The following is a 57671-nucleotide window of genomic DNA, read 5'->3' on the forward strand; positions in this document are numbered from 1 at the left end:
AGATATCCTGTTCCACTTGTTGGAATAGTAATTTCTGTTGAAGTGGAAGTTCCAGTATTGTCAGTTTTCCATGTTGTAATAAATTCATTTTGCGCAAATACAAAAGATATTGAAAATGTAACGAGTAATGTAAATAATAGTTTTTTCATTATGCTTAAGTTTAATTTGAGTACATTTTTGATTATTCAACTTTATTTTAAAACCCATTAATAACATTGATAAAAAAATATTTGATTCAAAAGTATTTCTACTTTCCCTTAGTTGTATAATTTATAGTGTGACAAAATCTTTACACAAGGCTAAAAACCTATAAATAAGGGGTTAAAATTATTTATTACTACCGTTATATGCAGCTTCAACCATTTTTAACCTATTATTATTTGTAGTAATAAATTTTATAGTTTAGCTGAACCATCGCCTTTTTATTTTAAGCATTATTCTATGTAATTTGTTCTTGCAGCTCAACTCAAAAAGATAGAATTATTGTGACTAATAATGATTGTTTTTGAATTTGATAAAAGAGACCTAAAGATCATTCAAAAATAACCCATCCTCCAATTAGAATTTTGTGAGGAACTTGTACATCCTTTTAATAGAAAGAAGTAAAATATCTATTCTATATTAAAAATCACAAACAAAGAAATTTTAGTGTTAATTGGACAGATGAACAGTTGATTATCAATAATAGAAAAGGGTACCCCCTTTTAAAGTTTATTTACCTTCCTTTTAAAAGTGTATTTGTCAGTATTAACTACGACAATGTATTCACCTTTTGAACCAGGCAATTCAATGTAATCAAAACCAATTTGACACGAATGATTCTGCTTATCAATCATAAGCTCACCAAGCAGATTATAAATTCTAATGCGCCTAATATTATCACTATTTTTTAATTTGATTTTTAATGCCCCATAAGAAGGGTTAGGGTAAATTTCTAAATTATTGTCAGTTATTTCTTCCATACTAATAGTAAACTATCCTAAATAAAAAGAGTTAATAATTTATTCATTATGTTAAAATATAATACAAGTTTTCTATAGGAAAAAGTATCGACTACTCAATATTCTACTTCAATCTTTAACTCTAAATTAAAAATGAGGAAACTAAACGAACATAAAATATAGATTCATGACAATCTTAATTTTAGTAATATTTACAGAACTAATTAATATTTTAAGTTATTGCTCAACCGATATCATTTTATGAATATCATCTTTTATAACCCCAATAAGTGTAGGCATAATTGTTTTTGGAAGCGTAATTACATCATATAACTCATTTATCATACCATCAATATGTAAATACTCTTCATATTGATTTGTTTTGATATTAAAAATTTCTAACCCACATGTAGGTTTTAGATTATTAGCTTTTATGTTATTTTCTAACTCAATATCTTTAAAAGATCTTTTTTCTCTATTTTTAGACATACCAACAACAGCATAATCACCTATAAAGTGAAGTCCTCTTAGGAATCCTGGAAAAAATGCAACTTTAACAAACTTTTTCTTTTCTTTATTAATAAAACCTAAATAACCTGTTCCAGCTTCTAACAACCACACCTGTCCATTATGAACTCTTGGTGAATGAGGAAGAGATAAACCTGAACAAATAACTTCGTTTGTTCGAACATCCATAACAATTCCACCATTATTTCTATGTTCTCGCCAACCATCTTTTTCATTAGAGGGACCAACCATTGTTATATACGCTGCTTCTCCATTTTCCTCAGCCAACCCATTTAAATGACATCTATCTTCAGGGACAATTTCACTAATAAATGGAGGCTTCCATATCACTTTAAAACTATGGGTATCACTCACAGTTGCTAAACAATTAAACTGCGTATTTACAAAAATTGGACGGTCTTCAGCATCTACAATAATATCATGTGTATCAATATTACCTGTTGTATAACTTAATTGGGGAATATAGAGTTTATCAATTCCTTTAAATTTTTGGTTTGGTAATAATGTATTCTCGAACCTCCAAATTTGAAAAATTGAACTCAACCACAACGTGTTATTTTTTAATGCCATACCCATGCATCTTACAAAAGTTCGCTCAGAAACATTCAGGCTTTTGTCTGCTTTCAACCCAAGTAAAAATATTTTACCGATTTCGTATGTAGTAAATCCGAGGCTACATTCGTTTTTGAATAGCCAATTTTCAAAGCCATCAGATTTCTTAAATTCATATCCATTATTACTCATAGTTTTTGCAGATTTAATTTACAATAATTCTAAAAGTTGCTTCTTCTGAAACAATCAAATATATACCAATTGGTAAAGAATTAATAGTTTTTGTTGATTTATATGATGTTATCAATTTTCCTTTTGTATCATATACTTCTATGTTGTTAAGTGTAAAACTAAAGTTTATGCTCCAAACTGCATCAGTGCTTTTATATATTTCACCTGGTTCAGTGCACAATACATAATATTTGTGTCACTTTTACAAGCTGTTATACATCTTACATGGGTTAATTGATCCATTATACTGTCATCCCAATCATGATTTACAAGTGGTCCTATAGGTTCCCCCAACAGTTTTGCGATTGAACAGTATTTCTAGCGCTATTAAAAATTAGCGCTAGAAATAACATGATCAAATATGAGCTTTTTTTAAGTTTAACATTAGCTCACAATTATTTTGATTGTTTGTAATTCTGAAATTAAAAAGTACATTCCTTTAACTAAACCATCTATCTGATCGGTTTCATCATAAGATTTTATTAGTTGACCAGTTGCTGAAAAAACCTTAACATTTTTAACCTTCTGATTCAAATAAATTACATCCCCACTATTTGATGGATTAGGAAATAAAGTAAGTGTGCTGTTCAAACTGTTTTCATAAACCCCTGTAGGACAATCTAATGCCAAGGTTATTGAATCGTTTAAAATTACACAAGATCCCGAAGGGTGAATTCCTTCAAAATATAGTGTTACTGCACCATTATTAACATCATCCAATGATGGATTATAAGAAGTTACAGCCACAGAATCATTACTAAATGTTCCTGTACCAGAACTACTCCATGCTAATTGAGTTACATTACCTTCAACTTGACCATTTAACTGTACTGGGTTGCTGTCGCAAAAAGTAGTGTCTACTCCTGCATATAAAGAGTTAGTAGCAGTATCTTTTTCACTATTTAATATATAAGAAGTACCTGCATAAGTCATAAGTTGATCGCTGTATCCATCATAATTATAATCTCCAACAATATCTGTTACGAAATATTTATTCCCTGGCAACACAATTCCACCATGTGCTTGAACTAAATCATTAATATCAATTGAATCCAACATTTGCTCGCAATTGCCATAAACTACTTGCGAAACATTTTCACGAGAAACAGAAGTAACCAAAGTAAGTTGAAGATCTGTTGTTGTAAAAAATACATCGTCTAATCCATCTCCATTTAAATCACCAGCAGCGCCAATATCGGTATGACTATTCTGGAATATAATTTCATTTCCATAATTACCAACTATTTCATAATCATATATAACAGCATTAAAACTAGAATTACCATATACTGTAAAAACTGTAGATATTGTGTCAGCATCATTGGTATGACTATCAGAATTGTCTGAAAACATTATATCATCATAACCATCTCCATTCACATCACCTGGCACACTAACATCCCAGCCGAAGACCCCCCCAGTTAGCCCACCTTGAGGAACAGTTTCTTCAATTTTAAATCCATCTGTACCGTTTAACATATTATCCCAATCAATTTGATTATTTACAAAACCTGTTGGACTTCCATACATTACTTGAATTTTATTGTAAGTTTGATCTGCAACTACAAGATCAGAAATGCCATCACCATTAATATCTCCAGAAGCAAAATCTGTTCCCCACTTATATCCGTTACTGTTACCGGTAGTATGATTGAGTATTAACCCATCGTTCAAGGTCATATTATCCAGATTCACGATTGAATCAAATCCATTATTGCTGCCAAATAGAACAAATGATGGATGTTGAACATAGTATTCTCTATAATAATCAAATACGGCTACATCATTAATCCCATCACCGTTAAAATCATCTAACGCTACGAAATCATCTGCAAATTGATACGATGATGGTGCTATCATATGAAATCCATCTGCTGAGTCTAGTGCTGCAGTATAGATGGTATCATTAGCAAGTTGATCTGTTCCAAATATAACAAATGCGTCACTGGTACTGACAGTAATTCTTTGTTTACGACCTATTATATCATCCTTACCATCATTATTAATATCAGTAAAAACACAATCATATGCTTTATCTATAAAAAACCCATTTGTTCCATCTATATCAGCTTGATTTGTTGTAGTTAAACCATTTTGATCACCAAAGACAACATAAGCTCTTCCATTTACATCATTACTTTTCTTTTTTTCTCCAAAAAATATGTCTGTATAACCGTCTCCATTAAAATCTAAAGACCTTGGCTTTAGTAAATCTGGTCCATTGAATTCCGTTACTCTTGGAGAAGGAATATTAACCTGAATAGTATCTTGTGCGCTAACAGGATTTGCTAACCAGGCTGTTAATACCACTGTAGAGATGTTTACTGCATAGCTTTTTTTAAATTTTAAAATTCTTTTCTTTAAAATTTCTATTTTTCTAAGGTCTCGTAGATATTTAGTTTTAGATTGTTGAAGTGATAATCTAGTTTTTAGTCTTGTATACTTTCTCAAAATCTTTAGCCATTGAACCTTTAACTCTATTTTTTTCATAATACTTTAAGTTTTAATTTAATACTTCTATTTAGTAACTGTATTTAAACATTAGCTCAAAAATGTTTGATTCAAAAGTATCATACACTCCCTCCATGTTCTATTTTTATGATGTGACAAAATCTTTACAGAAACAATATTCAATTGATAATCAGCTATTTAAAATGTAATATTATATTACACTCTTTAATTTTAATTAATTCCCATATTGAATTTCAATTATTTAATTATCCAGCTTGAAATAGCTAAAAGCAAAATTGATGAAAGAATAATATAGAAAACTAAACCAATATTAAATTGTGATCTGTTAAGGTTTATGCTAACAATACCTATTGATATTATTAATAAAACAAATAGACAAATAATCGATATAAATGTATAAACAGATAGGAATACATTTAAGTTTAACATTAACTCACAATTATTTTGATAGTTTGTGAATTTACAACAACAACATAGATTCCTTTTGCCAAACCTTCTATTTTATTGGTTTCATTATAAGATTTAATCAATTGACCAGTTGCTGAATATACTCTTACATTACTTACGGTTTGATTTAAATAAATTACATCTCCACTATTTGATGGGTTCGGAAATATACTAAGTATATTGTTTGAATCATCTTCATTTATCCCTGTAAAACAATCAAAGTTCAAGGTTATTGAATCATTGAAACTTATACATGTTCCAGACGGATGAACTCCTTCAAAATACAGTGTTACTGATCCATTATTAATGTCATCAGTTGAGGGGTTATAAGAAGTTACAGCCACTGAATCATTACTAAATGTTCCTGAACCTGAACTCATCCAACTTAATTCATTTACGTTCCCAACAATTTGCCCATTTAATTGTGCTATATCGCCAACACAAACAGACGTATCAGCACCAGCAGAAATTGAGTACGTTGCTTCATCACTATGCAATATATATGATTTTCCAGAATAAGTAGTAAGTAGATCATTGTGTCCATCATAATTATAATCTCCAACAATATCTGTTATAATGTATTTATTCCCCGGCAACACAATTCCACCATGTTCTTGAACTAGGTAATTTACATCAATTAAACCCATAATTTGCTGACAATTGCCATAAACTACTGTTGACATATTACTTCTAGAAACATAAGGAACTGTCGGAAATCCTAAACTTTTTAATGTAAATATAACATCGTCTAATCCGTCTCCATTTAAATCGCCAGCTGCGCCAATATTGGTGTGACTATTTTTAAAAATAATTTCATTTCCATAATTACCTGCTATGTCATTATCATATATAACAGCATTAAAACTAGAATTACCATATACTGTATAAACTGTAGATATTGTGTCAGCATCAAGGGTCCAACTATCAGAATTGCCTGAAAATATTAAATCATCATAACCATCTCCATTCACATCTCCTGGCACACAAACCTCTTGGGCGAATAAGCCAGTTAGCCCACCTTGATTAATAGTTTCTTCAATTCTAAATCCATCAGTACCGTTGAACATATTATCCCAATCAATTTGATTATTTGTAAAACCTGTTGGACTTCCATACATTACTTCAATTTTATTGTAAGGTTCATTTGCAACTACAATATCAGAACTGCCGTCACCATTAATATCTCCAGAAGCAAAACTTGTCCCCCAATAAGTTCCTTGACCTGAGGTAGGATTTAGTATCAACCCATCGTTCACTGTCATATTATCCAAATTCACGATTGAATCAAATCCATTATTGCTGCCAAATAGAACAAATGAAGTATGTTGAACATAGTATTGTCTGTGATAATCAAATACAGCTACATCATTAATCCCATCACCGTTAAAATCATCTAATGCTAAGAAATCATTTGCAAAACCATATGACGAAGGAGCAATCATATGAAATCCATCTGCTGAGTCTAGTGTTGCAGTATAGATAGTATCATTAGCAAGTTGATTTTTTCCAAATATTACAAATGCGTCACTGTTACCGACAGTAATTCTGTTTTTACGACCTATTATATCATCTTTACCATCATTATTAATATCAGCAAAAACACAATCATATGCTTTATCTATAACAAACCCATTTGTCCCATCTATATCGGCTTGATTTGTTGTAGTTAAACCATTTTGATCACCAAAAACAACATAACCTCTAGCGTTATTCCCTGTAGAGCTACCAAAAAATATGTCTGTATAACCGTCTCCATTAAAATCTAAAGATCTTGGATGTCGGAAATCTGGACCACTGAATTCCGTTACTCTTGGAGACGGAACATTAACCTGAATAGTATCTTGTGCGCTAACAGGATTTGCTAACCAAGCAGTTAATACCACTGTAGAGATGTTTACTGCATAGCTTTTTTTAAATTTTAAAATTCTTTTCTTTAAAATTTCTATTTTTCTAAGGTCTCGTAGATATTTAGTTTTAGATTGTTGAAGTGATAATCTAGTTTTTAGTCTTGCATACTTTCTCAAGATCTTTAGCCATTGAACCTTTAACTCTATTTTTTTCATAATACTTTAGTTTTAATTTAATGCTTCTATTTAGTAACTGTATTTATAACATTAGCTCAACAATGTTTGATTCAAAAGTATCATACACTCCCCCCATGTTCTATTTTCATGATGTGACAAAATCTTTACAGAAACAATATTCAATTGATAATCAGCTATTTAAGATGTAACATTATGTTACACTCTTTAATTTTAATTAATTCCCATATTGAATTTCAATTATTTAATTATCCAGCTTGAAATAATTAAAAGCAAAATTGATAAAAGAATAATATAGAAAACCAAACCAAGATTATACTCAGATCTATAAAGGGTGATACCTATTATGCCTACTGTCTGAATTAATAAAAAAAATAAGCAAATTATTGATATATAAGGATAAGTATCGAGGTATAATGGAAGCACAGCAAAAACACTGCTAATTATCTCAATAACACCTATTAGTTCAGTAAAATTTGACTTAATATTACTAACCCATAACCCAAAAAAGATTTCAAGCTTGTGCTTTGGATATATTAGTTTTAGTAATCCAACAACAAAATATGCCAACAACATTATTAGGTTTATACTTTCCATCAATTATTTTCAATTGACTCAAAAGTAAAATTAGGGGGCGGGTACTCCTAAAAATTAATGTTACAAAATATTAGCAGTACTTAAATCTGCTTCAAATAAGTTACTAAATCATCATCTTGATTAAGATTAATTTTTTTTCTAATTCTTGATTTAGCAACATTTATAGTATTAATAGAAGTATTTCTGATGTTTGCTAACTCTTTAGTTGATAAATTAAGAGTCAGTAATGAGCATATTTCTAGTTCGGTTTTTGATAATTTTGGATGAGCAACTAATAAACGATTATTAAATTCAGAACCAATTTTATCATTATCATTTAACAACAATCTTTTTTGATCTTCACCGAGTTCAGTTTTTAATTCAGTAATTACAAAAGAAAGCTCTTTATTGTTTTCACTTCTTCTTTTTACCTCTAATAACTGTTCTATTAATTTTTTTCTAAATGAAATTAACACTCTTGCTTGATTATTTAAGTTTTCAATATCTCTTATTTTATTTAATAATTCAAGCTCATGCTTTTCTTTTTCTAATTTAACAGCTTTATTATTAGCTTGAATAATAAGCTCTTTTTGTTGTTTTATTGTTTTATATCTTTTTATAAGGATAAGAATAAAAATAAAAGATAATACTAAAGTTATAGCAATAAAAAATGAAATTCTATTTTGGAATATTTTTTCTTTAATAAGGAGCTTTTTTTCAGCTTTAAATTTTTCCTCTCGAATAATTTTTTCTTTTTCATATTCATATTTTGCTTTCTCATTTATTGATTTTCTCAATACATCCTGGTTTATAACACTATCTTTCATTATCATATGAGTCTGGTATAGCTCTAATCCCTTCTTATAGTTCTTTAAAGCTTGATATACTTTTGACAGTGTAAGAGAAGAATAAGCAATTTGCCTTGGGTAAGACAGCTCTTTTGCAATCTCATAACTCTTTTCAGCATATATTTTAGCATCTTGATAATTACCTTTCAAAATTTGAATTTGTGCAAGATTATTTAAATGAGCTGCGTTAGAATTTTTGTATAGAGAATTTTTAGTAATATCATAAGCCATGCTTATGTACTTAAATGCACTATCCAATTCCATCCTATTTTTATGAATTATACCAATATCATTTAAACTAACCCCCATATATTCATCATCATTAATTGATTTTGCTATTTTATAACTTTGTTTATGAAAAAATAAACTAGAATCTATTTCCCCGAGGGCAAAATAAACTTGAGCAATATTGTTCAAAGAATTAGCAATACCTGAAGAGTCTTTAATGTTGCTTCTATTTTTTAAACTTTTGTAATGAAATTCTAAAGAACTATCATACTCTCCTAATGTTTTATAAATAGTCGCAATATTATTCTGTGTAACAGCAACTCCCTGTAAATCATTAATCTCTTCATAAATCGATAGTGCTTCAAAATAGTTTTCTAATGCATAGGATAAATTCCCTTTTTGTTCCATTAACCATGCCCCCCATAGGTGGCTTTCAGCTTTCCAATATTTATGAGTTGATTTATTTACAATTTCTTGTGCAATCTTCCAATAATAGACTGAAGAATCTAATTGATGCAAATGATGATATTCGACTAATTCAAATATTTTTTTTAGCCGTAAGGTATCAACGACCGTTGAATCATGAATAAAAGAATTTAACTGTTTAGGCTGTGAAAAACATATACCTGAAAAAGTTAGCAAGAGATATATTAGAATTACAAAATTCTTCATAAAAGCAAAAATATCATTTATAAATCAAAGTCCGAATTAAATAATCCAGTTAGAAAGTAAGTTAACAATCTATTAGTTCTTCAGGGATTATTTTTTGCATTACGTTTCTTTTTTGTTGTAGTATATTCATTTACTTTAATTCTATTTTCACCCCAATCACACAAACATCATCCAGCTGCTCAAGATCGCCCATCCAGTTTTCAAATGCTTCATTAATAATTTCGTGTTGTTTATTCATAGACTCTTGCTGTATGCTTAACAATAGCTTCTTGAAGTTGGCAGGTTTAAACTTCTTTCCTTTTTCTCCTCCAAACTGGTCCTGAAAACCATCCGTAAAAATGTAAATGGAATCCCCTTGTTCCAACGTAAACTCATGTGTGGTATATGGCATTGGATTATCAACTTTACCAATGGCCTGTTTGTTGGGTTTTGTTTCTAGCAGTTCCTCATTGCGAATGATCCATATCGGGTTATTGGCTCCTGCCCATTGCAACTTGTTTCCATGCAATGCACATAAAGAAATATCCATTCCATCTTTTACATCTTCTTCACTTTTTTCAAATTCCTGAATTACGATTTCCCTTGTCTTATTTAGAATTTCTCCAGGGTCTGTTAGTCCGTTCTCTCTTACGGAACGATTGAGTCCATTATTACACACAACACTTACCATGGCGCCTGGTACACCATGGCCAGTGCAATCTGCCGCTGCGAATAACACCCTTCCTTCAGAAGGTTCCATCCAATAGAAATCCCCAGCCACAATGTCTTTGGGCTTGTAGAGAATGAAGGATTGATCTAAATATTGCTTAACTAGTTTTGTTGGAGGTAAAATTGCTGATTGGATACGCTTAGCGTAGTTAATAGAGTCTAGAATTTCGGTGTTCTTTTTTTCCAGTTCACCGTATGCTTTATCCACGTATGCTTTTTGTCTTTCAACTTCTTCCTTTTGCTCCCTAATTTCATAGGTAGCGTTATCCACTTCTATTTCCAGTTCTTTTTGGCGTTTTTTGAGTTTATCTGTGCGCCACCGTACAAAAACAAAAACTAACAACAATGCTCCCAGAGCATACATTGTAAGGGCCCACGAGGCGTACCACCAAGGCGGATGAATGGTAAAAGTATATTCAAACGGCTCACTCCACTCACCGCTTTCTCCAATAGCAAGTACTTTAAACGAATAAGTACCATATGGGAGGTTTCGGTAATCTGCTTTGGCTTCAAGGCTGGGTTGGCTCCAGGTGGTGTTGAGCCCTTCCATTATAAAGCTGTATTGTATTTTATGTGATGCGCTCCAATCTATGGCTGCAAAATGAAAGGTAAGGTGGTTTTTATCATAAGGCAACTCTAAATTCAATGGGTAATTTTCAAAACGCTGTACACCATTAAACACTATTTCATTGCCCAGACTATCTGTTATATTTCTATAGTCTATGAATTGCTCATTAATATCAATTTGCCTTAAATAAACCGCTGGCGGTTTTGTTGATGAACCAAATTTATTTAAATCCAGCATGGTTAGGCTTTTACCACTGCCCCACCATATACGGTTTTTACTGTCTAAACAAACACTGTTGGCAAAAAAATCCATGCCTTTTAAACCGTCATTTTTTTTAAATAAATTTAGGGTATAGCTAACTTTTTTTGTCTTAGAAACAGCGCTAATAACATAAATAAAGTTTGTAAGGCCACTTTCTGTACTCATCCATATATGACCGCTTTTATCTTCCAGTATTGACAAAACACTATTGTTGGATAAGCCTTCTTTTTCTGTAAAATGCGTAAAGGTTTTCCCATTGTACATGCTCGCACCTCCGCCAGAAGTGCCGAACCAAAGGTTTCCGCTTTTATCTTCCAGTATTGACAAAACACTATTGTTGGATAAACCTTCTTTTTCTGTAAAATGCGTAAAGGTTTTTCCATTGTACATGCTCGCACCTCCGCCATAAGTGCCGAACCAAAGGTTTCCGCTTTTATCTTCCACTATAGACAAAACACTATTGTTGGATAAGCCTTCTTTTTCTGTAAAATGCGTAAAGGTTTTCCCATTATACATACTCACACCTCCGCCATAAGTGCCGAACCAAAGGTTTCCGCTTTTATCTTCCAGTATTGAAAAGACGGTATTGTTGGATAAACCTTCTTTTTCTGTAAAATGCGTAAAGGTTTTCCCATTGTACATGCTCACACCTCCGCCAGAAGTGCCGAACCAAAGGTTTCCGCTTTTATCTTCCAGTATTGACAAAACACTATTGTTGGATAAGCCTTCTTTTTCTGTAAAATGCGTAAAGGTTTCTCCATTGTACATGCTCACACCTCCGCCAGAAGTGCCGAACCAAAGGTTTCCGCTTTTATCTTCCACTATTGACAAAACACTATTATTGGATAAGCCTTCTTTTTCTGTAAAATGCGTAAAGGTTTTCCCATTGTAAATGCTCACACCTCCGCCAGAAGTTCCGAGCCAAAGGTTTCCGCTTTTATCTTCCACTATTGATAAAACACTATTGTTGGATAAGCCTTCTTTTTCTGTAAAATGCGTAAAGGTTTCTCCATTGTACATGCTCACACCTCCGCCAGAAGTGCCGAACCAAAGCTTTCCGCTTTTATCTTCCACTATTGATAAAACACTATTGTTGGATAAACCTTCTTTTTCTGTAAAATGCGTAAAGGTTTCTCCATTGTACATGCTCACACCTCCACCATCAGTTCCGAACCAAAGGTTTCCGCTTTTATCTTCCACTATTGATAAAACACTATTGTTGGATAAGCCTTCTTTTTCTGTAAAATGCGTAAAGGTTTTCCCATTGTACATGCTCACACCTCCACCATCAGTTCCGAACCAAAAGTTTCCGCTTTTATCTTCCACTATTGATAAAACACTATTGTTGGATAAGCCTTCTTTTTCTGTAAAATGCGTAAAGGTTTTCCCATTGTACATGCTCACACCTCCACCATCAGTTCCGAACCAAAGCTTTCCGCTTTTATCTTCCACTATTGATAAAACACTATTGTTAGATAAGCCTTCTTTTTCTGTAAAATGCGTAAAGGTTTTCCCATTGTACATGCTCACACCTCCGCCATAAGTGCCGAACCAAAGGTTTCCGCTTTTATCTTCCACTATTGACAAAACACTATTGTTGGATAAGCCTTCTTTTTCTGTAAAATGCGTAAAGGTTTTCCCATTATACATGCTTACACCTCCACCATAAGTGCCGAACCAGAGGTTTCCTCTTTTATCTTCCAGTATTGACTTGACATAGGAAGAAGCCATTCCCTGGTCCACGTCTAAGTACTGCATGTTGTTAATGGCATCGTCTTTAAAGCGTGGGGGTAAGGCAGCTGTGGGTTGGGCTTGAGTGGTTTTTATTTTTTTTGCATTGGAAGGGATTGTCACCCCCGTTTTTATAGTGTCGCCTAATGAGTTTATAAGGTGGTGTAGGGTATCTTTTTGTGCAATTTCATCTAAAAGAATAGTGGTTAATGAGTTGTGGTTTACGGGGATGACGGTTAGGTTAGTTGGTACTTTATATACGTTATCGTAGGCGTTGTAGATGCTATCCGGTGGGTTAGCCGGCACATTGATTGGCATGGAAACACTGTCTGGATGAATAACTTTTCCGGTTACCGGAATAGGGATTCCAGAAATTAGGGAGTCTCCGCTTTCCAGAATAATGGGTTGAATGCTGTTGCCTGTTAATGCGTTTAGAGTATAGCCATTGTAAGGGTTTGCCTCATTTTTTTGTGGCAGCGGTAACAGTGGCACCGGTTTTTCGTCTACTGTTTTCTTACTGGTACATGCTGCCAGAAATAGAAGTACTAAAAGATATATTAGTTTTGTTTTCAATTTGTTATGTTCAAAGTGATACAACGACAACATTATGTTTTCGTTTTGTTGAAACCAAAGATAGAATAATCAGCCAACATAATGGATTCTGTCGCATCTAAGATAGCAAAAAAGAAAGGTTCTGTCGCATTAATACGGTCTAAAATAAAAGTCACGATTTCGTTACAGGGTTTTAAGTGTTTCCTATTGGTATTTCGGTCTAACTCATTCCCTATTACAATAAAAAATTCGTGTTTAACTGCGGCTAAGTGTTGTTAGGGGTTACTATGGTATGCTCCAGGTGGGCCCACAAAGAAAAAGCCTTACTTTTAAGTAAGGCTTTTCTTATTCTATTACCGCTCTATCACTTCAAAATTTCGAATTAATTCATTACCAAAATTGTCAATTAACGTTAATTTATGATTGCCAACAGAAGTAATGAATTCAAGCTTATGTTCATTTCCAGTTTCTCCAATAAAGCTTTCATCAATATGCCAATATATTGTTGCCGAAGTATTTGAATGAGCCACCTCAAAAACTACTTTTTCTTGTTTTCCATCCAATTGTTTTGGAATAAAAATGCTCGATAATTTTTCTGGGTAAACAATATCCATTATCGTTTTATTCTGTTCAAAACAATTTGACAATAAAGCTGGTAGCGATTTATAATTAGGATCTTTTTGTTTGTAATACATTGCTTGTATAGGTGGTAAAATAAACCACTTTTTACTAACCATTTCTGATACAGAATAACAATTATCATTTACACGGTAGGTTGCTGTTTTATCTAGGAACACTTGTTTGTGAAATGGACAGGGTGCTGTTTTTAATCCTGCCAATGGCACCCAAAGTGTATCTGTAATCTCACAATTTTTTGTTGATTTATAACCAGATTTTCTACACACCGATTGTTGCGTTAGGTTATTTAATGGTGATTTAAACCAAGTTGTTTCCGGTAGTTTTTTAAAGACATCAAATAAAATTGGGCCAGCAACCATTACTCCAGTTAACCCTGGTCTTCCTTCTCCATCAGCATTACCCACCCAAACACTAACAGTATATTCTGGTGTAACACCAACAGCCCAAGCGTCTCTATGCCCAAAACTTGTTCCTGTTTTCCATGCAATTTTTCGTGCAGATGAGAAATTATCCCACCCTTTTTCTTCTCTTGGTCGATTTACTCCCGACAACACTTCAAAGGTTTGCCAAATACTAGAAACATCGTATTGACTAGTTTTTTCCAATTTTTTGGGTGTTATTTCAGTAGAATCCGAAGCAATAAAATACGGCATTCTGTAATCAAAACTATTGTATTGTTCATCAAACATTTCAAAATGATTTAATGTTCTTGCCCAACTAGAATAAATACCACTCAACTCCCATAAACTTGTTTCAGCTCCACCCAAGATTAAAGACAACCCATAATGATTTGCTGGTTTTTTAATTGTTGTAAAACCTAACTTTTGCAACTTATTGTAAAATTTTTGAAGTCCATATTTTTGCAATAATTTAACCGCTGGAATATTTAACGACCGTGTTAAGGCATTGCTTGCAGGAACTGCTCCATCATAACTTTTATCAAAATTTTGAGGTGCATAGCCAGAAATTCGAGTTGGGATATCTGGAACTAAAGTGGTTGGCAATAATTCTCCTTCATCAAATAATGAAGCATATAGAAAAGGTTTTAAAATACTTCCTGAACTTCTTCTAGCCATAACAATATCAACATCATTTCCTGATTCTTCATGCGTACAATCTGAATTTCCTAAATAACCTAAAACTTTTCCAGAATTAACTTCTGTTACAACAATAGCAATATTGTGTACTTCATTTTGACTTAAAAATTTATGATAATTAGAGGCTACTCGATTTAGCATATTTTGAACTTTTAAATCAATGGTAGTTCTTATTACTTCACCTTGTTTACCTTCTTTTATTAATCGCGTTAATAAGTGTGGAGCTATTCTCGGTAAAGGTTGTGGCTTTTGAGGTAGCTCTTCTAATTTAGCTAACTCACAAGTCTCGGCATCAATCACATTATTAGCTTGTAATTTATCAAGTAATCTATTTCTTTTTGCTAATAGTAATTCATGGTTTTTACCAGGGTAGATTAATGATGGGGCGTTAGGTAACACTGCTAAAGTTGCTGATTCTCCCCATGAAAGTTTATTAGCTGAACGACCATAATATCGCCAAGCAGCAGCTTCAAGACCAACTACATTTCCACCAAAAGGTGCATTTGAAACATAGTAGGCTAGAATTTCATTTTTACTATAGCTCAACTCTAATCGTATTGCTAAAATCAATTCTATAAATTTTTCAGCAAATGTTCTCGAGTTATTTCTAGCTAATCTGATAACTTGCATTGTTATTGTACTCCCTCCACTAACAATTTTACCAGCTTTTATATTTTGCTTAGTTGCTCTAAAAATAGAAAGAGGGTTTACTCCTAAATGATTTTCAAAATATTCATCTTCAAAATGTAAGATACATTCTTTAAACTTTTGAGGCACTTTTGATTGATGAGGAAAACGCCACTGTCCATCAGATGCAATGCTTGCAGCTAATAAATTTCCTTCATTATCTTCTACAACTGTGCTTGTAGGTTCATTAAATAATTTTGTGGGTAATGCAAAAAATAGAAACCAAACTATAAATATCCCTAAAGCAGTAAAACTAATTTTCTGCTTTAGGGAGGTATTTTTTAAAAAAGATTTTAGCTTACTCACCACCTTTTACAACTTCTATCCATTTACCACCTTTTCGGGAGTTAATTTCATTGTCGTACATGGCTTCACAATAAACGGTTGGCAAATAGAATTTACCTAAATAAGAAGCGTTTAATAATATTCTAAATCGTTTTGTTTTGTATTTATTCAAATCGAAATAAGAATAAACCCTATCGTCTCTTATGTCCATATATTCTGGTTTATCGGCAACTTTTGTAGTTTCTACCAAATCCATTCTTGTATTTCTAATTTCCCACCCAGATGGGAATATTTGATTTAACGCCAACTCTTCATAATTGGTTCTTAACCCTGGGTGCGTAATGGTTACCTCAGCAATAAAATCTGTTCCTTGTGCTAATCGGTCAACACTAATCTCTCTTTCATCCATTGATAAATAACGAATGTCCATTTTTAAATTATTTTCCGAAGAAGTATTATCTCCCTCTAATGGAATTCCTTCAAGATGAACTTTAATAAATAAGGTCTGACCGGTTTTATTCATTACTTGAATATTCCCAGATTCGGTTGTTTTTATCGAAATTGCTGTTTGAGAAATACTAGCTTTAGTGCTCACACTTTTTAGTTTTTTACCATTTTGATAAACATCATAACTTAAATCTGACGGCTCTCCTGTAACACCAATAAATTTAGCAATAGCCATTAATGAATAAGCTGTAGTTTGTGTGCTGTACCAACTTTCAGAGCTTAACCCTTTTGAAATATCTTTAAGCACTCCTTGAGCTTTTGATTTTTCTTTCATCAATACTAAAGTTTCTAAAATCATTGCTTGGTCTCGCTCATTACTTCCATAAGAATAACTCAACTCTTTATAAGCTTCTACTTCAGTAGAAATATTTTGAACAATATTTTTAGCCACATTACTTTTTCCTGCCAATTCATAAGCAGCAGCCAATCTCCATTTTGCTGTAGGAGATAAATTTTTCACTTCTTTCATTCGGTTCATAGCACCCAAAGCAGGTTTGCCAGCTAAAGCAAGTGTATATAAACGATAGGCTTGAATTAACTGGTCGCTTCTATAGCTATAATAGCGATTTAAATTATTTGTTTTTGGCGACCATGCATTAGCAGCTCTTTTTTGGAATTTAATCCATTTGCTCAAAAAGCCACTTGGCAAACTATACCCTTTTTTCTGTGCCTCCAACATAAAGTGTCCAGCATAATTTGTTCCCCATTCATTGGCATCTTCATTTCCTAGCCAATAAGACATTCCTCCCTCAGTTAACTGAAACTTTTTTAATCGATTTATTCCTTCTCTTATGTTACTTTCAATTTCAGCTTTTCTATTATTATCTAATTCTATTAAGTTTTCTAAAAATAATTGAGGAAAAACTGATGATGTCGTTTGCTCAATACAGCCATGCGGATATTGAATTAAATACTTCAATCTTTTTTGTAAGTTAATTGACGGAATTTTAGAAACTTCAACAACTCCTTTGTTCGTTCCTTTCATTCCAACAGGTTGGTAATCCGTATTCCATTTTTGATTAGGCTCAACCGTTGCGCTAATTACTTCTGTAATTTCAGGGTTAGCTGGCTTAATATTTAATTCAAAATCATAAGTAGCAATTTCATTTCCGCTCTTAGCTATTACTTTTACTTTACCAATACCTATTGCTTCTGCAACATCTAAATCAAACTCTACTACTTCATCTCCTTCTCTTGTAAAGGTTATGTTTTGAGTAGCGCTTCCGTTCACCTTTAATAATTTATTGGTTTGAATTTGTACCGCTACATTTTTCACTTTTTTGTCCATCGCAAAAACAGTAACTGGTAGTTTTACTTTTTCATTCGGACTTAATGTTCTTGGTAAAGTTGCCAATACCATTAATGGTTTTTTAACTGGTGTTGCTTTTTCTGATGAGCCATAAGCGCCATCATTTCCTGCAACTACCATTGTTCTCACCGAACCAACATAATTAGGAATTTGAAACTTATGCGTTTTACTACTTCCTTTTTCGATAGTAAATGGTCCTTTAAATAAAACTACTGGTTTAAATCGATTCGCTTTAGGGCCGCTATTCGGATTTACATTATCATCTCCACCCAAGGCTAACAAACCAGCCATTTCACCAGAAAAAGCGTTCATAACATATTTGTATAAATCCCATGTTTTAATTCCTAAAGCTTCTCTAGCATAAAATGTTTCCCATGGATTTGGTGTTTTAAAACGTGTTAAATCCAATAACCCTTCATCAACAATAGCAATGGTATAAGTCATTTTTTTACCATCCTTTTCGCTTACTTTTATTTGCACTTCAGATTCTGGGGCTAATTCTTCAGGCATCTTAATTACTGGTTCAAGGTGCGTTTCTGTATGCTCCACAAAAATTGGCTGAACGCCATACAATCGAATTGGTAAATCATTAGCAACTTGATTGTGTGGCTGAATTAAACTCACATTTACATAAACGTTTGGTGTCATTTCTGCTGTTGCTTCAAAAGTGAATGTGTTTTTATTTTCAGCTATTTCAACCCATTTTCGTTCAATTACTTTAGAGCCTGATTCTATACTTACCAATGCTCTACCTTTAGCCGTTGGCGGTAAATCAACTTTCACTTCTTCTCCAACATTATAGGTTTTCTTATCGCACGAAAAAGTCAACATCTCTGCTCCTCCAGGATTATCTCCTGAATTATTATCCCACCAACCTTTATAGGTTAAATAAAATGTTTGTCCTGTGCTATGACCTGTTTCTGGGTCTGTAATTTTTATGAATTTTCTTCCCCAATATTCTTTATCAAATTTCAATTCGTAAATGGCTTTTCCATTAACTGTATTGATGTATTCTTCTTTAATCAAATTTTTAGAACGGTTAGCAACATATCTACTCAAATCATCACGGTCAGATCGTTCCCACCACCATCTCCAATACACATCAAAAATTTCAACTTTTAATCGTTTTCTGTCAACCGATTTACCATTTTCATCAACGGTAACAATTGGAATTAAGTTCGGCTCATTTGAATATAAAGCACCATTCCATCCTTTTCCTTCTGGCACTTTAACACCCACATAACCTCTATAAGTTGAATAAGGAACCGTAAAACGATCAATACTAAAATTACCTCCATTTTCAAATGCTCTAATTTTAAAATTGGCATTTAACATTCCAGGAGCAACCGATTTACCGACATTAATTTTTGGATAAACAGATGCTTTACCTTCACTGTTTAATTTGCCATCAAAAATTATTTTTTCTTCTGAGTTAAAGTCTTTTGAAGGGTCATCAAATGAATAATCGGGATAATCTTTAAACTTTGTTGTTGAACTTGTTAAAATAAGTTCAACATCTGTTTTAATGTTTCCTGCTATTGCTCCATGTAACCATTTTACTTCCAAATCGCCAACCATGGATTGGTCGTCTTTTATAATTTCTCCATCAAAATCCATTTTAATTTTTAAACGATTTGGTTTAATCGATTCAATTTTAATGGTTTTAGTAAATGATGACCCACCAACTTTTACTTTTGCCAACCAATTTCCTGTTGGAGAGTCATCGTCAGTTTTGGTTCTAAAATCGTAAAACCCGTTTTCGCCTACTGTTTTTACTTTTCGTGAAAACAATTGGTTATCTGGTGTGTATAGCTCCATTACAACTGGGTGATTAATTGGCAACACTCTATTTTTATCTTCTAAAATAAACGATACAAACAATGAATCGCCGGGACGCCAAACACCTCTTTCGCCATAAATAAACCCTTTTAAGCCTTTTTTGGTTTGCACTCCACCAACATCGAACATACTTAACGAAAGTGACGAACCATCATCTAACCTTAAATAACCCGTTTGGTTGCCTTGTTTAGCTACCAATAAAAATGGCTTTTTATCCAATTCAATGTCAATCAATCCATCTGAACCAGTTGTTGCCGATTTCATTAATTGATTTTGGTAATTATAAATCTCAACATTAACACCAGAAAGTGGCTCGGTAGATTTGATATCAGTAATTGCAACAGTTAATGCATTTCCATTTCCTCCTTTTGCGATAATTCCTAAATCGGAAACAAAAAAGTTTTTGGCAACCGTGGTATTGTTTCTTAAATAATAAGATTTGTTACACGGATTTTCTCTTTCTTGCCAATCGTAATCATCATAATAGTCGTAGTAATAATCATCGTAATAGTAATCAGATGGTTTGTCGTAAGCTTCCTCTTCTCTGTCTTCTTCCTCAACCTCTATATCTTCTTCGGCATCTCCACAAGGATATAACGAATGTTTTTTATCGAAAGAAAGTGCAACACGATAAATTGCACCTGGCTCTGCATTTATCAAGGTAGATAAATCTAACGAAAAGGTGTTCCAGCTACCATAGTCAATCGATTTTGAAGAAGTTAATTTTACCTCGCTTTTATGTACAATTCTACCCACTCTTTTCATCTCTCTTGTGCCATCAAACTGATTGACTTGAAAGAATTGAGCAACATTTTTTTCAAATATCTTTATCACTTTAACATTTACTGCACTTAAATTAACTGTCTTAAAAGGGAATATTAAACCATCCGAATTTGGCAAAATAACACCCTCGCCAATCAATTCTACTTTAGGTTTTAAATTGGTAAAGGTTATTTCTCTTTTAAACCCTTCCATTAACGCATAATTAATTGTATTCTTGATTGCTTTATCAACAGTAAGTGTGGTTGTTCCATCTAATCTTTTTGATGGGTAAGCGGTAATCGAATTTTCATCAACTGCCAAACGTAAATCTTCTCCTGTTTTCAAATAAATTAATCCATCTAAATCTTGCTTAGGGTCAACTGGGTCAGAAAAATAAATAATAACTGACTGCTCTGGTTGTTGTTCAATTTTAATGTCAATTACCTTAAACTCATCTAAAGCTGGAATCTCAATTTGTTTCGTTCCTTGTTCTTCCGAATCAATAATTTTTCCATCCCAATTTATTATAACCTCTCCTCTTGATTTTGTTCTTGCAACACTATCAACCGTAAAATAATGCACTTTGTTTCCTTGCGAATGGTCCCAAGAAGTTTTTAAATTTTTACCCTTTTGAGTCGCAGAAATTACCTCTTCTAATGCTTCTAAATTTGCATAATCGGCAGTGGTTAATTGGAAGGTTAATTCTTGCCACTCGAGCGAACTATTATCATAAGCTCTTACACCTGAAAACTCAATTTTAACACCTTGTTTAATAGTTTCAAAATCAAAATAAAAGGTTTTTAAATTGCTAGGAACATCTACAATTTCTGATAAATCAAACTCTGCCTTGTAATGCGTTCCTGATGGTAACCGTTCTTCTGGTCTAAACTCAATTGTATTTTCATCTACCCAAAAAGCTTCACCATCTATAGTTGGACTAAAATCAAATAAATCATCATCAATTGGTTCGTCATATTGCACATTTTGAGCCGGTTCTGCCAAATTAATTTTGATGGTCGCTTCGTTAGAAACCATCCCTGAAGTAAATCCCGATATAAAGCCTACAAAAGCAGGGTTAATTTCTTCGGTTCTTTCATTGCCACAACCACTAATAAAAATTAATAATGTAGTTAAAAAAATGGCCGTTGTTCTTTTATATATTTTGTGCATTTGCTCTATTTAAATTGAATGAATAAAAATACATTAATTCCTTTTGACATTGATAATATAGTTTTCAAGTATTTCAAACACCGTTTACTTAGCAAAACAACCTTTAGTTAAACCATTATTATTTGTGCTTCCAATTTTGTAAATTTGGTTGATTAACTAAACATGAACTTTAACAAACTTCTTTTTATTTTATGTATTTCTCTTTTAGGGATATGCTCTTGTAATTCTCCTCAAAAAGTTGAGACAGTTGCTATTGATAATGACGATTGTAATTATAAAAAGATAAAATTCGACATCTATGAATTAGACAAAAGAGGTCAATTGGGTACGGAAAACAATAAAACAACGATAGATTTTGAGTTTTGCATTCCCAACAAAGTTGACTTTTTAATGGAAGTAAAAAATATCGATTCGAGCCTAAAATCTCAAAAAGGAAAAGGCAGAAGTAATTGTAGCGAAGAACATTTGCTAATTGTTGGAAACACTTACAACAAAGACTTTAAAAAAATACTATGTAAACTCTCTCAACTGGAATACGTTAAAGAAATTAACCAAGTCATGTGGGAGTAACACTTAAAAACTATGAAACAAACTTTCTCAATTTTACTTTGCTTATTAATTAGCACCTTTTCATTTTCACAAAAACAAACTGAGAAATACAGTAAAGCACGTATTTTTTATAACACTCCAGAAACTTACAAAGCGTTAAACAATAGTGGAATTCCTATGGATCACGGTGTTCATAAAAAAGGAGTTTTTATAGAAAGTGATTTTTCTGTATCAGAATTAAACACCGCCAAAAATCTTGGTGCAACTGTAGAAATTATAATTGATGATGTAAAGAAATATTACGTTGAGCGTAACAAAAATGCAAAAGGTTCAACCTTTAAAAATAATTCCTGTTCTGGAGGAAACAGTGGAACTTCTATAGCAAATCCAGTAAATTATAACCATGGTTCGATGGGTGGTTTTATGACTTATGCCGAAGTAATGGCTGAAATAGATGATATGGCAACTCTATACCCAAATTTAATTACAGCTAGAGCACCAATAGACACTTTTACAACGCATGATGGAAATAATTTGTTTTGGGTAAGAATGTCAGACAACGCCAATACCGATGAAAATGAACCTGAAATGTTATATGATGCTGTACACCACGCACGTGAAGCTATTTCTGTTCATCAATTGGTTTTTTACATGTGGTATTTATTAGAGAATTACGCTACTGACCCAGAAATACAGGCTATTTTAGATAATACTGAATTATACTTTGTTCCATTTATTAATCCTGATGGATTTCTTTACAATGAATCTACCGACCCAAATGGTGGTGGAATGTGGCGTAAGAATAGAAGAAACCATCTTGATGGAAATTTTGGGGTGGATAACAATAGAAACTATGACTATATAGATGGAGCAAACGGAAGTGTTTGGGGTACTACTGGTATTTCATTTGACACTGGAAACGACACGCATTGTGGTCCTAATGCGTTTTCTGAACCTGAAAACCAAGCGATGAAATGGTTTGTAAACCAGCATGAATTTAAAATTGCGTTAAACAATCATTCTTACAGCAACTTATTATTGTATCCTTTTGGTTTTGAAACTGGCAAATATTGCCCTGATGATGCAGATTTTGTAGCAATATCAGATGCTATGGTTGCTGAAAATAATTATGCAAACTCTGTTGGATGGGAACTTTACCCTACATCTGGTGGTTCTGACGACTGGATGTATGGAGACACAACTGAACATTCAAAAATCTATTCATTTACCCCAGAAATTGGTAGTGGCGCACAAGGATTTTGGCCAATTGAAGCAGACATTGATCAATTATGCCATGATATGATTCACTTAAATTTAACTGCAGCGCATCTACTAAATAATTATGCTGAAGCTGAAGACTTAAAATCACTAATGATAGCTAACCAAGTTGGGTTTTTAAATTATAGCTTAACTCGATTAGATTTTAATGGAACAGGAAATTTTACGGTTACCATTACGCCAGTTACATCTAATATTATAAGTGTAGGTAGCGCAAATGCTCACAATGGAATGAGCTTTAATCAAACAAATCTAGATTCAATTAGTTATACATTATCCTCATCAATTACTCCAGGAGAATTAGTAAGTTATATTATTACTGTGGATAATGGACTATTTACAATCGATTATCCTGTAACAAAAATTTACGGTGCACAACAAACAATTTTAGATGATAATGCTAATGATTTAACCAATTGGTCTGTTTCTCAAACATGGAACACAACAAACTCAACATATTATTCAGCTTCAAGTTCAATTACTGATTCTCCATCTGGAAACTACAGCAATAGTATTAATAAAACAATTACGCTTACCAACGAAATTGATTTAAATGGTGCTGTAACTGCTAATATGTCGTTTTATGCTAAATGGGCAATTGAAGCAGGTTGGGATTATGTTCAAGTTGAAGTTTCTACCGATAATGGTTCAAACTGGATTCCTCAATGTGGAAATTACACTAAAATCGGTAATTCAAATCAAGATAACAATCAACCATTATATGATGGGTTTCAATCAAGTTGGGTGCTTGAAGAAATTGATTTAAGCGATTATATCAATGAAAATATTTTAGTTCGTTTTCAAATTGTTTCTGATAACTTCCAAACTGAAGATGGTTTCTATTTTGATGATTTTAAAGTAAATGCTGTTTATGGAACAACTGGATTTAATTCGCTATATGAAAATTTAGCATTTCTAGGACAAAGCTCTCCTAACCCAACTAAAGATTTTGCTACTATTAAATATGTGTTGAATCAAAATACTAATTCAGCTGTATTAAATCTTACCAACGAATTGGGACAAGTTGTTTTAAAACAAGAATTATCTAGCAATTCAAAATCTGTTACTATTTCAACAAAAAATGTTGCTGCTGGCATCTATTATTATTTCATAGATAATAACGGAACCCGTTCAGAAACTAAAAAAATGGTTATTGTTAAGTAATTCTTGAATATTTAGTTAAATTCTAAAACGCTATCTTTGCCGCTTTTTTAACATAAAGAACGCGCAATGAGAAAGATATTTAACAACTTTACAGGTAATCCAAAAAATGATGTTCTATCAGGTTTAACTGTTGCTTTGGCTCTTGTTCCAGAAGCTGTTGCTTTCGCATTTGTTGCTGGTATTGACCCTCTTGTTGGTTTATACGGTGCTTTTATGATGGGTATTGTAACGGCACTATTTGGTGGGCGTCCAGGGATGATTTCAGGAGCTACAGGAGCAATGGCTGTCGTTATGGTGCACATGATACAGCAAGGAAATATTGTGGGAATGGAATTAGCTAATCCAATCGAAAATCTAGGGTTGCAATGGTTGTTTATTACCTTATTATTTGTTGGTGCTATTCAAATTTTAGCAGGTATTTTAAAACTCGGGAAATTTGTTCGTTTAATACCGCATCCTGTTATGATGGGATTTGTAAACGGTTTGGCAATTGTAATTTTCTTATCTCAAATCGGTCTTTTTAAAGAATCTGTTGATGGTGTTCAACAGTGGTTAACAGGTAAAAATTTGTTGATCATGCTAGTCCTAGTTGGCTTAACAATGGGAATAATGTTTGGATTACCAAAAATCACTAAAAAAGTACCAGCTGCATTAACAGCAATTATAGTCGTTGCTTGTATTACCATTTTTGGAAATATTGATGTAAGCACAGTAGGATCTTTTATTAAAGATGGGGGCGGCGAAGGTTTGCAAGGGGGCTTACCAACTTTTCAATCTCAAATTTTTGGCTTATTTGATACTTTAAAAGGACATTGGAGTTTAATTCTTTCAACAGCATTTTTATTAGCAGCTGTAGGTTTAATTGAGTCGTTAATGACATTAAACTTAGTTGATGATATTACAGAAAGTAGAGGGAGTGGAAATAGAGAATGTGTTGCTCAAGGAAGCGCAAATATTTTAAATGGCTTGTTTGGAGGAATGGGTGGGTGTGCCATGATTGGGCAGTCTATAATTAATGTAAATTCTGGTGGACGAGGAAGGCTTTCTGGAGTTGTAGCAGCTATAGCTCTTTTATGTTTTGTTTTATTTGGAGCGCCTTTAATTGAGCAAATTCCAATTGCTGCTTTAGTTGGTGTAATGTTTATGGTAGTTATAGGGACATTTGCTTGGAGTAGTTTTAGAATCATAAATAAAATACCTAAAGCAGATGCTATTGTTTTAATTGCGGTTTCTGCAATTACTGTATGGCAAGACTTAGCAATAGCTGTAATTGCTGGTGTTATTATGTCGGCTTTAGTGTTTTCTTGGAATAATGCAACTATGATTCGTGCACGAAAAAGAATTAAAGAGGATGGAACAAAAGTTTATGAAATTTGGGGACCATTATTCTTTGGTTCTGTACAAAATTTCAACTCAAAATTTGACCCAAAAACTGATCCTGAAAATGTAGAAATTGATTTTATAGAATCAAGAGTTAGCGATCACTCCGGAGTTGAAGCAGTTACTGTTTTAGCCGAAAAATATTTAGAATTAGGAAAAAATATAAAGCTAATCCACTTGAGTCCTGAATGTAAAGTGCTTTTATTAAAAGCTGATCCAAATTTAGAAAATGTAATAGAAGAATCAATTGATGATCCTAGATACCACATCGCTACAGATTTATTGGATTCTGAAGTTTAGTTGTTAAACAACATTCGCTTTCCTCTAAAATTTTCATCAAATGTTCCGTTGTTATAAACTAACGAACCATTAATATAGGTTTGTAAAACCTTACTTCTAAAAGTAGTCCCTTCAAAAGGAGACCAACCACATTTGTAAAATAAGTTTTCTTTTTTTACTTCCCAAGGAGAGTCTAAATCAACTACGACTAAATCAGCATAATAGCCTTTTCTAATGAATCCTCTGCTATCAATATTAAAACAATCAGCAACAGCATGACTCATCTTCTCAACCATTTTTTCTAATGTGATTTTTCCATTATGCACATGTTCTAGCATTGCTACTAAAGCATGTTGAACTAGAGGACCTCCAGATGGGGCATTAAAATACTTATTTTGTTTTTCTTCTATTGTATGTGGGGCATGGTCAGTAGCTATTACATCTATTTTATCATCAATTACAGCTTGTAAAATTTGGTCTCTATCATTTTCTGTTTTTACTGCCGGATTCCACTTAATAAGCGATCCTTTTTCAGCATAATCTTTATCGGAAAACCACATATGATGAATACATGCTTCGGCCGTTATTCTTTTTTCTTTTAAAGGAATCGTATTATCCAACAACCCAATTTCTTTGGCTGTTGACAAGTGAAACAAATGAAATCTTGTATTGTGTTTTTTTGCTAATTCTATTGCCATAGAGGAAGATAAATAACAAGCTTCTTCGCTTCTAATTTCAGGATGACATTCCATTGGAACATCTTCCCCATATTTTTCTTTATAAATAGCTGTATTATTTAATATTGTTGTTTCATCCTCGCAATGAGCAGCAATTAACAATTTACATTTAGCAAACAGCTCTTCTAATGTTTCTCTATTATCAACCAACATATTTCCAGTTGAAGACCCCATAAAAACCTTTACTCCACAAACTGTTTTTGGGTCCGTTTTTAAAACCTCTTCAATATTATCGTTAGAAACACCCATATAAAAAGAGTAATTTGCATAAGAGTCTTTTGCTCCAATGTCATATTTATCATTTAACAATTCTTGGGTTAATGCATTCGGAACTGTATTAGGCATTTCCATAAAAGAAGTAATACCTCCAGCCACAGCTGCTCTTGACTCTGTTTTTATTGTTGCCTTATGAGTAAGCCCTGGTTCTCTAAAATGAACTTGATCATCAATTACCCCTGGCAATAAATATTTACCATTTAGGTCAATTACATTATTATCGTTTTCTAATGAAGAAATATCATCAGTAGACTGATAAACGTTTGAAATTAACTCATTTTCAATTAAAACATGTCCTTTAAAGGATTTTCCTTCGTTAACAATTGTTGCATTTTTTAATAAAGTTCCCATACTTCAAAATTACAAAGCAATCTTTAAAGATAAATTCAATTAAAGTATTTTTTATAAAATAATACGGCAAATGCCGTATTGTCAAATTTATCTCACCCTTTTACTTTTACTTCGTCAATCATTAATAAACCGACAGACAAAAAAAGAAATTTTAATTATAGAGTTTCTCTTTCAATAGGTTGTCTTTTGGTTTGGTTGACCGATTTGAAAGAGGGCTCTGTATAACCAAACCAATAATGAAAAATTTACTTGTAATAAGTATTTTATTTTTTTGTCTTAGTAGTTACGCACAATCAAACGACAATTTTAAAGAATTTAAGCTTGGAGATGAAAAATCGTTAAGGTCAGGAATTGCAATTTCTCCAGATGGAAAAACTATTGCGATTGCTGGAATGCAAAGCTTTCCTTTATTTATTTATGATTGGGAAAATGATAAAATTATTAAAAAGTTTGATGTTGGTAATTGGTATGCCGGAGCCAAAGTTGATTATTCAGCAAAAGGGACATATTTATTGCTGCAGCAAACATTTTATAACGATTATAACCCGAATAAGGATAGAGAAGTTGATTTTGAAATAGTTAATTCAGAATCAGGAAAGATTGTCCAAAAAATTAATAAGGCTCATTCTGTAAAAATTTCAAATAGCGAAACATTTTATGTGGTTTTAAGTGGTGACAAAGTTGATTTTTATGAATTACCATCAGGCAATAAAATCAAAACGTTAATTGTAGAAAAAGCAACCAATTCAGTTGCAATTAGTCCCGACGAAAAATGGTTAGCAGTTTCTCACCGACCTACTTTAGAACAGGTAAAAAATGCTCCAACCATTAGAAACGATAAGAAAGCAAAAAAGGCTATAAAACCAGCGTTAAAATACCGTGAAATGATTAGCCTTTATAACGTTGAAACATTAACATTAGACAAAACAATTAATGAGTTATACGATATTATTTATCGTTTACAATTTTCTAAAGATGGTTCGGAATTACTTAGTTATAGTATTCCTCATTCTAAAATGCAACTTTCTACAGCTGGCCGTCAAGGATATATTTATTCAATTGAGATGCCAGCAGGCACTCCAAAAAGAACAGCTTATATGACTTTGTCTATTTATGAGCCAGATTTTCATGAAAACACTGATAAAAATGTATTTGGAGTAGTATCAACAGATAAGTTTCCTGAAATAATATTGTACAATTATAAAACAGGAAGAGCTCTTACTAAATTCAATTTAGTAACACGCTTAGGTCAAGCAATTAAATCAGGAATGATGACAGACTCAAGAGCAAGTTTTGCCTTTTTACCAAACAATAAAGTGTTAATAGTAAGTGGAACAAAAACAATATTATGGGATCCAGAATTATAATAGCATTAATAATGATGATGGCTTCATTTACAATGAAAGCTCAATTAAAAAAGCATTATACAGATGCTGAAGAAATAAAATCAGCAATCAAAATTGTTTTAGACAATGAAATGACTAGTGAAGATGGCGCTCTTTTAAAGTTTAAAGAAAAGAACCAAGCAACAGGCACTTATAATTTTGATGTTACTATCAATGATAAAGGGCAAGTAAAATCTGTCTTTGTAGTGGATAGAGAAGGCGGATCAGAAGAAGTTCAAAACTTATTAAAAGATGCCGTATTAAAATTAAAAATGGGGTTTAAAACACCCAAAAGCAAACGATATAAAATCAATTATAAATTTAAATTTTAAAACAAACCAAAACAATACATTATGAAAAAACTATTATTATTAGCCGGAGTTTTTATGACTCTTTCAACTTTCGCTCAAGATGATATGAGCATAGTATGGGAAAGCAAATTAGATCATAAAATTGAAAGCCACGGAGTAGGAACAGAACAAAGAGGATATAGCTATGCAGCATCTCAAAAAGAAGTAACTGTTTTTGATAACAAAACAGGTAAAGTGTTATGGATTAAACGTTTCAAGGATGTTGCTCCAAAACTTAGAAAAGTAGATGAAATTATACCATTATGGGAGTCTGACGCACTTTTATTATTTGATAAAAAAGCAGGTAAAGATCAGGTTGCATGTGTTGACATGAAAACAGGTAACTTATTATGGAATTCCGAAAGATTTCAACTGTCAGAAAGTTTTGCAAGTGCCTTTGTTGGAAGTCAAAACGAAACAACTGAGTTCGCTGATTTATTCATTGATATTCCAGAAGAAAATGGATTTATTGTAGCAATGAAAAAAGAAATGATTTTTGTTGATGCAAAAACAGGAAAAGAAAGATGGAGTACAGAAAAGTTTAAAGGAGTAGTAGGAGCTTACATTTATAAAGATGGGTTTATTTATGGAATTAACTTTGTTCCAGGAGGCTTAGGAGCATTGTTTACAGGGATGAAAAATCAGGTAGTAAAAATGGACATGAGTAATGGAGATGTTGTATGGGAACAAGCATATATAGGAAGAGCTGAAAGAAAAGTAATTACCAAAGAGTTTCTTTTTGACTTAGACTTAAAAGATGATATGTTAGTGCTAAGAATGAATGGTATTCAAACTTACGATATAAATACAGGTGCTAAATTGTGGGCTGCAGCTTTCGATTTTACTGCAGACAAAATGGTAGGGCAACCAGCTGGAACAAAAAAGTTTGGTGTATACGGAGCAGTTGCTGAACCTATTTTCCATGGTGATGATGTTTATGTTTTAGATATGTCTAGTAAAAAATCGCAATACCTAAAAAAGTATGATAAAAACACAGGTAAGTTATTATGGACATCTGCAGAAATTAAAGCAGCAAGAGCAATACCTTCAATGGGATTAGCTGGAGATAAAATAGTTTTACAAATAGGTGGTTTAGTAGAAGCGCAAGCATACATTAGAAAAAAAGTAAAACAAAGTGATGGAACTTACACTTGGGAAACAGAAACAAGAGTTTGGTATCCTGAAGTTAAACCTTTTGGATTGCAAGCATTTAATGTTGCTGATGGGTCTTTAGCTTGGGACTCAGAAAGATTTAAAAAAGGTATTTCTAATTCATTTACAGTTGAAGGAAATGTAATTATTAGTAGTGGTAAATCACTTTATTCAATTAAAGCAGCTGATGGAAATGTAAATTATGAAATAGCGTTAAAAGATGACGGAATAGGAACTGGTGAAGGATTGCAACTGTATAATGACAAAGCTGTTGTAATTGGTAAAAAAGGTATTGCTACTCATAACATTAGCGATGGTAAATTAGTAGCAAGCAATAAATACAAAACATCATTCTTAGAAGATTATGTTGGTGATTATTTAATTATGAAAACGAATAGTGCAGACATAGCTTGTTTTGATTTAAAAGATTGTAGCTTTAAACAGTTTAAGGCTAAAAAAGGAGCCTCAACAACATTAACAACAGAAGCAGAGTATGTTTATGTTCATGAAAATAAGGTTGTTACAAAACTTAAAGTGAAGTAATATTTTTTAGATAGTTAGTATTAATCCCCAACCAAAATGGTTGGGGATTTTTTATGTAAAAAAAGTAGTTATAAATCCTATTTTATAAATGTATAGATTAAACTTATTGATAAATAAACACTAATCCCCTTCTATACCAGTTGGGGATTTTTTATTTTTGCTAAAAATATAAATTGATGAACGTACTTATTTTAGGGTCAGGAGGAAGAGAGCATGCTTTTGCATGGAAAATTGCTCAAAGTAAAAAACTTAAAAACTTATTTATTGCTCCTGGAAATGCAGGAACAGCAGCAGTTGGAACTAATGTAAATGTTGGTCTAAACGACTTTGAGTCAATCAAAAAATTTGTGCTAGAGAGCAATGTTAATATGGTTGTTGTTGGCCCTGAAGATCCTTTAGTAAATGGAATTCACGATTACTTTTTAGCTGACGAGCAATTAAAAAATATACCTGTAATTGGCCCTAAAAAAGATGGTGCTGAACTAGAAGGGAGTAAAGAGTTTTCTAAAAAATTTATGCAAAAACATGGCGTGCCTACAGCTCGTTACCAAAGTTTTACTAAAACCAATTTAGAAGAAGGTTATGCTTTTTTAGAAACCTTATCGCCGCCTTATGTTTTAAAAGCAGATGGTTTAGCTGCTGGAAAGGGAGTGTTAATTTTAAACGATTTACAAGAAGCAAAAGTTGAATTAAAAAACATGGTTGCTGAAGCAAAGTTTGGTGCTGCATCAACTACTGTTGTAATTGAAGAATTTTTAAAAGGAATTGAGCTATCTGTATTTGTATTGACCGATGGAAACAGTTATAAAATTTTGCCTTCTGCAAAAGATTATAAACGAATTGGAGAAGGTGATACGGGGTTAAATACAGGTGGTATGGGAGCTATCTCACCGGTTCCATTTGCTACTCCAGACTTTTTAGCGAAAGTTGAAGAACAAGTTGTTAAACCAACTATTGCAGGATTAAAAGCAGATGGAATTGACTATAAAGGGTTTATTTTTATTGGATTAATGAACGATAATGGAAACCCATCAGTAGTAGAATATAATGTTAGAATGGGCGATCCAGAAACTGAAGTAGTAATACCAAGAATAAAATCAGATTTATTAGATTTATTTATTGGAGTAAGTAATCAAACTTTGCATGAAAAAACTTTTGAGGTAGATGAAAGAACTGCAACAACTGTAATGTTGGTTTCTGGTGGCTATCCAGAAGATTACGAAAAAGGAAAAGTGATGACAGGTTTTGATTGCATTGAAAATAGCATTGCTTTTCATGCGGGCACTAAACAAGATGGTAAGCATATAGTAACAAGCGGAGGAAGAGTTTTAGCTTTAACCTCTTTCGGAACCGATATAAAAGATGCACTTTCAAAATCTTTTGCTAACGCTAAAAAAATTGATTTTGATAAAAAATATTACCGAACAGATATAGGGTTCGATTTGGTTTAAACCTATAACCGTTTTATATAAAGCCTCAACTTTTTAATGTTGGGGCTTTTTTATTATTTTTAAAAAATGAGGCATTCTTTTTTTATAATCATTTTACTTTCTTTAATTCAATACTCTTTTGCTCAAGAGTCAGACCCTTATACAAAAAGAATAGAGTGCGATATTATTTTAAAAGCAACAGATATTGAGAATGCTATAAAAGTGGGAAAAGTGAATAAGCTCTTCCTTAAGTGTTCACCTAAAGGTTCTGGAAACCAGATAGAAGTTGCTTCTGGAAGATCAAAAGATAAATTTTACTTTGAAAAAGAACACAATGTTGTTTGGATAAAATTTACAATTCCTAAAACTGGAGATATGGTTTTTTCTATAAAACCTAAAAACCCAGAAAATGATTATGATTTTTTACTTTTTAAAAGTGAAGGAGAAAATAATATTCAAAAAATCAAATCAAAAAAACTTAAGCCTATTCGGAGTAATTTGTCTCGATTTAATATCGAAAAAAGAGGAATTACGGGCTTAAATTTTGATGCCAATCAAACACATGTAATTGCTGGAATACAATCTGAATTTAGCTCACCTGTTAAAGCAGTTAAAGATGAAGAATATTATTTAGTGTTAGATAATGTTTACGATGAAGGTCAGGGAGTAATTGTTGAATTTGGTTATTACGACACAAAAAAAATATCGGGTTATGTTACGAATGAATCGAGTGATAAAAAAATAGCTGCAGAAGTGAGTTGGGATGATGCTGAAACAGGGAAAACATTGGCAACAACAAAAGCTGATGCAAAAACTGGGTATTTTGAAATGGAAGTGCCCTTTGTTATAACCAATCCTGAAAAAATGTACATTTTAGCTATTGATGCTGAGGAATATTTTTTTGAAGAAAAAATGATAAGCGTAGAAAAACTAAAAGCACTAAGTCCTAAACCATTAAATTTTGCTTTGCCTGAACTTAAAAAAGGTAAAAGATTACAAGTAAACAATATTCATTTTGAAGGAGGACAACCTGTTTTTATTTCTTCGGCTTATCCGAGCTTAAAAAGATTAGTTAAGCTAATGAAAAAGAATAAAACATTAAAAATTTTGGTTGAAGGGCACACAAATGGATGTGATGCAAGAACAAACTCTCAGTTATTGTCAGAACGCAGAGCCTTAAGAGTTAAAAAATATTTATTTGATAATAAAATTGACGACATAAGAATAGAAGCGATTGGAAAAGGATGTTCAGAAATGCTATACCCTATAACTGGAACTCAAGAGCAACAACAACTGAACCGCCGTGTAGAAATTTTAGTATTGGAATATTAATTGACTATTTATACTTCGTATTTTTGACGAGTCGAAGCAGCTAATAAATAGCTTTTCAATCGATTAACATTTTACATGAAAAAAGAAAATATTGAAAGTATTGATTTAAGCTTTTTAAGTCTTGATGATTATCAAGAGTTAAAAGAAGCAATGATTGAGTCTTATGCAAGTATGCCTAACTCATACTGGAAAGAACATCAAATTAAAACGTTGATTGATAAGTTTCCTGATGGGCAAGTTGTTATTAAAGTAAACAACCAAATTGCAGGTTGTGCCTTATCTATTATTGTAGATTACGATAAATTTGAGGACCAACACACCTACAAAGAAATAACAGGAGATTTTACTTTTAATACACATAAAAAAAGTGGTGATGTTCTTTATGGAATTGATGTTTTTATAAAGCCCGAATTTAGAGGTTTACGTTTAGCTAGAAGACTTTATGATTACAGAAAGGAATTGTGTGAAAAGTTAAATTTAAAAGGAATAGCTTTTGGAGGTAGAATTCCAAATTATCATAAGTATGCAGCAGAAATGAGTCCTAAAGCATACATCGCAAAAGTAAAGCGTAAAGAAATACATGATCCTGTTTTTAACTTTCAAATTTCAAATGATTTCCACCCTGCTAGGGTGTTGAAAAATTATTTAGAAGGAGATTCAGATTCTAATGATTATGCAGTTTTATTAGAATGGGATAATCTTTCTTATGAGAAAAAAACAAAAAACGTAAGTACTACAAAAAAAGTAGTTAGACTTGGGTTAATTCAATGGCAAATGAGACCATATAATGACCTAGATGAATTAATGCACCAAGCAGAATATTTTATTGATGCGGTTTCAGGGTATCGATCTGATTTTGCTCTTTTCCCTGAATTTTTCAATGCTCCCTTGATGGCCGAGAATAATCACTTAAATGAGCCAGATGCTATTCGTGAACTAGCCAAACATACATCAACTATTGTTCAGAAATTTTCAGAAATGGCAATTTCTTACAACATCAATATTATTTCAGGGAGTATGCCCGAAATATTAAATAACCGATTATACAATGTTGGCTATTTATGTAGAAGAGACGGGACAATTGAGCGATATGAAAAACTACATGTAACACCAGATGAAGCAAAAGTTTGGGGTATGCAAGGAGGCAATAAAATTCAAGCTTTTGATACTGACTGTGGTAAAATTGGCGTGTTAATTTGTTACGATTCAGAATTTCCAGAATTAAGTCGATTGTTAGCGGACGAAGGGATGGACATTTTATTTGTTCCGTTTTTAACTGACACTCAAAATGGATATTCTAGAGTAAGAAACTGTTCACAAGCAAGAGCTATAGAAAATGAATGTTATGTAGCCATTGCAGGAAGTGTTGGTAACTTACCAAAAGTACACAACATGGACATACAATATGCTCAATCTATGGTGTTTACACCATGCGATTTTGCCTTTCCAGCAAATGGGATTAAAGCAGAAGCAACTCCTAATACCGAAATGATTTTGATTGCAGATGTAGATTTAGGCTTATTAAGGGAACTTAATCAGTTTGGAAGCGTAAGAAACCTAAAGGATAGAAGAAAAGATCTTTTTGAACTAAAATCACTTAAAAAATAAAATGACAATGAAAGAAAACATGGGAAAAGTTGATAAAATTATTAGAGTAATTATTGCTCTTGTTTTTTCAGCATTATATTTTACTGGAACAGTAACAGGTATTTTAGGATATATTTTATTAGCGTTAGGGGCAATTTTTATTTTAACAAGCATTATAAGCTTTTGTCCGCTTTATCTTCCTTTTGGGATAAGTACATGCTCTAAAAAGTAATTGGAAAACTTAACGCTATTTATTTTCTTAGCACTACTTGCCGAAATTCTTGGAACTGTCGGCGGATTTGGCTCATCTTTATTTTTTGTGCCTATAGCGAGTTATTTCTTAGATTTTTATTCTGTATTAGGAATTACAGCACTTTTTCATGTATCTAGTAACATTACCAAAATCGTTTTTTTTCGAAAAGGTTTCGATAAAAAGTTGGTATTATCAATTGGTATCCCAGCAATAGGGTTTGTAATAATTGGAGGCGTTTTAAGTAAATATATTCCTACCCAGTTATTAGAAATAGGATTAGCAATATTTTTAATTACTATTAGTTTAACCTTATTAATTTTTAAATCACTAAAAGTTAAACCTACAATAGCCAATTCTATAATTGGAGGTACGGCATCAGGTTTGTTTGCTGGATTACTTGGAACAGGAGGTGCAATTAGAGGAATTACTTTAGCAGCTTTTAGCCTTAAAACAGAAGTTTTTATTGCTACTTCTGCTGTTATCGACTTAGGTATAGATGCTAGCCGAAGTTTTGTATATTACTTTAACGGTTATATACACAAAGAAGATTTATATTTAATACCTATACTCTTAATTGTTAGTATAGTTGGAACATATATAGGTAAGCAAATTCTAGCTAAAATTTCTGACAAACAATTTAAATCAATTGTATTAGTATTAATACTTATAACAGGCTTAATTACACTTTATAAAATTATCTAATATAGATAGAACCAATTCTACTAAGAAAACCATCATAATCTGAGACATAAACTTTATTTTTTAGTAATTTTGATGCCATTTACTTTTTGTAAACAACGTCCTTAAAAAAGGATTTACTGAATGAAAAATGATATGACTGAAAAGAACATGAAAAAACAACACACATTTCACATCCCTGTTATGGGAATTGGTTTTACGATAGACACCCCTCTTAAGGTAGCTCCTTATGGAATTTCCTCTGTGCTTTCTTTAGGCGATGATAAACTTGCTGATAGAATGAGAGCGCATTATTGCAATAAATTAAATATTCCTTTTGTTGAGGTTCCGAAAGATGATGCTGATGGAAGAGCGAATAGAATTACAATGTATCTTAACTTAATGAATGAAATGGTTAAGAATAAATTTCAAGAAATAAAAAATGCATCATTTGAAAAAGGAAGTGAACTAACAAAGTATTTTGAAATGCTTCCTGATTTTAATGACTTAAAGAAAGAATACAATAGAATGAAGAACGAAAGTGATTCTTCTGTAATAGAAAAAATACAACACTGGCTTAAAGAAAATATGACTCCTGGGTCTATAGATGTAAACATCATGACCAAACTAGATAGAGCCAACTTTACAAAAACAGGAGAGCAACTACCTCAACATATGAATGATGCTCATGCAGCATTAAGAGGTTTTGCAAACAGCGATGTAAATGCTGGAGTTGTTTTATCTGCAGGATTAAGCCCTCGTTTGTATAGCTATATTTCAAATTTTGATGGTTTTTTCCCTGATGAAAATGAACAGTTAGCTAAAAAAGTAATCTTGAAAGTAAGTGATTATCGTTCTGCATTAGTACAAGGAAAATTTTTAGCAAAAAAAGGAATTTGGGTTACTGAATATAGAATTGAGTCTGGATTAAATTGCGGTGGACATGCTTTTGCTACCGATGGTTTTTTAATGGGTCCAATTTTAGAAGAATTTAGGTTACACAGAGAAGAATTAATTGAACAAGTACACGAAATATTAAATGACGCTTTAGAAGGCTTAGGAAGAAAAAGATTGTCAAAACCTTTAGAGTTGTTAGTTACTGCACAAGGTGGGGTAGGAACTGCTGAAGAACATGAGTTTTTAATGGAACACTACAAAATGGACGCTGTTGGATGGGGAACACCTTTCTTACTAGTTCCAGAAGCAGTTAATATAGATGGTGATTCGTTTAAAATATTATCTGAAGCAACAGAAGAGGATCTTTATTTAAGTGATATTTCTCCAATAGGTGTTCCTTTTAATTCTGTTAAAGGAAATACAAAAGATATACTAAAGGAAGAGAAAATTTCAGAAGGAAAACCAGGAAGCCCTTGTCCTAGTCAATTTCTTAAAATTTATAATACTGAATTTACTGAAAAGCCAATTTGTTTAGCTTCGCGTCAATATCAAAAATTGAAAATAGCAGAACTTGATGCTAAGGGTGTTAATCCAGAAGAATATAAAAAACAGTACGATAAGATAACTGTAAAATCTTGTATTTGTGCAGGTTTAGTGATGACTGCTTACACTGAAAATAATTTACTTAGAAAGTCTGATGGCGAAGGTATTTCAATTTGTCCTGGTCCTAATATGGCTTACTTCTCAAAGAAATCTACATTAAAAGAAATGGTAGATCATATTTATGGAAGAATAAATGTATTAAACGATAGCTACCGTCCGCACATGTTTATCAAAGAATTTAACATGTACATCAATTACCTTAAAAACAAAATTGAAGAGACAAAACCAAACTTAACGATAAAACAAAAAAAGCAATTGGTTTTATTTATTCAAAATCTTGAAAAAGGTAATGAATATTATGATTCTCTTTTTACTGATGTAAAAGAGTATTTTACTGATGCTAAAAGTTCAATAAAAAAAGAGTTAGCGGCTACTAAAGAAGTTTTAGCAGAATTAAATGCTGAAATAGAAAATCTTTCAATTGCAACTCCAGTAACTCAGTAACAATAAATTTTAAAGTATATGCTACCTTTTGTTTTATAAAATTATGGAAACAAGGTTTGCAACATACAATATTGAATTTATAGAAACTTCTTTTTCCAATGAACATTGGAATTTTAGTAAAACAGTTATTGTTCGGGCTTACGTAGAGAATAAAATAATTGCTAAAAACACCTATGGTTATCTTGAGGTTGAGGCTGTTTATCAGAAAATTAAAAAGGGAGAATCAATAAACCTTGACAGTTGTTATGTCAAAAACTTTTCATCAATCGAATTGAATAAGGCATTAAATTCTGATGGAAATTCATTCATAGAATTAGAAAACTTTTCAGCTCAAAATTCATTTTTTGACTGTACTTTAGGTAGCGATTTCTCAAAACTAAAATTTAAAGGTGGTGTTAATTTTAGTAACTCCATTTTTTCTCATGGAAATCTTTCTTTTGTTAAATCGGTTTTTTATGATGGCCCTATAAATTTCAAAAACGTAGAGTTTGGTAATGGAGAAATAAACTTTCAATATGCCGATTTTGGCAACAATAATGTATCTTTTTATAAGAGTATTTTTTATGGTGGATTAGTTTCATTTGTTAATGCTACTTTTAAAAATGGAGATGTAAATTTCAGTAGCATCAACTTTAATAATAGTAAAGTAAAATTTCATTTTGCAAAGTTTGGTGAAGGAGATATTAATTTTCAAAAAACAAAGTTTGGCGACCAAACATTTGATTGTAGGAGAGTTGAGTTTGGAAGCGGAAAATTAGACTTTAGACGCGCAACTTTTGGCGATGGATTTGTCACTTTTGATGAATCTGAGTTAAAATCTGGTAAAATAAACTTCAAACTTGCTCGATTTGGTAGTAATGACATTTCATTTAAGCAAGTTGATTTTTCAAATAGCGAACTGATTTTTGAAAACGTATCCTTCGGTACTGGGCATGCACTTTTTAATGTGTCAAAAATCAAAAAAATATCATTTAAAGGTTCTCGAATAGATGTTTACTTAGATTTAAGGGTTGATACTTGTGACACCATCGATTTATCAGACACTATTTTAAGGGATATTATTGACATTCAACCAGTAAAAGAGAAAGTTGCCATCAAAGTTTTTTACTTACAGGGGATGAGAAACCTTGGGAAATTTATTATTGACTGGAGAAAAAATAATGTTAAAGATTTAATTAAAAGTCAACCTGACACTACATTAAGAGAGAAAGCAGAACAATTTAATATCCTAAAAGAAAATTTTCACCTTAACGGGCAATACGAAGATGAAGATGAGTCTTATATCCAGTTTAAACGATTTGAACAAAGAGCTGATGTAAAAGACGCAATGGAATTGGGTGGTAAAAAACTCGTTTTATTGCCCTATTACGTGTTTAGATGGATTGTTTTTGATAAAATGGGATTGTATGCCACAAACCCTCTTAGGGTTTTATTTAGCATGATATTAATTTATATCATGTTCAGTCTAACTTATATGGTGCTTCCTTATTTTAATTTAGGAACAATTATAAATTCCGTTGGAGCTACTGATGGATTAAATTACCTACAAACATCTTTTTACCATAGTGCTATTACCTTTTTAACAATAGGTTATGGAGATTACTACCCAACAGGATTTAGCAGAGCTCTTTCTGTTGTAGAAGGATGGATGGGATTGTTCTTAATGAGCTACTTTACGGTAGCTTTTGTAAGAAAAATATTAAGATAATTTTTTTCCTCTATAATCAACTAACAATAAACAAAACCTTTGAACCGGCTTCAAACTCAAAAATACTATTGCTTAAAATTGCCGGAGCAGAGATTATTTTTTCATTATCCTTAGCTGTTCCATTTATTAACACACTAAAACCACCCGTCAAATCCTTACTCGTATTTACTGAATAGGAAACGAGATTAGCATCTCTTAATTCTTTCTTAAATTGAGCTTCAGATAGTTTATTAAAAGGTTCAATATCCTTCAATAAATAATAAGCATATCTATTTGCTGTAATCTCCCAAATTTTTTCTCCTACAGAAGGGTAATCTGTTACCAAATGTTTTAAATCAGAAGATGAAATCCACATTGCTGTCACAGGTGTTTCTGCAGTAACAGTAGCTGCACGTTTGTTGTTGTTTAAAGCAGCGACTTCTCCAACAGCTGCTCCGGGCCCTAAAACATCTATTAACTTATCTTTAATTGTAATTCTTATTGTTCCTCTAACCAAGATAAACATCCCATCTTGTAGCTTATCTTCTTTTAATAATACATCATTTGTATTGAACATTTTACTTTTAAATAACTTAGATATCTTATGAAACGATTTATGATCAACCTCTTTTAACCATGAAACCTCAGACATAAATTCTTCAGCATCTGGTAATTCAAATGATGGAGGTGCATCACGAAGCTGTTTCATTCTACTTTCTATGTTTGCAATCATTTTATCTGCTTCTCCTTTAGCAACACGGCCTCTTTTTAAAAGTCGCTCTACAGTATGCTTTTCATAATTCAACATATTCCTAACAGCCTCTCTTGTCGCAATCGCATTGTATATTTCAGGATACTCTTTCCCTAGGTTTCTTAAAAAAGTTAATCCTTCTATTTTGTTCTCATTTATTTCTTCTTCAATTTTTTGTAATTGAACAATTTCCTTTTCATCTGCCGCGCGAATCATACTTTCTAGAAGCTTTAAGCTTTCTTCTTGAGCAGCGACAAAACCTCTTGCTGTATCATAACTAATAATCAATTTCTCAAAAAATAGTTGCTTAGCAAATGCTCCAACTATAGGATAGTTTTGAGCTTTACTCAAAAAGCTTGATGTTTTAAGTAAATTTTCAATATCTCCCCTATCAGAAAGAGAAACCTCCCCTTTTTCATCCAAAATCGTATTTATATCTCCAGTTAATAAATTATAAGCTTCTCCTCCAAGTAACCCATCTTTAAACTGATGCCAATAACTACCTTTCTCTTTTTCTAAAATTCTTCTTCTTGTTTCTGCTAATACACTTTGTTCTTGTATGTTGTCTGGGATGTCCATAGCATCAAAATCTGGCATATAATTCCTAACTGTTTTCCAATTTGCTCTTTTTAGATACCTATCAGTTTTAAGGTTTTCAATATTTTTTTCTACGCTTTGTTGCAAATAAACATTAGAATTATGCATTGCTAAAATCTTAGCTGGAGCCAATTTTGTTAGTCCAAGTTTCTCTACTACCATTTTCATAGTAGTTGCATTTATCAATAATGTTAAGGTTACTATTCCTGCAGTTAAAAACAAAAATTGATCTCTTATTTCTTTATCAATGCTATCTGACCCAGCAACGATTAATGCAAGTGCTAATCCTATTGCTCCTCTTAATGCTCCATACCAAACTACATAAGCATCTTTTTTTGTTATACCATATCCAAATTTTTTCATGGCTGGGAAAAACATAGCTATTACAATAGCTCTAACAATAAAAATCCCAATATATATAGCAAAGAGTAATATAAAATCATTCAACGAAAAAACTGTTCGTTCAGCAATTACAACACCTACTATTAAGAAAATTAATGTATTTGCAATAAATGCTGCTAGCTCCCAAAACTCATGTAAAAAGTGTTGAACCTCAGGACTAATTTTTGTTTTACCATAACTTGCCATTACTAAGCCGAAAGCTACTAATGCTAAGACTCCTGAAACGTGAAAGAAATATTCAGCAATAAAAAAAGTAAGATATGCTGCTGCAATAATTGCAGTAATTTCAACTAACATATCGTTGAAGACCTTTTTAATCCATTTTATTATTAACCACCCTATTAAACAGCCTATAGCAACACCACCAAAAGCGACTCTAAAAAATTCAAAAATTGGAGAGGTATCAGAATCTACTGTTCCAGATAATCCAACAAAAATTACCATGAAAATTACGATAGCTGTACCATCATTTAATAATGACTCTCCTTCTATTAACGTTCCTAACTTTTTACTTGCCCCAAGTTCTTTAAGGATAGAAACAACAGCAACTGGATCGGTTGCACTAACAACAGAACCAAAAAGTAATGCTATGGTCCAATTCCATTTGCCTAATCCAAATCCAAAATAATAAATGCCAACAACAAAAAAAGCAGTTAAAACAATTGCTACAATAATTCCAGGAACTGCCATTATTGTTGAATTCACAAATGTTTTCTTAAAAACGTGAACATCCATTGCAAAAGCTGCTTCAAAAATTAATATCGGTAAAAAAACATACAACAATAAATGAGGATCGATATTAGCAGCCCATTGTATTGATCTATCCATAAATGAAAAATCAAAAGTCATTCCATTAATATCAAAAACACTTAAGTAATCAAACCTCCCAAGCACACCTAATAGCAATCCAATCAGCAGTAAAACTACTGTAAAAGGTAATGGGCTATTTTGAAAAAAAAATCGAGTTAATGCGCCTATAATAACAGCAATAATGATAAAAAATAAAGGAGAAGTATCTGTATGATGCTCTTCATGAGTTGCTTCATTGTTTGTCACATGATGGTCTGAAACTTCCGTATTTTGATCTTTTGCAGCCACCTCATGTTCATTAGATCCGATTAATGAAGTTGATAGCATTAAAAAAAATGATACTAAAAAAATATTTCTAAAAATTAATCTTGCCATTTTGTTATCGTTTATTTTATAAAAATAATTAAACTCTGTGTAATTAAAACTGATAGAAATCAATGTTTAATTCTGTTTGTCAACCTTAATGTTTGTTACCTCAATTGCTGCAGAAGCAATCATAATAATATCATCATATTTAGCAATTTCGTCAAGTAGTGTTGTGTAAATTAAATCTTTAGTCCCTCTCCTTTTTTTGTAATCTACAATATATCTTAAGGTAAAAGTAATCCAGCTTTCATCAAATTTTAGAGTAACCATTGGCTGAACTTGTGCCTCTTCAACTTTAAATTTATTTGATAACTCTTTCCACTGTGACTGACTTTTCGTCGCATAATCTCCACATATAGAAATTAATACATTTGTAAACAGTTCTTTAGCTTTTTTATAATCACTTTCAGTACGAATCGGAATAGTTAATTCATCCCATAAAAATGGATACTCAGCTGAATAATTATGTACATTTTCTTTGAACACAAAACTATTTGCAACTGAAACTATACACCCGTTATATAAATCGCCATCTACCCACTCTCCTACTTCCATAATCGTTGTTCGCATTATGCTTATATCAATAATATCACCTTTAATTTCACCTATTTTTACACGCTGACCTACTAATACATTACCCGAAACAACAATGTTCAACCATCCTGCTAAGGTTATTATTAATTCTTGTAAAGCAAATGCAACTCCAGCTCCTGCAACACCTAATGCGACTCCAACATTACCTAGCTTATCACTATATACAAACAGAACTAAGGCAATAATAAAAATATAACTTATTAATCCAACCGCTTTTCGAGCCTTGTATTTGTTATCATTACTCTTTACTGTGTTATTTAAGCCTTTTTTTACAAGTTGCGCTGCAATTAAAATAATTAGCACGCCTATTCCTATAAAAATTAAACGTTGAGTAATTGGATTATTAATCCATGCATTAATCTTTTCCATCATAATTGATCTTTGCATTAAAGGTAAATATTTTAATAACAATACTATCTAGCATATCATTCAAAAAAATTACTTTTGCGCCATGGCAACAAATGAAGATAATTTAAAACAAATCATATCTCACTCAAAAGAGTATGGATTTGTATTTCAATCAAGTGATATTTATGATGGCCTAAGTGCTGTTTATGATTATGGGCAACTTGGAAGTGAGTTAAAAAACAATATAAAAAGCTACTGGTGGAAAGCAATGGTGCAAATGCACGAAAACATTGTAGGTATTGATGCAGCTATTTTTATGCATCCAGAAACTTGGAAAGCTTCTGGTCATGTTGATGCTTTTAACGATCCTTTAATTGACAATAAAGATTCTAAAAAAAGATACCGTGCTGATGTTTTAATTGAAGAGCATGTAGAAAAAATTCGCTTGAAAATTCAAAAAGACGTTGATAAAGGGATTAACAAGTTTGGCGATGCTTTTGACAAAGAACAATTTTTAGCTACCAATCCAAATGTTTTAAGAAATCAAGCGAAGATTGATGACATAAATGACAAGTTTAAGAATGCAATGAATAATGATGATTTAGCAGCTGTTAAATCATTAATAGAAGAATTGGGAATTGCTTGTCCTATTAGTGGTTCTAAAGAATGGACAGACGTAAAACAATTTAATTTAATGTTTAGTACAGAGATAGGTTCTGTTGCTGATTCAGCCAACAAAATTTATTTAAGACCTGAAACTGCTCAAGGTATTTTTGTAAACTATCTAAATGTTCAAAAAACAGGTAGAATGAAAATTCCTTTTGGGATTGCCCAAATAGGGAAAGCATTTAGAAATGAAATCGTTGCTCGTCAGTTTATTTTCCGTATGCGAGAATTTGAACAAATGGAAATGCAATTTTTTGTTCGCCCGGGAGAAGAGATGAAGTGGTATGAATACTGGAAAGAACAAAGAATTAAATGGCATAAATCGTTAGGAATGACCGATGATTATTATCGTTTTCATGATCATATTAAATTAGCGCATTATGCAAACGCAGCTTGCGACATTGAGTTTAACTTTCCTATGGGGTTTAAAGAACTAGAAGGAATTCACTCAAGAACAGATTTTGATTTAAAACAACACGAAAAACACTCTGGTAAAAAATTACAATATTTTGACCCAGAGCTAAACGAAAGCTACGTTCCTTATGTTGTAGAAACTTCTATTGGTTTAGATAGAATGTTTTTAGCTACATTATCTTATGCTTATTGCGAAGAAAAATTAGAAGATGGATCTGAACGTGTAGTATTAAAATTACCAGCCGTTTTAGCTCCAGTTAAATTAGCAGTAATGCCATTAACTAAAAAAGATGGATTACCTGAAAAAGCTCGTGAAATTTTAGACAGCTTAAAATTTGATTATTACTGTCAATACGATGAAAAAGACTCTATGGGGAAACGTTACAGAAGACAGGATGCTATTGGAACACCTTATTGTGTAACTGTTGACCACCAAACATTAGAAGACAACACGGTTACAATAAGAGATAGAGATACCATGAAACAAGAACGAATTGCGATAAGTGAACTCGAAAAACTCTTAAAAGCAAAATTTGATTTAAAACAGTTTTTAAACTAATAAAAAAAGCCTCGAAATATCGAGGCTTTTTTTATTAGTACATTTTCTAAACATGCTTATTTATCATCGTCGTCATCTTCATCGTCATCAGCAACATCATAATCTTCATCGTCATCATCATCAGACACAGCATCTTCATCCTCAACATCATCTACCTCATCAATTGCATCTTCAAAATCATCGTCATCTTCATCGTCTTCATCGTCTTCAACAGGTTTGTAAGTTGATTTTTTTTCATCATCAACTATTACCAAAAAATTAACTGGTTCACCATCTTCTTCACCTTCCATTAAAAATCCTTCTTCCATACTTCCTTGATATGGAAAAGAGAAGAATTTAACATCTTCATCTTCTAAAGTTTGTCTAATTAATTTTCTCATCGCTGGAGAAACCTTAGAATACTTTATGACCTTTTTTTTCATCTATTGTTGAGTTTTAAAGGGTCAAATATAAATTTTAAATCAAAATAAAAATCATTTTAAAAAAAATATTTTTTATTTTTTTTGACCTCATTTTATTCCCCATTTTTTAAATAAACAAACTTTAGTTTATAAAAACTTTTTATTATTTTATATACACTGATAATTGAGGTTACTTTTAATATAAATTATACTTTAATGAATACTATAAAAACATTTTTTTCAAGTCTAAATTTCAAATACTTAGATCATATTTTATTGGTTGTTACCACTATTGTAATTGCATTTTTAATTTCATTAATACTTAGAAAAATTGCTCAAGCAATTATTACAAAGTACTCTGAGCGAATTAAGGTTGACCCGACAAACTATTCGTTTTTAAAAAACTCTTTAAGTTTTATTATTTTCTCAATAGCTGTAATATTTATCTTTATAAAAATTCCATTCTTTAATTCGTTAGGCAATGCACTTTTTGCAGGTGCTGGTGTAACAGCTGCAGCTATAGGATTTGCTTCCCAAAAAGCCATTTCAAATATTGTTAGCGGAATATTTATTTTAATATTTAAACCATTTAGAGTTGGTGATACTATTAATTTTTCAACATATAAAGGAGTGGTTGAAGAAATCACATTAAGACATACCGTTATTCAAGATTATGAAAATAGAAGGATTGTAATTCCAAACAGTACAATAAGTGAAGACACAATTATAAATAGTGACATAACAGACGAGAAGATTAGGAAACACCTTGAATTTGGAATTAGTTATGATTCAAACATTGACAAAGCAATAGAAATTATCCAGAAAGAAGCTGAGAAACACCCTTTATTGATTGATTACAGAACATCTAACGAAATAAATAATGGAGAACCAATTGTTTTAGTTAGGGTTGTAGAACACGGAGAATATGCAATTAAGCTAAAAGCATACCTTTGGTGTGAAGGTAATGATAATGCATTTGCCCTTAGTTGTGATTTACTAAAGTCAATTAAAGAAGAATTTGATAAAAATGGTATTGAAATACCTTTCCCATATAGAACCATCGTTTATAAAAACGATATACCAAAACACTCCTAAATGAAAAAAAAGAGTCATAAACATAAATTATCATCTTCAAAAGCAGGCTTACCTCCTGGAGATCTTGTATATAGAGGTGAAGTATATACTGAAAACAAATCAGTTAATTTATTATCGTTTAACACAAAATCATTTGAAAAAATAGATTCTGATAATGTTGAGTTAATTTTAAAAAAAGTAAATCCTGACTCTTTCAATTGGATAAATTTAGTTGGCTTACATAATACAGATGTTATAAGTAAAATAGGCTATCATTTTAATATTCACCCATTAGTTTTAGAAGATGTTTTAAATACAGAACATCGGCCTAAAGCTGAAGAATCTGAAAGTTATCTTTTCTTCACTTTAAAAATGTTTAAAAAGCAAGAAATAGATTCTGAAGAAAATGATTACGAGCAAGTAAGTATCCTACTAGGTAAAAATTACATTATTACTTTTCAAGAAAAAGAGGGAGATGTTTTAGATACAATAAGAGAGAAACTAGCAGATGAAAATTCAAAGCTTCGTAAAAACAATATCGATTACCTCTTTTATCGTATTATCGATTCAATTGTAGATAGTTATTACAAAATGATTGAAGATTTAGGTGATAAAATAGAACATCTAGAAGATTCTATTTATCTGAATGCAAATTCGCAACATTATAAGATGGCTCAAGACTTAAGAAGAGAACTTATTTTTTTAAGAAAGTCTGTTTATCCTTTGCGGGAAGCGATTGCTAAAATGACTAAAGAGAACTCTACTGGATTAATTTCTGAAGATACTCAGCGTTACTTTACGGATGTTTATGACCATAGTATTCATATTATTGAAACCATTGAAACTTATCGAGATTTAACATCGGGATTAATGGACTTATATATGACCAGTGTAAGCAATAAAATGAATGAGATTATGAAAGTATTAACTATCATCTCTACAATTTTTATTCCTATAACTTTTATAGCAGGAATATATGGTATGAACTTTAAATTCATGCCTGAACTTAACCATAGATGGGGTTATCCGATTGCACTTTTTCTAATGCTTGGAGTAGTGGTTGTGATGTTGATTTTCTTTAAAAAAAGAAAATGGTTTTAATAGCTAACAACAAACGAATCAGTTAAGTTATTTTCTTCAATCAATTTTTGCTTAACAGCCTTTGCTTCATCGTAGCTTTTAAACTTACCAATGTATATTTTTATAACACCATTAATCTCTTTTTTGTAAGTGTCGTTAGAATTAAGTTTATATTCAGCTAAAAACTCTTTAAATCGAGCTTCATTAAAAAATTGTAATGATAAAATTTGGACAGAATAGGTTTTAGTATTTTCATCTAACCCCATATTAGTTGACGAATTATAACCTTGAGGCATAGCCAATGTTTCTTCTTCCTTCTTATTTTCTTCTTTAATAATTTCTGGTTGATTTAAGTCTTCTATAGCAGCGGTAGTTATTTCTTCTTTAACATCTTGTTCTATTATAGATGCCTCTTCTAAATGTGTACTTACACTATCAATTACAGACTCTTCAACAAACGTGTGATTTGAAAGTACAATTTCTTTATTTACTTTTTTCATTTCTTCGTTTACTGTATATTCTAAAAAGACTGGAAGAATAGCTTCGCCAACATCATTATTGCTTTTAGTTAATTGATAATTAATGTCAACATCTATTTCCCCATCGAACTGGGCATAAAACTTAACCTCATTACCTCTTTTATCAATTAATAAAGCTGGTTCGTTAAAAAGCTTAAAGGTGTATTCATCAGGTATCGTAAATTTTAATCTTAAAATTCCTCCACTCCCCTTTCCACTTACTTTTGTAGTAATATGGTATATTCCTGCTTCTGATTTTAAAATCTTATTTTCAAGAGAAAGATCTTGAGCAAAGCTAAATTGAACTAAAAATAAAATCCAAAAAAGTAATTTAATCTTATACACCATAACTTGTTATTTAATAGCAAGTTCGAATATATAAAAAGGATTTTGTAGAAACAAAAATTAACTAACAACTAATTAACATTAGTTTATTAATAAGTGAAGTAATTATAAAGGGGTGATTATAATTGATTTTTGGCTTTTTGCATACGCACCAAAATATCCAACTACATTTTCACCCACGACATTAGATTCTGGATTTCCAGGTACTTCTCCATTTTGAGAGGATTCTATAGCATTAAAGTATCTATAGTTAATTTCATCAACAGATAAAAGTTGGACTGTTGCGGTATCTCCTTCTTCAAATTCTGAGATAAAAATAGGAAAGTCAACATCATCTCCATCAATAAAATTATTATCTAAAGACAAAAATCCTTTCTCTTGTTTTTCTCCATTAAACACTTTTAATCGATAAAAATTTTCAATATTCTCAGGGTCTCTAAAATGAGTAAAGACTCTATATTGTAAAATGTCTCCTTCATCACCACCAAAAGGATTATTCACCTCTTCATAAGACAACGAGTCTAATTCTATTTTAGTTGACAGAATAGATTCTGATGTGAAGATTTTACCATCAACCGTTACATTTAAAAAATATTTTCTACCTGAGACTCCTTCTAACAATGTGTTTTGATAACGACCTGGCTCAACTTCTGATAAAGTAAAATTATTTCCAGCATTATCTGAAATTATTACTGAAGCACCTGATATTTTTTCAAACTGACCTTGATTATCATTGAAAGATTTAGATTTAGATAAAAGAACAAAATTATCTCCTAAACTATCGTGAACGATACCTTCAACAACAATCATTTGTTGAGCATCATCTAAATCAAGTTCCACTACTTTTTCACATGAGAAAAAAGTTATAGTTAAAGCTAATAAAAAACTTACCTGTATATATTTTATCATCTTATTCATACCTTAAAATTTAAAGTTATAAGAAACCGAAGGAATTATCTTAAATAATGATAGCTGAACTGTTTCTGTTTTTGTTGGATCATCTTCACTTTCTCTAAACGTATATGAGTAAGCGTTCTCTCTAGCATAAAGATTGTAAATAGAAAAATTCCAGCTCGATTGAAACTTCTTTTTTACTTTCTCTTTTTCTCCTGTATCAGGATTTAATATCTCTCGATAATTTTTTCCATCCCATACTACACCTACATCCATTCGGTGATAGGCTGGCATTCTTGATCCATTTCGTTCTGAATACAAGTTTATTGTTTGATTATCTACAACATATTTACCTGTTGGAAAAGTAACTGCATTACCGGTATAATAAACAAAAGTTGAAGATAAAGAAACACGCTCACTAAGTTTATACATTGCTACTAAAGAAAGGTCATGTGTTCTATCTTGTTTAGCAGGATACCAATCTCCATCATTAATTTCATCAAAAGTCACCTCAGTTCTAGCTAGTGTATAACTTAACCATCCTGTAAACTTACCTTTTCGTCTTTTTAAATAAAATTCCAATCCATAAGCTCGCCCTTTTCCATATAATAATTCTCCTTCCACAGTGGCATTAAGTGTAATCTCTGCTCCAGTCCTATAATCAATTGTGTTTTGCAATGCTTTATAATACGTTTCAACTGAGAATTCATAGGTATTGTCTTTAAAATTTTTAAAGTATCCTAGAGCAACTTGATCTGCTATTTGTGGTTTTATATTGTTACTACTCGGTAACCATGCATCTGTTGGATTACTTCCAGAAGAATTAGACAATAAATGTAAATATTGATAATTCCTATTATAGGATGTTTTAATAGAACTAGTTTCATTTAAAATGTAATTAATACTCAACCTTGGCTCTAATCCATTATAACTTTTTACCGCTTCATAATTATTGAAGTTACTTGTATCAGCAACATTTCCTTTTTCATCATAACTATATATTTCTCCCGGACCTATTTGTGTGAAGTTAGAATATCTTAAGCCATAAGTTGCAGACCACAGTTCGTTAAATTTATGCTCATTACTTATATATAAACCAGACTCTAATGAATAACGATTTTCTATTTTGGTATTCCCTATTGCCTCACCACTAGAAGAAATTTCTCCAGGGTCAAACGCATGATGAATAATACTTCCTCCAAAGTTTAATTTGTTTTTTTCATTCCAAAAGAAATCCAAATCTTGTTTTAGAGTAATGTCCTGTATTTTAGAGTTTATTTTAAACCCCGCAGCTTTTATATCTATTAAGTAATTGTAATTTGAAAAAATTAATGAAGTATTGCTAAATAATTTGTCATTATATAAATGATTCCAACGTATTGTTCCTGTTGAATTCCCCCATTTAAAAGCAAAACGGTCAGCAAAACCTAAATTATCTCTTCCAAAATATCCTGAAATAAATAACCTGTCCTTGTCACTAAACTGATAATTTGCTTTCATGTTTAAATCATAGAAGTAAAGCGAAGTATTCCTTCGATCTTCATCACTCGATAACTTTAAAAATAAATCAGCATAAGTTCTCCGGCCACTAATGATAAAAGAACCCTTGTTTTTTACAAAAGGAGCTTCAATTGTAAGCTTTGAAGCAATTAAACCAATTCCTCCAGATGCAGATAGCTCTTTAGAATTTCCTTCTTTCATTTTAATATCCATAACAGAAGATAATCTACCGCCATATTCTGCTGGCATACCTCCTTTATATAATTTCAAATCTTTTATTGCATCTGAATTAAAAACTGAGAAAAACCCTAATAAATGGGAAGCATTATAAACAGGTGCTCCATCAAGTAATATTAAATTTTGGTCAGAACTACCTCCTCTTACAAAAAATCCAGCATTTCCTTCTCCTCCAGATTTTACTCCTGGCAATAATTGAATTGTTTTTAAAATATCTCGCTCACCAAACAATACAGGAATGCTTTCAATTTCTTTCATATCAATTTTAGTAACACTCATTTCGTTCGAACGAATGTTCTCATCTTCTCTTTCTGCACTTATTTCAACTATTTCTAAATCGGTTGAGCCAGAAGATAATTCAATATTGTTTTTTATATTTTGATTTAAATTAGCTTTAAATTCAATTGTTTTATAGCCAACATAGCTGTATTGAAATGTATACTCTCCCTTAGGCAAAGTAATTGAATAGAATCCATAAAGATTAGTTACCGTTCCAACTCCTGGCAATTCTTTTACAAAAATGGTTACACCAATTAAATCTTCTCCATTACTATCATTCTTAATAGTGCCACTCAATGTAAATTTTTCTTGGCTAAATAATGTTGCACTAAAAAAGAGAAATACTAAAAGCTGAAAAGTTTTCTTCATGTTATGATTAAATATTGAATGCAAAACTAATTATTTGAACTTGTATTGTAATGCCGCCCATCATTTTTAACATTTTAACTATACACTAATTCTTGATGAGATTAAATGTAATTTTGTCAACATGTCAACTACAACTATAAATCAAAAAGCTATTCTTGAAAAATTGAACATAAAAAGTTTGAACAAGATGCAAAATCAAGCTTTCAACTCAATTTCAACTAACTTAAATACTGTTTTACTTTCTCCAACAGGTACGGGTAAAACCTTAGCTTTTTTACTTCCCTTAATATCTAGTCTTAATTTAAACTTACCTGAAATTCAAGCTTTAATTATTGTTCCTTCAAGAGAATTAGCGCTACAAATAGATCAAGTAATTAGAAGTATGGGGGCTGGCATTAAATCGAATGCTGTTTATGGTGGCCGTGCTTTCTCTAAAGATAAACTTGAACTGAAACATTTACCTTCAATATTAGTTGGAACTCCCGGAAGAATAGCTGATCATTTAAGAAAAGAAACTTTTTTTACCGAAAACATTAAAACATTAGTACTTGATGAGTTTGACAAATCACTTGAAGTTGGTTTTGAAAACGAAATGAAAGAAATTATAGCTTTATTACCTGATGTAGAAAAGAAAATTTTAACCTCAGCAACTCAAAAAATTGAAGTTCCAAAATTTGTTGGATTACAAGATCCAATTATTATTGATTTTTTAGAAGAAGGAGATTCTCAATTAGTAGTAAAAACGGTTATTTCTCCTACAAAAGATAAAAGAAAAACCTTGGTTGAGTTGTTAAATAATTTAGGAAGTCAGCCTGGTATTATTTTTTGCAATTTTAAAGACACTATACAAGATGTAAGTGATTATTTAACTGACAACTTCATCAGTCATGGATGCTTTTATGGTGGATTAGAACAAAAAGACAGAGAAAGAGCACTTATAAAATTTAGAAATGGTACCCATCAACTTTTAATTGCTACAGATTTGGCTGCACGAGGAATTGATGTTCCTGAAATAAAATTTATCATCCATTACGAATTACCTCCTAGAAATGAAGAGTTTACTCACAGAAATGGACGAACCGCCCGTATGAATGCTGATGGAACCGCCTATGTTTTAAAATGGAAAGATGAAAGTTTAAGAGATTTTATTGTTTCTACTGAAATTGAAGAGTTAACACCTAAAAAAGCTCAACTTAAATCTAACTGGGAAACAATTTTTATTTCTGGAGGAAGAAAAGATAAAATTTCTAAAGGTGATATTGCTGGAATTTTTATGAAACAAGGCAACTTAACTAAAGATGAGCTAGGTATTATAGAGATTAAACAAGACTGTTCCTTTGTAGCTATAGAAGCCACAAAAGCAAGTCATATTGTTAATCAATTTGATAATACTAGAATAAAAAAGAAAAAAGTGAGAATTACTATCGTTTAATCTTTCTTTTCTTTTTTGGGAGGTTGGGGCTTTCGCTCCATAGGCCCTCTTTTATGAATGATTAATCCATTTAAAAAATTCCTTAATATTTGGTCTTGCAGTTCCATGTATTTAGGATGGTCTTCTTTCCTGAAAAAAGCATTTAATTCACTTTTAGAGATATTAAAATCAACCAACTTTAAAATTTCAACAATATCATCGTCACGTAATTTTAAAGCAACTCTAATTTTCTTTAGCACATCATTATTCGTCAATCCCATAGTTCAATTTTTTGGAAAATTAGCTAATTAAGACTATTTAGCAACAGCTAATTCAATAAAATAACCATAATAATTAAACTGTGTTAGGAAAATTAAAATAGCTTAAATTTGATAACCAAATTATTCATTACCATGAAAAAAATATTAACTCTTTTACTTATCGTTGTTTGTGTTTCTTCTTCTGCACAACAAAATTATACGCCCATTATATTTGTGCATGGCATGTTAGGAAGTGGAGACAGTTGGGCTAAACCTGTTCAGTTATTTAGAGGGCAAGAATACCCATCAGAATACTTAAACGTTATGGATTGGAATTCTTTAATGTTTGGACAAATAAATACTTCTAAACTGTTAGATAGCATTGTTGACGATGTCATTGCTAAAACAGGTGCAGAAAAAGTAAATTTAGTAGGACATTCTGCTGGTGGTGAAGTCTGTAGCGCTTATTTAAAAGATAGTGCTTACGTAAAAAAAGTAGAAAATTATATTCATTTAGCAAGTGGGAAACTAACCACAGATTTAACTGTTAGAACGCTTAACTTGTATTCTCCTGACGATCAAATTACTGGAGGAGAAGATATAACTGGTATTGAAAATATAGCGATACCTAATAAAGATCATTACGAAATTGCTACAAGTACTGAAAGTTTTCAAGCTATGTTTCGATTCTTCAATCCTAACCTAACACTTAAGTACCCGACTTCTATACTTCCAAAAAATGTTTCTGGCAGGGTAATCTCATTAGGTGAAAATAAACCTGAAATAAATGCCACTATATTTATATTTGGTATCAATCCTGAAACTGGCGATAGAACTTCAAAAAGCCCTCTATTCACTTTTATAGCAGATGAAAATGGTAATTGGGGGCCTTTTTTAGCAGATGAGGAAACATTTTATGAATTTGTAATAAAACCCACAAACCCTAATAAAAGAACTGTTCATTATTACCGAGAACCATTTCAAACGGAAAATTCATTAGTGTATTTAAGAACGATTCCACAAGAAGGAATGGCCGCTATGCTATTGAGTGGAATACCAAAAGATAAAAAACAAGCTGCACTTGCAATTTTTAGTGCTAATAAAGCTGTTATTTATGGAAGAGACACTTTAATAGTGAACGGTATAGAACTTTCTTCTGAGCAATTATCTCCAGCAAAGAAAACAGCTATTGCACATTTTTTATACGATGATGATAAAGATGGAAAAACTAATGGGCAACCTCTTGCTGCTTTTCAAATGTTTCCTTTTTTAAATGGCGTTGATGTTTTTTTAAATAGTAAACCAAAGGAATTAATAAGAATAAAGTTTAACCAAAACACTTTAACACTAAAACCAATTCCTTCTGACGGAGGTGTTATGGTTGTAGTCTTTGATTAAAAAATCAATACAAATGGAAGACCTTTTAAAAAGTAGCCCCGCTAGGAATCGAACCTAGATCTACAGTTTAGGAAACTACTATTCTATCCATTGAACTACGGGGCCAAGGTTGCAAATTTAGGAATATCAATGATTTAAATTGTATTTTATATATCTTCTAATAAATAACCTTAAATTAACCGAAGTATATTAGTGTTCTTTATATCTTTGTTTATTATTTTTTATGCATGACTAAACTGTTGTTAAATATCGAGGAAGAATATGACTTTTACTTAATCGGTATTAGTTGTCATGCAAAAGATTATAGGTTGTGCTGGGAAATGAATAGGCTTTTAAATATTGATTTAGCCAGAACCGAAGATTTAGATATTAATTTAAAAACCAATATTGGTAAATTCTCCTTTTATGAATTTATAGATGAAGAAAATTATTCTGAATATTACTTAATTGCTAATAGAAGCAGTAAAGGTTTTTTAATACCTGAACAAAAAAATACCGATTTTTTATTTATGATAAAAGGAGCGGCTTACGATTCAGTTATAGACGAGATTTCTGAAAAAATTAGTTCATCAGAAATAGTATTAACTTCGTTTAATATTAATGTCGAGGCCTTAAAGTCAAAACAAAACTTATTATTTTAACTATGGATTTTAGAAAAACAAAAATAGTTGCTACAATTGGACCAGCAACATCCTCAAAAGAGAAACTGAAAGAGCTTATCGATGCAGGAGTAAATGTGTGTAGAATTAACTTTTCTCATGGGGCTTATGCTGATCATGAATCGGTAATTAATAACATTAGAGAAATTAACAAGGAAACAGGTGGTAATACTGCTATTTTAGGAGATTTACAAGGTCCTAAAATTAGAGTTGGTGAGATAGAAAATAATAGTGCCAATCTTATTAATGGAGAAGAGATTATTTTAACTTCAAAAAAATGTGTTGGTACTAAAGATAAAGTATATATCAGTTATCAAAATTTTCCAAAAGATGTTCACCCTGGAGAAACAATATTATTAGATGATGGGAAGCTTAACCTAAAAATTAAATCAACAAATAATGTTGATGAAGTGATTGCAATTGTTGTTCACGGAGGAATTCTTTCGTCAAACAAAGGGGTCAATCTTCCTAATACCAATGTTTCTTTACCTTGCTTAACCGAAAAAGATTTAAATGATTTAGATTTTGCTTTAAAAATGAATCTAAGTTGGATTGGGTTATCATTTGTTAGAAATGCAAGAGATATTATTGAATTAAAACACATCATTTCTGAGCACAAAAGCAATGCAAAAGTTATTGCAAAAATTGAAAAACCAGAAGCGATTAAAGACATCGATGATATTATTAAGCATACTGATGCCATTATGGTTGCAAGAGGAGATTTAGGTGTAGAAATTCCTTTTCATGAAGTACCCTTAATTCAAAAAATGCTAGTCAAAAAATGTATGACTGCTGCAAAACCTGTTATTATTGCTACTCAAATGATGGAAAGTATGATAGAAAATATCACACCTTCACGTGCAGAAGTTAATGACGTTGCAAACGCTGTTTTAGATGGTGCTGACGCAGTAATGCTAAGCGGAGAAACTTCAGTTGGAAAACACCCAATTAAAGTAATTGAGAGTATCGTTAAAATTATTAATGATGTAGAAAAAACAGATTCTCTATATCACTATGAATATCCACCAGATGAAGATAACCATGATAGATATATTACCGATTCTATCTGTTTTAATTCTTGCCGTTTAGCTCAAAGGACAAATGCTAGTGCAATTGTTACTATGACTTTCTCTGGTTATACTGGATTTAAAATTGCAAGTTTTAGACCAAAAGCAGGAATTTTTATATTTACTGGGAATCACGAAATATTAAATATGTTGAGTTTAGTTTGGGGTGTTAAAGCTTTCTATTACGATAAGTTTGTAAGTACCGACCACACCATTGCCGACATTAAATATATTTTAAAAAAACAAGGCTATGTTAAGGTAAACGACCTCACAATTAATATTGCAAGTATGCCAATTACAGAGAAAGGACAATCAAACATGATGAAGTTAAGTTATGTAGAGTAATTTTAAAGCAACAGAAAATTACAGACTCCTTATTACTTAGTACCTTTGCCTTTAAAATTGTGAAATTGTGAATACAAAAATTACCATAATTGGTGCAGGAAATTTAGGAACTTCATTAGTTAAAGGGTTAGTAGAAAGTAAAATTTACACCCCTCAAAACTTTGTTTTAACCAGACGGAATACTACTAAGCTCTCTTCATTTAAAGAGATTGGCTGTGAAATAGCTATTAATAATATCGAAGCTGTTACTAATGCTAATA

38 protein-coding genes and 1 tRNA gene (1 of these 39 running past the window's edge) are annotated in these 57671 nt (G+C 31.7%); 21 read left to right on the plus strand and 18 right to left on the minus strand.

The features are described 5' to 3' along the window. Positions 1-704 precede the first annotated feature (704 nt). From FRY74_RS08810 to FRY74_RS08855, 9 genes are all read right to left on the minus strand, one after another. A complete protein-coding gene (locus tag FRY74_RS08810; protein WP_147100626.1) occupies positions 705-962 on the minus strand; it encodes a T9SS type A sorting domain-containing protein in 258 nt (85 codons plus the stop codon). 216 nt (positions 963-1178) lie between these two features. Continuing rightward, the gene (locus FRY74_RS08815; protein ID WP_147100628.1) at positions 1179-2213 is read right to left on the minus strand and encodes a TIGR03032 family protein; all 1035 of its coding nucleotides are present in this window, start codon (positions 2211-2213) and stop codon (positions 1179-1181) included. A 13-nt stretch (positions 2214-2226) separates the two neighbouring features. Then, positions 2227-2433, minus strand: a complete 207-nt coding sequence (locus FRY74_RS08820) for a hypothetical protein (protein ID WP_147100629.1) — start codon at positions 2431-2433, stop codon at positions 2227-2229. Between the two features lie 203 nt (positions 2434-2636). Beyond that, positions 2637-4742, minus strand: a complete 2106-nt coding sequence (locus tag FRY74_RS08825) for a T9SS type A sorting domain-containing protein (protein WP_147100631.1) — start codon at positions 4740-4742, stop codon at positions 2637-2639. A gap of 410 nt (positions 4743-5152) precedes the next feature. Next, complete coding sequence (locus tag FRY74_RS08830; protein ID WP_147100633.1) at positions 5153-7234, minus strand: T9SS type A sorting domain-containing protein; 2082 nt, start codon at positions 7232-7234, stop codon at positions 5153-5155. Positions 7235-7890: 656 nt separating this feature from the next. After that, positions 7891-9537 carry a tetratricopeptide repeat protein gene (locus FRY74_RS08840; protein ID WP_147100636.1) on the minus strand — a complete coding sequence of 549 codons (1647 nt, stop codon included), beginning with the start codon at positions 9535-9537 and terminating at the stop codon, positions 7891-7893. Positions 9538-9667: 130 nt separating this feature from the next. Beyond that, positions 9668-13297: a two-component regulator propeller domain-containing protein gene (locus FRY74_RS08845; protein ID WP_170227993.1), complete on the minus strand. Its 3630-nt coding sequence runs from the start codon at positions 13295-13297 to the stop codon at positions 9668-9670. 413 nt (positions 13298-13710) lie between these two features. Beyond that, on the minus strand, positions 13711-16086 hold the full coding sequence (gene pbpC, locus FRY74_RS08850) for a penicillin-binding protein 1C (RefSeq protein WP_147100640.1): 2376 nt from the start codon (positions 16084-16086) through the stop codon (positions 13711-13713). Then, positions 16079-21652 (minus strand): alpha-2-macroglobulin family protein, encoded by a 5574-nt coding sequence (locus FRY74_RS08855; protein ID WP_147100642.1) that lies wholly within the window; start codon positions 21650-21652, stop codon positions 16079-16081. The genes pbpC and FRY74_RS08855 overlap by 8 nt, the downstream gene beginning before the upstream one ends. Before the next feature lie 162 nt (positions 21653-21814). Between FRY74_RS08855 and FRY74_RS08860 the strand changes: the two genes are divergently transcribed. From FRY74_RS08860 to FRY74_RS08870, 3 genes are all read left to right on the plus strand, one after another. Continuing rightward, on the plus strand, positions 21815-22222 hold the full coding sequence (locus tag FRY74_RS08860; protein WP_147100644.1) for a hypothetical protein: 408 nt from the start codon (positions 21815-21817) through the stop codon (positions 22220-22222). A 12-nt stretch (positions 22223-22234) separates the two neighbouring features. Continuing rightward, positions 22235-24643, plus strand: a complete 2409-nt coding sequence (locus FRY74_RS08865) for a M14 family zinc carboxypeptidase (protein WP_147100646.1) — start codon at positions 22235-22237, stop codon at positions 24641-24643. Between the two features lie 66 nt (positions 24644-24709). Continuing rightward, positions 24710-26323, plus strand: a complete 1614-nt coding sequence (locus tag FRY74_RS08870; protein ID WP_147100648.1) for a SulP family inorganic anion transporter — start codon at positions 24710-24712, stop codon at positions 26321-26323. On the opposite strand, the gene FRY74_RS08875 is transcribed toward FRY74_RS08870, so the two are convergent. Then, the gene (locus FRY74_RS08875; RefSeq protein ID WP_147100650.1) at positions 26320-27666 is read right to left on the minus strand and encodes a dihydroorotase; all 1347 of its coding nucleotides are present in this window, start codon (positions 27664-27666) and stop codon (positions 26320-26322) included. The genes FRY74_RS08870 and FRY74_RS08875 overlap by 4 nt on opposite strands. A 236-nt stretch (positions 27667-27902) precedes the next feature. Between FRY74_RS08875 and FRY74_RS08880 the strand changes: the two genes are divergently transcribed. From FRY74_RS08880 to FRY74_RS08925, 10 genes are all read left to right on the plus strand, one after another. Continuing rightward, positions 27903-29033: a WD40 repeat domain-containing protein gene (locus tag FRY74_RS08880; protein WP_147100652.1), complete on the plus strand. Its 1131-nt coding sequence runs from the start codon at positions 27903-27905 to the stop codon at positions 29031-29033. Next, positions 29015-29383 carry a hypothetical protein gene (locus tag FRY74_RS08885; RefSeq protein WP_147100653.1) on the plus strand — a complete coding sequence of 123 codons (369 nt, stop codon included), beginning with the start codon at positions 29015-29017 and terminating at the stop codon, positions 29381-29383. Before FRY74_RS08880 ends, FRY74_RS08885 begins: the two co-directional genes overlap by 19 nt. A gap of 21 nt (positions 29384-29404) precedes the next feature. Beyond that, complete coding sequence (locus FRY74_RS08890; protein ID WP_147100655.1) at positions 29405-31096, plus strand: outer membrane protein assembly factor BamB family protein; 1692 nt, start codon at positions 29405-29407, stop codon at positions 31094-31096. 176 nt (positions 31097-31272) lie between these two features. After that, positions 31273-32547: a phosphoribosylamine--glycine ligase gene (purD, locus tag FRY74_RS08895; RefSeq protein ID WP_147100657.1), complete on the plus strand. Its 1275-nt coding sequence runs from the start codon at positions 31273-31275 to the stop codon at positions 32545-32547. A 66-nt stretch (positions 32548-32613) separates the two neighbouring features. Then, positions 32614-33858, plus strand: a complete 1245-nt coding sequence (locus FRY74_RS08900) for an OmpA family protein (protein ID WP_147100659.1) — start codon at positions 32614-32616, stop codon at positions 33856-33858. Between the two features lie 75 nt (positions 33859-33933). After that, a complete protein-coding gene (locus FRY74_RS08905; RefSeq protein WP_147100661.1) occupies positions 33934-35466 on the plus strand; it encodes a carbon-nitrogen hydrolase family protein in 1533 nt (510 codons plus the stop codon). Positions 35467-35473: 7 nt separating this feature from the next. Continuing rightward, positions 35474-35677, plus strand: coding sequence for a YgaP family membrane protein (locus FRY74_RS08910; protein ID WP_147100663.1), 204 nt, complete (start codon positions 35474-35476; stop codon positions 35675-35677). Next, positions 35678-36400, plus strand: coding sequence for a sulfite exporter TauE/SafE family protein (locus FRY74_RS08915; RefSeq protein WP_147100665.1), 723 nt, complete (start codon positions 35678-35680; stop codon positions 36398-36400). A 120-nt stretch (positions 36401-36520) separates the two neighbouring features. After that, the gene (locus tag FRY74_RS08920; protein ID WP_223265856.1) at positions 36521-38380 is read left to right on the plus strand and encodes a hypothetical protein; all 1860 of its coding nucleotides are present in this window, start codon (positions 36521-36523) and stop codon (positions 38378-38380) included. Between the two features lie 43 nt (positions 38381-38423). Further along, entirely contained in the window at positions 38424-40088 is a 1665-nt protein-coding gene (locus tag FRY74_RS08925) for a potassium channel family protein (RefSeq protein WP_147100667.1), read from the plus strand. A gap of 16 nt (positions 40089-40104) precedes the next feature. Here the strand turns inward: FRY74_RS08925 and FRY74_RS08930 are convergent, their stop codons facing one another. Beyond that, entirely contained in the window at positions 40105-43002 is a 2898-nt protein-coding gene (locus FRY74_RS08930; protein WP_147100669.1) for a cation:proton antiporter, read from the minus strand. A gap of 66 nt (positions 43003-43068) precedes the next feature. Next, positions 43069-43974, minus strand: coding sequence for a mechanosensitive ion channel domain-containing protein (locus FRY74_RS08935; RefSeq protein ID WP_147100671.1), 906 nt, complete (start codon positions 43972-43974; stop codon positions 43069-43071). A gap of 64 nt (positions 43975-44038) precedes the next feature. Between FRY74_RS08935 and FRY74_RS08940 the strand changes: the two genes are divergently transcribed. Next, positions 44039-45574, plus strand: a complete 1536-nt coding sequence (locus tag FRY74_RS08940) for a glycine--tRNA ligase (protein WP_147100673.1) — start codon at positions 44039-44041, stop codon at positions 45572-45574. A 56-nt stretch (positions 45575-45630) separates the two neighbouring features. Here FRY74_RS08940 and FRY74_RS12895 read toward each other — a convergent pair whose 3' ends face one another. Further along, complete coding sequence (locus tag FRY74_RS12895; RefSeq protein ID WP_170227994.1) at positions 45631-45996, minus strand: hypothetical protein; 366 nt, start codon at positions 45994-45996, stop codon at positions 45631-45633. Between the two features lie 195 nt (positions 45997-46191). On the opposite strand from FRY74_RS12895, the gene FRY74_RS08945 reads away from it, so the two are divergent. Both FRY74_RS08945 and corA read left to right on the plus strand, forming a co-directional pair. After that, positions 46192-47070 (plus strand): mechanosensitive ion channel family protein, encoded by an 879-nt coding sequence (locus tag FRY74_RS08945; RefSeq protein ID WP_147100675.1) that lies wholly within the window; start codon positions 46192-46194, stop codon positions 47068-47070. Further along, positions 47071-48150 (plus strand): magnesium/cobalt transporter CorA, encoded by a 1080-nt coding sequence (gene corA / locus FRY74_RS08950; RefSeq protein ID WP_147100676.1) that lies wholly within the window; start codon positions 47071-47073, stop codon positions 48148-48150. Here the strand turns inward: corA and FRY74_RS08955 are convergent. From FRY74_RS08955 to FRY74_RS08965, 3 genes are all read right to left on the minus strand, one after another. Next, the gene (locus tag FRY74_RS08955; protein ID WP_147100678.1) at positions 48147-48995 is read right to left on the minus strand and encodes an SPOR domain-containing protein; all 849 of its coding nucleotides are present in this window, start codon (positions 48993-48995) and stop codon (positions 48147-48149) included. The two genes, corA and FRY74_RS08955, sit on opposite strands and share 4 nt — an antisense overlap. Before the next feature lie 102 nt (positions 48996-49097). Beyond that, positions 49098-49910 carry a DUF4249 domain-containing protein gene (locus tag FRY74_RS08960; RefSeq protein ID WP_147100680.1) on the minus strand — a complete coding sequence of 271 codons (813 nt, stop codon included), beginning with the start codon at positions 49908-49910 and terminating at the stop codon, positions 49098-49100. A gap of 3 nt (positions 49911-49913) precedes the next feature. Then, positions 49914-52271 carry a TonB-dependent receptor gene (locus FRY74_RS08965; RefSeq protein WP_147100683.1) on the minus strand — a complete coding sequence of 786 codons (2358 nt, stop codon included), beginning with the start codon at positions 52269-52271 and terminating at the stop codon, positions 49914-49916. A gap of 121 nt (positions 52272-52392) precedes the next feature. On the opposite strand from FRY74_RS08965, the gene FRY74_RS08970 reads away from it, so the two are divergent. Continuing rightward, positions 52393-53703, plus strand: a complete 1311-nt coding sequence (locus FRY74_RS08970) for a DEAD/DEAH box helicase (protein WP_147100686.1) — start codon at positions 52393-52395, stop codon at positions 53701-53703. On the opposite strand, the gene FRY74_RS08975 is transcribed toward FRY74_RS08970, so the two are convergent. Beyond that, a complete protein-coding gene (locus FRY74_RS08975) occupies positions 53700-53963 on the minus strand; it encodes a DUF1456 family protein (RefSeq protein WP_147100688.1) in 264 nt (87 codons plus the stop codon). The genes FRY74_RS08970 and FRY74_RS08975 overlap by 4 nt on opposite strands. A gap of 132 nt (positions 53964-54095) precedes the next feature. Here FRY74_RS08975 and FRY74_RS08980 point away from each other — a divergent pair, with 132 nt between their 5' ends. Then, entirely contained in the window at positions 54096-55340 is a 1245-nt protein-coding gene (locus tag FRY74_RS08980) for a hypothetical protein (protein ID WP_147100690.1), read from the plus strand. Positions 55341-55373: 33 nt separating this feature from the next. On the opposite strand, the gene FRY74_RS08985 is transcribed toward FRY74_RS08980, so the two are convergent. Then, a tRNA-Arg gene (locus FRY74_RS08985) sits at positions 55374-55445 on the minus strand. Positions 55446-55567: 122 nt separating this feature from the next. On the opposite strand from FRY74_RS08985, the gene FRY74_RS08990 reads away from it, so the two are divergent. The 3 genes from FRY74_RS08990 to proC form a co-directional block, all read left to right on the plus strand. Then, entirely contained in the window at positions 55568-55981 is a 414-nt protein-coding gene (locus FRY74_RS08990; protein WP_147100692.1) for an IPExxxVDY family protein, read from the plus strand. A 2-nt stretch (positions 55982-55983) separates the two neighbouring features. Further along, positions 55984-57411, plus strand: a complete 1428-nt coding sequence (gene pyk, locus FRY74_RS08995) for a pyruvate kinase (RefSeq protein WP_147100694.1) — start codon at positions 55984-55986, stop codon at positions 57409-57411. Positions 57412-57478: 67 nt separating this feature from the next. Next, positions 57479-57671: the 5' portion of a pyrroline-5-carboxylate reductase gene (gene proC / locus FRY74_RS09000; protein ID WP_223265857.1), read on the plus strand. It continues 614 nt past the right edge of the window; only the first 193 of its 807 coding nucleotides appear in the window; it begins with the start codon at positions 57479-57481; its stop codon lies off the right edge, out of view.

It is taken from the genome of Vicingus serpentipes (assembly GCF_007993035.1).
Lineage (GTDB): Bacteria > Bacteroidota > Bacteroidia > Flavobacteriales_E > Vicingaceae > Vicingus > Vicingus serpentipes.

Excerpts from the sequence above, each read along its gene's own strand:
- FRY74_RS08840 (WP_147100636.1), bottom strand. The coding sequence starts at position 9,537 with ATGAAGAATTTTGTAATTCTAATATATCTCTTGCTAACTTTTTCAGGT.
- FRY74_RS08910 (WP_147100663.1), top strand. The coding sequence starts at position 35,474 with ATGAAAGAAAACATGGGAAAAGTTGATAAAATTATTAGAGTAATTATT.
- FRY74_RS08990 (WP_147100692.1), top strand. The coding sequence starts at position 55,568 with ATGACTAAACTGTTGTTAAATATCGAGGAAGAATATGACTTTTACTTA.
- FRY74_RS08960 (WP_147100680.1), bottom strand. The coding sequence starts at position 49,910 with ATGAATAAGATGATAAAATATATACAGGTAAGTTTTTTATTAGCTTTA.
- FRY74_RS08945 (WP_147100675.1), top strand. The coding sequence starts at position 46,192 with ATGAATACTATAAAAACATTTTTTTCAAGTCTAAATTTCAAATACTTA.
- FRY74_RS08930 (WP_147100669.1), bottom strand. The coding sequence starts at position 43,002 with ATGGCAAGATTAATTTTTAGAAATATTTTTTTAGTATCATTTTTTTTA.
- FRY74_RS08955 (WP_147100678.1), bottom strand. The coding sequence starts at position 48,995 with ATGGTGTATAAGATTAAATTACTTTTTTGGATTTTATTTTTAGTTCAA.
- corA (WP_147100676.1), top strand. The coding sequence starts at position 47,071 with ATGAAAAAAAAGAGTCATAAACATAAATTATCATCTTCAAAAGCAGGC.
- FRY74_RS08880 (WP_147100652.1), top strand. The coding sequence starts at position 27,903 with ATGAAAAATTTACTTGTAATAAGTATTTTATTTTTTTGTCTTAGTAGT.
- FRY74_RS08925 (WP_147100667.1), top strand. The coding sequence starts at position 38,424 with ATGGAAACAAGGTTTGCAACATACAATATTGAATTTATAGAAACTTCT.
- FRY74_RS08935 (WP_147100671.1), bottom strand. The coding sequence starts at position 43,974 with ATGCAAAGATCAATTATGATGGAAAAGATTAATGCATGGATTAATAAT.
- FRY74_RS08825 (WP_147100631.1), bottom strand. The coding sequence starts at position 4,742 with ATGAAAAAAATAGAGTTAAAGGTTCAATGGCTAAAGATTTTGAGAAAG.
- FRY74_RS08905 (WP_147100661.1), top strand. The coding sequence starts at position 33,934 with ATGAAAAAAGAAAATATTGAAAGTATTGATTTAAGCTTTTTAAGTCTT.
- FRY74_RS08920 (WP_223265856.1), top strand. The coding sequence starts at position 36,521 with ATGAAAAATGATATGACTGAAAAGAACATGAAAAAACAACACACATTT.
- FRY74_RS12895 (WP_170227994.1), bottom strand. The coding sequence starts at position 45,996 with ATGAAAAAAAAGGTCATAAAGTATTCTAAGGTTTCTCCAGCGATGAGA.
- FRY74_RS08870 (WP_147100648.1), top strand. The coding sequence starts at position 24,710 with ATGAGAAAGATATTTAACAACTTTACAGGTAATCCAAAAAATGATGTT.
- FRY74_RS08810 (WP_147100626.1), bottom strand. The coding sequence starts at position 962 with ATGGAAGAAATAACTGACAATAATTTAGAAATTTACCCTAACCCTTCT.
- FRY74_RS08855 (WP_147100642.1), bottom strand. The coding sequence starts at position 21,652 with ATGCACAAAATATATAAAAGAACAACGGCCATTTTTTTAACTACATTA.
- FRY74_RS08830 (WP_147100633.1), bottom strand. The coding sequence starts at position 7,234 with ATGAAAAAAATAGAGTTAAAGGTTCAATGGCTAAAGATCTTGAGAAAG.
- FRY74_RS08980 (WP_147100690.1), top strand. The coding sequence starts at position 54,096 with ATGAAAAAAATATTAACTCTTTTACTTATCGTTGTTTGTGTTTCTTCT.
- FRY74_RS08815 (WP_147100628.1), bottom strand. The coding sequence starts at position 2,213 with ATGAGTAATAATGGATATGAATTTAAGAAATCTGATGGCTTTGAAAAT.
- FRY74_RS08875 (WP_147100650.1), bottom strand. The coding sequence starts at position 27,666 with ATGGGAACTTTATTAAAAAATGCAACAATTGTTAACGAAGGAAAATCC.
- FRY74_RS08885 (WP_147100653.1), top strand. The coding sequence starts at position 29,015 with ATGGGATCCAGAATTATAATAGCATTAATAATGATGATGGCTTCATTT.
- FRY74_RS08865 (WP_147100646.1), top strand. The coding sequence starts at position 22,235 with ATGAAACAAACTTTCTCAATTTTACTTTGCTTATTAATTAGCACCTTT.
- FRY74_RS08940 (WP_147100673.1), top strand. The coding sequence starts at position 44,039 with ATGGCAACAAATGAAGATAATTTAAAACAAATCATATCTCACTCAAAA.
- FRY74_RS08890 (WP_147100655.1), top strand. The coding sequence starts at position 29,405 with ATGAAAAAACTATTATTATTAGCCGGAGTTTTTATGACTCTTTCAACT.
- FRY74_RS08900 (WP_147100659.1), top strand. The coding sequence starts at position 32,614 with ATGAGGCATTCTTTTTTTATAATCATTTTACTTTCTTTAATTCAATAC.
- pyk (WP_147100694.1), top strand. The coding sequence starts at position 55,984 with ATGGATTTTAGAAAAACAAAAATAGTTGCTACAATTGGACCAGCAACA.
- FRY74_RS08970 (WP_147100686.1), top strand. The coding sequence starts at position 52,393 with ATGTCAACTACAACTATAAATCAAAAAGCTATTCTTGAAAAATTGAAC.
- purD (WP_147100657.1), top strand. The coding sequence starts at position 31,273 with ATGAACGTACTTATTTTAGGGTCAGGAGGAAGAGAGCATGCTTTTGCA.
- FRY74_RS08860 (WP_147100644.1), top strand. The coding sequence starts at position 21,815 with ATGAACTTTAACAAACTTCTTTTTATTTTATGTATTTCTCTTTTAGGG.
- FRY74_RS08975 (WP_147100688.1), bottom strand. The coding sequence starts at position 53,963 with ATGGGATTGACGAATAATGATGTGCTAAAGAAAATTAGAGTTGCTTTA.
- FRY74_RS08965 (WP_147100683.1), bottom strand. The coding sequence starts at position 52,271 with ATGAAGAAAACTTTTCAGCTTTTAGTATTTCTCTTTTTTAGTGCAACA.